Source organism: Heliorestis convoluta (genome assembly GCF_009649955.1).
Classification (GTDB): domain Bacteria; phylum Bacillota; class Desulfitobacteriia; order Heliobacteriales; family Heliobacteriaceae; genus Heliorestis; species Heliorestis convoluta.
In genome coordinates, this window is sequence record NZ_CP045875.1 from 845,172 (window position 1) to 902,842 (window position 57,671).

The window sequence follows — 57,671 nt, forward strand, 5'->3', positions numbered from 1 at the left end:
ACTCTCTGTTTAATTCTTGATTCTCCCCCAAAAAACCTGCCGAAGGATTAGAAAAAGGTGGAAAATAGATGGAACATAAAAAGCTGAAAGCAGTCCGCAGTAGAATAAAAAAAAGCAAAACCAAGAAAGAAACTACCGAAGATCATTGCTGTGAAGAATACCGAGTTCATCCTGAAGTTGTAACAGAACGAGTGAGCGATATGCTTGATGCAAAAAGCTATCAAGAATTGGCACAACTGTTCAAAGCCCTTGGAGATCCAACACGTGTGCGTATCTTGCACGTTCTTTCTCGTGGAGAACTCTGTGTATGTGACCTTGCCAGCCTTTTAGAAATGAGCCAATCAGCCATATCTCACCAACTTCGTCAGTTGCGGCACTTAGGGCTACTTCGGTATCGTAAAGAAGGCAAAATGGTTTACTATCAACTCGATGATCAACATATGGTTAAGATATTCGAAGAAGGGCTGGAACATATAAGAGAAGGTTAAAGTAGAAAAAAAAGAAAAGATCGAAAGGCTCCGTACAAGACAGCAAGGTCTAGGTGTGGAGCCTTTTGTGTATCCATGTAAAAGGGGAAAAAAGCAGTAAAGGAGCGCCCCATCATGGTTTTTTTATTACGAAAAAAAGTGATCTTGGCCATTGTAACCATCGGTCTTCTGGGAAGCTTGACACTACTTTACTTTACCCCCTTTTCTCTTTTCATAATAGATGCAAAGACAGAGCAAGAAGAATTAACTCTTCTAAGCAATAAAAAGGAAGAAAACGAACCAATTCGATTTGATGAAAAAAATTTTCTTGATCTAATCTTAGAAGTCAACAAAGAACCAGAAAAATATCTGGGCAGGCCTGTTGAGATCAGTGGCTACTTAATTAAAGAAAAGGTACAAGGAGAAAACAAGTTTTACGTAGCTCGTTACGTCATCAATGCTTGCCTTGCTGATACAGTTCTCATGGGTCTAGGACTAGAAAATATTATAGAAAAAGAAACAGAAGAAGGAAGAATCGGAGCCGGTGTCTGGGTACACATAGAAGGCACCTTTGCTCGCGCCAAAGCACCTCAACAGTCCGGTGAACTTATTATCATCGTAAAAAAGGCTACCGTAGAAGATGAACCTACGAACCCTAACATCTATGTAGAGGCGGTTATGCCGGAAGGGGCAGTTTAAAAAAGTGAAAAGACGTAAAATTTAAGAGTGAAGAAAGAGTGAAAAAGAGGAACTCCCCGCCTCAAAAGCGAAAACAACGTAAAGCCTTCCTTAAGATGGAAAGTAATCAAGGAAAGAAAAAGGGGGCCACACCTTTTGAAGAAAAATAAAAGCAACCGATTCGGTCCTAAAAAACGCAAGCAGCGCAGTACGCCCCTAGACGTAATCACCACGAAAGGACAAAAAGCAAAAAACTCCCCCCAGGAATGGCCTACGTCAGAAGAAGGGCATCGATATGTCAAAGCCATTGCGCGAGATCTCAATCTCTTTCGCCGCACCTACCGGCTAAAAAAAGTGCAGAAGCCACCTCATTCTAACCCGCAAAATCCCCTTTTTAAAGGACTACAACTCGATGATTTTCAAGTTCAAGCCGTTCAATACTTAGACCAGGGACAGGATTGTCTGGTAGCGGCGCACACAGGCAATGGAAAAACGTTAATCGCCGACTACCTTGTTGACAAGGCCATGCAAGAAGGCCGACAAGTTTTTTATACAGCGCCCATCAAAGCCTTATCGAATCAAAAATATCGTGATTACTGCAGTGCCTACGGAGAAGAAAGTGTAGGACTGCTCACAGGCGACCACCAGATCAATCGCCTAGCTTCGATTATCGTCATGACAACAGAAATATTTCGCAACATGCTCATCGAAAAAGATGTGCCACCAGCCCTTTCGCACGTTGTCTTTGATGAAATACACTATCTCAATGACCCGGAACGTGGTGCCGTCTGGGAAGAGTGTCTGATTCTTTTACCACCGCAAGTACGCCTACTTGGCCTTTCTGCGACTGTTCCCAACATCGATGAAATCGCCCAGTGGCTCAGCCATGTTCATAACCGACCCGTGCCTGTCGTTAAATATCTTCATCGCCATGTACCTTTAGAACATTTCTATTATCAAAAGGACATTGGCCTAGGCACATCGAGCCAGATGATCAGCTTTTGGAATGAGATGCAAGAACCACCGAAAGATTTAGCGGAACAGAAGCTTCGGGAGAAAAAAATGGGGCGCCATGGCCTCATTGGCATGACCAGTCACCGCTACCTTATTGCCTGCCTTGCCTCCATGGAGTTAATTCCGGCTATCTACTTCTTATTCAGTCGAGCGGGCTGTGAACAAGCTGCCAACGATTGGCGAGGTTATACCTTTCTTTCCCTACAAGACCAAGAAAAAGCTGAGACAACGTTGACCCAGATCGAAGAAAAGTTGGGCTCAGCCTTAATCAACAGCACCACTTGGACAACGATGCGCGATCTATTGGTACGAGGCATTGCTTTTCACCATGCAGGCTTACCGCCTATTGTTAAGCAAGCTGTAGAAGAAGCTTTTGGCCGTGCCATCGTTCGTGTACTTTATGCTACAGAAACTTTTGCCGTTGGCATTAACTATCCAGTGAAAACAGTATGTATCGACAGCACCACCAAATTCGACGGTAAAAGCTTCCGCGTCATGACAGGCACAGAATATCACCAAATGGCGGGTCGAGCCGGCCGAAGAGGCATGGACGATCGAGCTTGGTAATCGTACGAGCAGATTATCAATATTTCTCAGAAGAACGATTCCCTCACTGGCCAGAAAAAACAGCCGAAGCCATTCGCTCTCATTTCACCCTATCTTTTAACTCTGTCGTCAACTTGGCAGCCCATCACACCGATGAGCAAGTCGATAAAATTCTCTCTCACAATTTCAAAGCCTATCAACAACAAAGAGAATCAGAGCAAGCCCGGTTACAGATGGAGTCCCTAACGACCCAGGATGTATTACCGCGTTGTAGTGTCTTTGGCGAAGATGCTTGCCCTGCCAATCGACAGGCCTTAGAAAAAGAATTGCGCAAAATTCTAATCAAGCTAAAGACATGGGAGCAACAAGAGTTTAAAAGCGAACGGTTACGGCGTCGTATTGAACTAGCCCAAGAAAGGAAAGAAGAAATACAGCAACGGACTCAAGTCTTGCCCAAGCTTCGTTGCAACCGCCAGGATCGCCTTATTTGTCAGCAAAGAAACAGTGAAACAAAAGGGCATAATCTTTCTTTTCGCAAAGCTGAAGAAAAGCTTAACCGAGCCCAGAATCGCATTCAAGAGATTGGCAAGTCCTATGAAGAAATGGTCCAATTTCTTATAGAGCATCAATACCTCGGTGAAGATGGCAAAACAATGATGCCACGAGGCACCGCCTTGGCCAAACTCCACGTAGAAGAACTGCTCGTCACAGAATGGCTCTATGAAGGACTTTTACACCGCGTCAATGAAGTGGAACTGGCGGCTTTAATCGGAGGCGTCGTTATGGAAGATGGTCGCTTTGAGCAACATATTATTCATGGTGCCAAAAGCGTCAGTGAATCGTTGCGAGAAGGTGCTGATATTTTTAAGCGTGTCAGAGATATGGTGCCAGCCAAATTGCCACAGCCCCACTTTCGCCTGGAAGGTTGCTGGCTTATGAAGTTGCTCGTGGAAGCGCCAGAATGGCATACCTTCTTATCCATGGCCAATATGGCCGAAGGCGATGCCATTGCCTTTGCTCGCAGAACCATGGATGTACTGCGACAGCTTACCCGAGCCGTCGCCGATGATGATAGCCTCCGGAAAAAAGTAGGGCGAGCCCAAGATCTAGTCGCACGCCCTGAAGTTGTCGCTGGTTTATAAGTTTCAAGAAATATTATTAAAGAACATTGCCCGATGAAAGGAGACCCTGCTCATGGCGCTTTATGATCACCTACGAGCATACTATGAACTTGTTTTCCCAACACGAAAAGAAGTAATAGACTTTCTCGAACACCAATTTGCCCAGGATGGTCTACTTCAGATCATAGATGCTGCTTGCGGCACCGGCGGACAAGCCCTTGCTTTAGCAGAGAGAGGATACAATCTTCTAGCCCTTGACTTGCACGAAGCAATGGTAGAAGCCGGTCGCAATAAAGCCAGAGCGATGGAAATCCCTTCGGCAGGTGAAGTTCTTTCTAGCGGTACTGTACGTTTTGAAGTGATGGATATGACTCGTCTCAGACTTTTCCCCACAGAACCTTGGCAAGGCCTCTACTGTATCGGTAACTCACTGCCTCATCTGATCGAAGAAGGACAAGTTGAAAAGACCCTGCAGAACTGGCGCGAAAATCTCACCTCACAGCATAAGACCTTGATTATTCAAATTGTTAATTTTTCCAAAATCTTCAACGAAGGTGGAGAGTTCCCCCTTTTAACAGGGCAAAAAGATGATGTAAAAGTCACCTTTGAACGACGTTATGAAGAAAAAGAATCAAATCTCATTTCATTTATCACCCATCTCAAGATAGAAAAGGGAGAAGAGGAAAAGACCTATCGTGATGAAACAACCTTACGACCTTTGACAAAAGGATTTTTACAAGAGCACTTACAGCGCCTTGGTTATAATGACCTTCAATGGTACGGCGATGTAACAGGAAAACCTTTTCATCCAGAAGAAAGCCCAGCCATTGTCGTTGTGGCTCGTATCAAAAGATAAAAGATTTTTGAGGTCATCGCTTGCAAAAAGAAGAAAGACAGCAATTACAAGAGCCTATAGCCTTGTCTGAAAGGGAGGGAAAGTGGTAATATTACTAATGAAGTAATAAAAAGCCGTCGAGAATGGAGGCCATAGACGTGGAAATTACCCGTAAAGCAGAATACGCCATCACAGCCTTACTCGACTTGGCTTTGTTACCGGAAGGAGAATTTACCCTTTCCAAAGAAATAGCCAGACGGCAAGGCATTCCCAGCAACTTTCTTCCCCAGATCATGGCCACCTTAAGTCGCAAAGGCTGGGTAGAAGCCACAAGAGGCGCTGGCGGTGGTGTCCGACTTTCCGTAGACCCGGCGACCATTTCACTGCAAGCTGTCATAGAAGTCATCGAGGGGCCCATTGCCATTAACAAGTGCCTCGTTGGAGCTGGCATATGCCAGAACCAGAGCGCCTGCCCACTGCACAACGTCTGGTCTCGAGCCCAAGCAGCCATGTTACAAGTCTTAGGTGAAACAACAGTAGCCGATCTCGTCACGTCCAAAAAAGTCTTGTTAGAAATCATAGAAAAAGAAAAACAGTAGTTTCGAAGAAAATAAAAATCCGACCGGAGGCGCAGGCACTCCGGTTTTTTGTGTTTTTTATAACTTTTTTCTAGAATCGTGATAAATATCACTGAACTAGTAAGGTATATTTGGTTTAATATAACCAAGTTAGTTACATTAAAAAAACGACTTCACAAAAGCACCAAAAATTTTTCGCAAAAAAGTTTTTTATCCTGAATTAAAAAATGGAGGGGTACATCAATGCATTGCTATCAATGTTCACAAACACCCAAAGGCGGTTGCACCAGCAAAATCGGCGTCTGTGGAAAAAATGAAGATGTAGCAGCCTTACAAGATACAATTATTTTTGGCCTCAAAGGCGTTGCCGCCTATGCAACCCATGCTCGTGAGCTCGGCTACACAGACTCAGAAGTAGATGCTATTACCCAAGAAGCACTCTACCTAACCTTAACAAACTCCAACTTTAATGTGCAAGAGCATATCGCCATGGCCCTTCGCGTCGGCCACGGAACCGTGAAAGTCATGGATCTGCTTGATAGAGCCCACACAGAAAAACTGGGCGTACCACAACCGGCTGTTGTCAGCTCTGACAAAATCGAAGGAAAATGTATTGTTGTTACGGGCCATAACCTTTTTGCTTTAGAAGAACTGCTCAAGCAAACAGAAGGCAAAGGCATCAACATTTACACCCACTCGGAAATGCTTCCAGCCCACGGCTATCCAGCTTTGAAAAAATACAGCCACCTAAAAGGAAACATCGGCAAAGCTTGGTATGACCAGCGTCAACTATTCGAAAACTTCCCGGGTGCTATCTTAGCAACAACCAACTGTGTAATGCCTATTAAAGGCAGCTACGCCGACCGTTTCTTCACCTACGGCGTCACAGGCTTAGAAGGTGCAGCCAAGATCGAAAACAACAACTTTGCACCACTAATTGAAAAAGCCCTTTCCTTACCGGCTGCCTCTGTTGATTCCAGCAAAACAATGCTCACAGGTTTCCACCATGAAACAGTCTTAGGCTTAGCAGACAAAGTCATTGCTGCTGTCAAAGCAGGCAAAATCAAGCGCTTCTTCGTCATCGCTGGTTGTGACAAGCCTGGTAAAGGCGGCGAATACTACCGTGAACTCGCTCTTTCCGTACCAAAAGACTGTGTCATCCTCACCACCTCCTGTGGTAAATTCCGCTTCAACGACCACGACTTCGGCGACATTGACGGCATTCCTCGTTACATTGACCTCGGACAATGTAACAACTCCGGCTCTGCTGTAAAAATCGCCGTAGCGCTAGCAGAAGCCTTCGGATGCTCCGTCAACGACCTACCTGTCAGCATCGTCCTATCTTGGTTCGAACAAAAAGCCGTCGCCATCTTACTAGGCCTCTTCAGCCTCGGCGTCAAAAATATCTACGTCGGCCCCAACCCACCAGAATTCATTACCCCAGGCGTACTCAAAGTTCTACAAGACAACTTTAACTTGCAACTAACAGGCAATGCCCAAGAAGACCTGAAAGCCATGCTCGGCAACGGTTCTGCCGTAAAAGTAGGTCCTACTTCTTGGAACGACAAGCTCAAGAACCTCCTTTCCCGTTTCTAAAAAAACCATAAACAAAGCAGAAGCGCAGAAGGGTTTAAATCTTGGAGATATGGAAACATATCAACAAAAGCCCTTCTGCGCTTTTCTTCATGAAACCAGAGCCTAGCAACAAAACAACGAAAGGAGGTCTAAACTCCAATGACAGAACAAAAACCTCCCCCAGGCTTTGAAGATATGCTGGCCCCCAGAGGCGCTAACAAACAACGGGACCTGAAAACTTTCGCCATCGTGCCCCATCACCCCGGCGGTTTTATGACACCGGATCAACTGGCCAAAGTCGCCGAAGTAGCCAAAAAGTACGCCAAAGTCGTCAACGTCACATCGGGCCAACAAATCATGCTCATCGGCTTAGAAAGAAATGACGTAGAAAAAGCTTGGCAAGATCTCGGTAGAGAACCAGAAGGATTGCTCGGACCACGCTGTCGTGGTGTACGCTTTTGTCCAGGCATCGCCTATTGCAAACGAGCTACCTCCGATGCCATCGGCATCGGTACACAACTCGATAAAAAATTCCGAGGCATGGACGTACCGAACAAAGTAAAAATGAGCGTAGCCGGCTGCTACCTCTCCTGCACTGCCCCAGCCATTCGCGACATAGGCATCATCGGCGTAGATGCCGACAGCTATCGCATCGTCATCGGCGGTAGCGGCGGTCACGCCCCCCGCCTTGCCGACCTTCTCATCGAAGGCGTCAATCGCCAACAAGTCTTAGAAATCTGCGAAAGAACACTGAACTACTTCAAAGAAAAAGCCCAACCCGGTGAACGCCTCTCAGAATTTGTCCCTCGCATGGGACTAAAACAAGTTCGCCAGGAAATTTTAGGACCTATGAAAGACTTACCAAGATGGCCTACAGAAGAAGAAGAAAAAAATAGAGTACTCCGAGGCCCCAACCCACCCATGACAGTACAAAGCGGCGGCCAAGCAAGCTGCCCCATGCCGCCTATGTAAAGCCAGTATCCCTTTTAGAAGGAATCGACAACGCCGCTCTCCCTTCACTGTAAGGCATCGACACTACCTAATGATAAGGAGACCAAATAATGATAGAAAAAGAAATGACCATTGCCCATATTGTCCAAAACTACCCTGCCACCATTCCCGTATTTCGCTCTTTTGGCATGCACTGCCTAGGCTGCCCCTCGGCCACAGGAGAATCGCTAGCCCAAGCAGCACAAGTCCACGGTTTTGACGTCGATAGACTGCTAGGTGCCCTGAACGACGCGCTGAAAAGCGATTAAGAAAGTAGTTTTCCAGCCCCCGATATGATACAATGAGGCTCCGCCAGACTTTTTTTTGGCGGAGTTTTTTCTTGTTGTCCCACTGCAACCAACAGAAGGGAGAGGGACATGTCATTAGCACATTGGTTACAACGCCTTTGGGAAAAAGGCGTGCTGCATCTACATAAACTGCTCTATCACTCCAAAGAAGAATTACAACTGAGCAACGAAACATTACAAGCCTTGCTAGTGATCGAAGAAAAAATGGCCACAGCAGGTGACAAAGGCATTCCTGTCGTCGGCCTCACACGACATATCGCCGACTCCATCGCACACCTCAAAAAAAGCAATATCATTGAAGTAGAATGCGAAGAAGGTCGCGCTTTCATTTCTTTTACACCCCTTTTTGCCAGGTTGCTCCAGAGCAAAGGAGGCCATTCCGAACTAGGCAAACAGTACCTGCAAATGTACGAAGAAATTCAAGAAGAAATGGGCCGCCTCGAAGACGTAAGAAACCGACAAGTCTTCGAACGGAACCAACTTCATGAAGAGCGCAAGGCAATGCTAGAAAAAGAAGAACGCCTCCATACCTGGGAAAAGGAACTACGAAAAAAAGAAAAAGAAATCCAAGAAGAGCAAAAAGAACTGATTCAAGAAGAAAAAAAATTACAAGAAAAAGCGCTTCATCTGGGAGAAGAAAAACTTCTCCTCGAAAAGGAAAGAAACGATCTAAATAATTTACGCCAAGAACTAAAAGAAGTAAAAGCCTACTTAGATCAACAATCAGCAACACGCAACCGCTCTTCTGTCGTTATACCCCTTTTTGAACAAGAAGAAAGCCAACTCTTGCAAATCGCTACATTCTTGCAGCAACAACGGGGACAAGCTGCCAACAAAGAAGAGATTCGAGAAATTGAAAAGCTTCAACAGCGCTACCGCTGGTCTCTCGAATTTACCTTGCGCTTTCTCAACCTAGCTTTCAAGCAAGGTCATCGCAGCGTAATAGAGTACCGTCGCCAGGCTGAAATGGTCTATCAGCGAGGTATCGAGACGATCGAAAAGCTCGAAGAATATTTTAATAAAAAATCATTTTTTGATGAAAAAATATCAGAAGTCTGGGTCACCTTAGGTAGCTCCATCCGGATCAACGATATCTTTATAGACATGTACAAAAAATGGTCACAGACCTGGGGCTTTTCTCACGAAGTAATCCTAAGAGCCTGTCAAGAAACATACAAAGGCGCTCAGAATCCCAACCTCAATTACGTCGACGCCATCTTGACGCGTTGGCGCCAAGCGGGCGTCCGTACAGTCCAAGAAGGGGAACGGGAAATAGAAAAGTTCAAACAACAACGCAATCGTAACTACCAAAGAAACAAAGCCACCATCGCCACCAGCAGCCCCTTATCAGGTGAAAACGTCGTACCCAAAAATGAAGAAGAAGCCAAAGCCTACGAACGCTTTCGCCATCTGTAGAGCAATCTGATAGATAGACAGGCCAAATCCAAAGAGGTGATCAGCACCCAATGATCGACCGCGATACAAAACGCCTACGCAAACAAGCCGAGCGGGACAGAAGAGTCGAAGAAATTTACCAAAAAGATAAAAAGCTCTATGAAATCGATCAAGCTTTGCGCCTTACAGGGATACAACTCCTTCAATTAGCCTTAGGTAAAATATCTCTACAAGAGCAAGAAGCGCTAAGTAAGAAACGGTCTCAACTAAGCGAGGAACGAGAAAAGCGGCTTAAAGCCTTAGGACTCGATCAAAAGCTCTACGAAGTACAGTGGGATTGCCCCCAGTGCCACGATCGAGGCTGGATTGACTTTGGCGTAAAATGCACCTGTCTCATTCAAGAAGAAATCAACACAGCCTTTGCGCAATCGGGACTTACAGAAGAAATGAAAGACCAAACTTTTGAGTCTTTTGATCTAACCTGGTATAAAGAACAAAGAGATGGATTGGCCCTCGCGCAGAAAATGGACAAGGTACTCGCCCTTTGCCGCAACTTTGCCCGTGAAGTAATCGCAGGAAAAAGGCAAAAAGATTTGCTTTTCTACGGCGCTGTAGGAACGGGCAAGACCCACCTTTCCAGCGCCATTGCCAATGCTGTCTTAGCAGAAGGCAAATCCGTCGTCTATCGCACGATCAGCCAAATTATCACCACCATCTACGAAGCCAAGTTCGACTTTCAGAATCAAGGTCGTCAACCAGAAGTACTCAAAGGGTTGCGCCAAGCTGATCTGGTGATCATTGACGACCTAGGAACTGAAAAAACAACGGAATTTGTCGTACAGGAGCTTTTTGAGTTGATAAACGATCGTCAGCGCATGGGCAAACCTCTATTAATCTCAACCAACATGGCTCTTCGAGATCTACCCAGTCGCTATAGCATGCGAACGGCCGATCGCCTGATTACGCGTTCAATTTGTATTCAATTCGAAGGCATGAGCATACGACAACTGAAGGCAGAAAAGTAGACGCCATAAAGTAGGTGAGTGTATTGTCTACGCAACAATCTTGGACTATCGGCATTGATGCTGGATCAACAGCCATCAAAATCGCTTTATACAACGGCCAGGATTTCTTTTGTGGACAAAGACCTTCTGGATGGAGCCCCCGTCAAGAAGCCCAAGAAATGCTTGACAAAGCAGTCAAAGAGCAAGTTGCAGCACCTTCAGAAGCAGAAAAAACGATCAAAGCCATCTACGCTACGGGCTACGGTCGTGTCAGTTTGCACTTTGCCAACAAAGCGATGACAGAAATTGCTTGTCACGGCAAAGGCGCTGCCTATCTAGCCAAGGAAGCGTTAGCATTAGAAAAAAGCCTGATCATTGATATAGGTGGCCAAGATGCCAAAGGCATTGTCATCAACAACCAAGGTCGCGTTTTAGACTTTGTCATGAATGACAAATGCGCCGCCGGTACAGGTCGGTTCTTGCAAGTAACAGCACAGGCTTTAGGCTTAGAAGTGACTGACTTATCCACGATCGCGGAAGAAGGAACTGATAGAGCCCACCCCATTAACGCCATGTGTACCGTTTTTGCTGAATCGGAAGTCATCGGTTTACTTCATAAAGGAATAAGTCGCCAAGCCATCGTTGCTGGCTTACATCAATCCATCGCGCGCCGCGTTGTCGCCATGGTAGCTCGATTGCTACCGAGAGAGGAAAGCCCTATACTATTTACAGGCGGTGTATCTTGTAATCAAAGCATTGCTAAGGCCATAGAAGCAGAATTACAACGACCAGTTATCGTTCCATCCCAAGCAACCTACGCTGGAGCCATTGGTGCAGCTTTATATGCTTGGGAAGATCAGAAAGGAGATTCACGAACTTGAGCCTATCTCGTCCTTTATCCATGGCCCACTTTGACATGGCCATACCTCACGCTGCCACATCCATCAAGCAAATGAAAGAAGCAGGCACCAAAGTTGTCGGACACTACTGTGTAATGGCACCGCAGGAACTTATTCTTGCAGCAGGTGCAGTTCCCATGGCCCTTTGCGCTACCAAAGAAGAACCGATTGCCGATGGCGAGAAAGCACTGCCTCGCAACTTCTGTCCTCTAATCAAATCCTCATACGGCTTTGCCATCACCGATAAATGCCCCTTTTTCCTCTATTCCGATTTGGTCATGGGAGAAACGACTTGTGACGGCAAAAAGAAAATGTTTGAACTCATGAGCCAATGTAAGCCCATGGTCGTCATGAACTTGCCACCAAGCTATGAGCGAGAAGCTGACAAAGCCTACTGGCTAACAGAAGTAGAACGAACAAAAGCAGTCTTAGAAGAACAATTTAACGTTACCATCACCGAAGAAGCCATTGTGGAAGCGACCAAAGTTCTTAATGCCGAGCGCCGTCTCGTACAAAGTCTAGCGAAAACAATGCAAGCTGATCCAGTGCCCTTAAGCGGCCTTGACTTATTAAAAGTACTCTGGTCTCGCAACTTCGTCTTTGACCGTGCAGAATTTGCCGCTCAAGTAGAAGAATTGATTGCCGAGCTAGAAGAACGAATTCAAAAAGGTGAAGGAGCCCTGCCCAAAGGCGCCAAACGCATCATCGTCACAGGCGTACCAACCGGATTGGGCGCAGAGAAAGTCCTCCGCCTCCTCGAAGAATCAGGCGCTGCCATTGTCTACATAGAAAACTGTGCCGGCATGAAACAATTCTTGACCGAAGTGGACGAATCAAAAGAACCGTTGCAAGGCGTTGCCGATAAATACCTAGCAACCCCCTGTTCCTGTATGAGCCCCAATAAGACGAGACTAGAACTATTGGCACAACTTGTCGATGAATACAACGCCGACGGCGTCGTAGACATTACCTGGCAAGGCTGTCACACCTACAACGTAGAATCAAGAATTCTACGAGAGTACCTCCAAGAGAAAAAAGGCACGCCCTTCCTCCACATAGAGACAGATTACTCACAAGGAGACAGCGAGCAACTGAAAACGCGCATCCAAGCCTTCTTGGAAATGATAGCCTAAAGAAAAAAGAGGCAATTTAAACAGCCCAATCATACTGTTTAAATTGCCTCTTTTATTTTTCATCAGAAAAGCACAAAAGAGGGTATAGTCAGACAAATTATGGTAAACTAGAAGTATTGTATTATTACTGTAGGAGGAAAAAGCGGTGAATGCCCTGGATATAGTCATACTGCTCATCGTCGCTTTTGCTTTTTATCGTGGCTTTCGCAAAGGCTTCCTTGCCACCTTACTAGGCGGAGGTGCCTTAATTTTCGCTTTTTTATTGGCCACCACAAGCTACCGATTCGTAGCCCATTGGCTAGATCAATGGCTAGGATCAGTAGAAGGAATCAAGAACTACCTAAGCCAAACCATAAATCTAACGATACCCTCAGCCCAAGTTCGCCTCGACGTAATACCCAGCCTGAACATGGATCTCATCCTCAAAGACCTATCGTTGCCGCAGTTTTATAAAGATGAAATGGCAAGACAACTTCAGGAACTTACCTTCGCCGTGCCTGTTAACATAGAGACACTATCAGAGCTAGTCTATCACTACCTCGCCAGCTCACTTTGGAACGGCCTCGTATTTGTCCTACTTATTATCACCATTACCTACAGTGCCAAACTTATCAGCAGAAGCTGGTTACGCTGGCGCGGAGAAGGCCTCGTCGGCCGAACCGATCAAATCTTAGGAGGCCTGCTCTTCGGAAGCGCCACAACAATCGTCCTCATTATCTTGCTCAATTGGTTCTACACAGGCCCATTAGAAAAAGCATCCCCCTTACGACTGGAAACAGAACCACTGCGAGCAAGCTCACAACTAATGCCCCACATTTATGAAAGCAGCGAGAAAATACGCAACCTTTACGGCGGCTTTACATTCAACCAATGGCAGGAAAAAGAATAAATGTCGCATACTAAAAAGATGCAAGTAATAATTAAACATTTTCGTTAACAAAGAAAGAAAGGCGGAATCACCCATGCCCGAAAAAGAAAACAAAAAGCAAAACAAAAACCAACTGTTCAGCAAACAAGAACCCCTCTGGGATCAAAAAGACAAAGATGAACGCAAAAAAATAATGGCCTTTGCAGAACGATATCGCCAATTTCTCTCCCAAGCCAAAACAGAGCGCTGGACCGTCGACTACTTTAAACAACGAGCCAAAGCGGAAAACTACCTTTCCTTTGAAGAGTTAGGTGACAAAGGATTGCGGCCAGGCGATCGGATCTACTTTGTCAATCGAAACAAAGCAATCATGCTCGTACAGATCGGACGTCGCCCCCTTTCAGAAGGGCTTTTTCTCGTGGGCGCCCATGTAGACGCGCCTCGCTTAGACTTAAAGCCGAACCCTCTCTATGAAGACGAAATGATGGCCCTATTCAAAACGCACTACTACGGCGGCATCAAAAAGTACCAATGGCTGGCCACACCACTGGCTTTGCATGGCGTCACCTACCTAAGCGACGGCACGGCCAAAGCCATTGTAATTGGCGAAGAAGAAAGCGATCCTGTCTTCACCATTACCGATTTACTACCCCATCTCGCCAAAGATCAAATGCAAAAAAAGATGCTGGAAGCCGTAGAAGGTGAAGGCCTCAACATTTTAGCCGGTGGCCTTCCCGGCAAAAAAGATAGCGACAAAGGGCAAGAAGAAAGAGTCAAAAAAGCCATCCTAGAGTTGCTCCAAGAAAAATACGACATGACGGAAGAAGATTTTCTCAGTTCTGAATGGCAAGCTGTACCAGCTGGAAAAGCCCGTGACATTGGCTTTGACCGTGCCTACATTGGCGGCTACGGGCAAGACGATCGCGTTTGCTGCTTCACAGCAGCAGAAGCCCTCTTTTCCCTCAAAGAAGTAGAAAGAACAGCTGTGGTACTCCTTGTCGACAAAGAAGAGACAGGATCAGACAGCAACACAGGCATGCGTTCTCGCTTCTTTGAACATGCTGTAGCCGAAATGGTCTACGCCACCTTGCCACAAGACGAACTAACACCACCAGAACTAATCAGTCGGCGTTGTCTTTTCGCCACCAGAGCGCTCTCAGCCGACGTAACAGTCGCCCTTGATCCCAACTATGAAGGCGTCCTAGACAAACGAAACGCTGCTAGAATGGGCTATGGTGTCTCCATCTCAAAATATACAGGCAGCCGAGGCAAATACGGTACATCAGAAGCAAATGCTGAATTTGTCAGTGAAATGCGCAGAATTTTTCAACAAGCAGGGATTGGATGGCAAAGTGGAGAATTGGGGAAAGTCGATCAAGGCGGCGGTGGCACCATTGCCCAGTTTCTCGCTGTCTACGGCATGGATGTTCTCGATTGTGGCGTCCCCTTGTTGAGCATGCATGCACCATTAGAGATTGCTCACAAAGCCGATATCTACGAAACCTACAAAGCCTATCAAGCCTTTTTACGGCCACTTTACCCTAGACGCGAAAGAATTTCTCCGTGGGAAGAATTTTCTATAGAGAAAGGAGTGGGATATAAATGAAAAAAACAGAAACCATGACATTACCAGAAAGCTATACTGTAGGATCTGAAGAAAGTATAACCAGTGTAGAAACAGATTTGGTTCTTCACAAAAGCACCATCTATTTCTTAAAAAGCGACAGCATCGGCCAGGGTAGTGAGGAATTGGGCAAAGTCCTGATCAAATCATTTTTTTACACCCTAGCCGAAGCGGATCAAGTCCCAGGAACTATTATCCTTCTGAACAGAGCCGTACTTCTAGCCTGCGAGGAATCGCCAGTACTAGAAAGCTTACTAGCTCTTGAAGAAAGAGGAACACAGATCCTCTCCTGCGGCACTTGTCTTGATTATTACAAAATGAAAGAAAAAGTAGTGAGCGGCAAAGTTAGCAATATGTACACCCTTGTTGAACTCTTAAACAGTGCCACCAAAGTCGTCTCTCTCTAAGTGGGTGAAAGATCTTGGAAGAAAGAATTCCCTGGTGGCGACAACTTTTTTTTATCAAGCCAAAGAAAAAAGAAGGCCTAGACCTGGTCAAAGATCTATGGCATAAGCTTCAAAAAGGAATTGCACCAACGAAAGAAGAACTATCAAGACTGAAAAAAGCATCTTTAGAACAGCGAGCGCGCTGGTGGCGAGAAGCAATTTCACACTCCGCCATGAATGAACTATCAGCGCCTTCGCAAGACGCTTTTGACGCAGCCAGTGCTGCTTGGCGCTTTGCTCGTATTCTTGGATTGGAAACATACTGGCTTACGCTCCTACAAGCACCAGGTCATCAACAAAAAGAAGAACTTCTTGATATTATCGGCAGGCTACCAGTACCAGAAGCGCTACCCTTGCTCAAGAAAGCTGTATTCGATCACACACCTTCTGTCGGCTTAACTGCCGCAATGTTACTAGCACAGCGACCGGAGGAAGAAGTGACGACTTTTTTTCTTGACATACTTCATCAAGAGGGAGGTCCTTGGATGGACCGAGCCGCACGAGCTTTGTCGGTTCGAAGAAACCTAAAAGGACAAGCCATCTGGAAAAGTTTATTTCATCTGACAAAGCATCAAAGAGAAGAAATACGCTTGCGAGCTTGGGAAGTCATTACGTCCTTTGGGCCGCCAACAGAGCAAGAAGAGTGGGAAGGCATCGATCATGCGCTGCGACGAGGTCTCGATGATGAAAGTGAAAAAGTACGAGCCCAAGTTGCAGAAACAGTAGGTGTTTTAGCAAGGCCCCGTCTAGTTGAAGCGCTTGTGGAGCGAATCGAAGATGTTGACGGCAGAGTTCGCGCTGAGGCAGCCCGCTCTCTAGGCCGCCTAGGAACGCTGGAACTGCTGCCCCCGCCTTGTCAAGAAAAAGCACAGCAAGCCTTACAGCGAGCTTTAGAAGATGAAGATTACAGAGTGAATGGTTGCGCGCACCAAGCTTTACAAACGATGATGCGAGCCCTCTAGCACAACGAATGGAAGAAGGTGATTCTTGTGGCACACTATGCTGTAGGCGATCGAGTTCGAATGCGCAAAAATCACCCCTGTGGCTCTGCAGAATGGGAAATTACTCGGACAGGCATGGATTTTCGAATTCGTTGTCTCGGATGCAATCATCAAGTTATGTTACCGCGGCAGAAATTTGAAAAAGCCGTCAAAACAGTTCTCTCCCGAGCAGGAGAAGAGCCATCAAAAAGCCAATAAAAAAAGCACAGCCCGGCATCTTGCCAGGATGTGCCTTTTTCTTTTTGGGGCATACTATATAGACAGATAGATAAAGTCCTAGACCCATCAATGATTGAGGTGAGAAAAGTGACCCAACTACGAAAGGACCTCCTGCTGTTGCTCATGGAAGTAGCTGCAGAAATGCGCTGGGAAAAAGAAGACAAAGCAGCGAAAGAAAAAAAAGAACAACTTTTGCAAGCGAAGCATCAACAAGCAAAAGTTGATCATTATAAAACTGAGCAAGAAAAGCTTGATGAAAGTGGACCACCCATTCCTACAGGGAAAATAGAAGAACCACCAAGCCATCTTGAACAATCAACGCCTTAAAGCGCCATTATTTTACATTTTCCTGTTTATACTTAGTAATACCTCTTACGACTAAAACCACCAAAAATCCAATACAGAACTAAGCCAATAATGATGATGGCAATAATTCCGTCAAAACCTTTACCGAAACCACCGCAATGGCTCATGATAGCACCCCCTTGTTGAATCGATATATAACAAAGTATGCAAAGAGCCAACTTATGGAAACTACAAAAACCCATGGCAATCTTAGACAAAACATAACATTTTTCCTTGCATTCAGACGCACCTTGGACTACACTAAGGCTACAATGAAATACAAGTTGTTGGAGATGATCTTGTGGCAGTTCAAGCAGGCATAGTCGGATTACCCAATGTAGGAAAATCAACCTTATTTAATGCAATCACCAAAGCAGGCGCTGAAGCAGCCAATTACCCCTTCTGCACCATTGAGCCCAACGTTGGCATCGTAGAAGTACCCGATCCCAGGTTGGACAAGCTTACAGAAATGGTGCAACCTCAAAAGGTTGTGCCGGCTGTTGTGCGCTTCGTTGATATAGCTGGTTTGGTTCGAGGCGCTTCTAAGGGAGAAGGTCTAGGTAATAAATTTTTATCGCACATTCGAGAAGTCGATGCTGTTGTCCACGTTGTTCGGTGCTTTGAAGATTCCAACGTAACCCATGTAGACGGTAAAGTATCACCCCTTCGAGATATTGAGACCATCGAGCTAGAACTGATTCTAGCTGATCTAGACGCCGTAGAGCGGAAAATGGAGAGGGTTCAGAAGCTACTCAAGTCGCAAGACAAAAAAGCGATAGCAGAAATGAATGTGTTGAAGAAGCTACAAGCTGCCTTTGAAGAAGAAATACCAGCTCGCGCCTTAGAGTGGGACGATGAAGAACGAGAAATTGTCAAAGGGCTTTTCTTACTCACTAGTAAGCCTGTTCTCTATGTGGCCAACGTATCTGAAAGTGAAGTCAGTGGGCCTGACAATTCGATGGTACAAGAAGTCAAAGCAAAAGCAGAGCGAGAAGGCGCTGCTGTCGTTGTAATTTGCGCCAAGATTGAAGCAGAAATCGCTGAATTGACGGATCCAGAAGAAAGAGCCATGTTCTTAGCGGAACTAGGATTGGAAGAATCAGGTCTTGATCGCCTTGTGCGTGAAACCTATGCCCTCCTTGGCTTAATTACCTACTTTACCGCAGGCGTACAAGAAGTCCGTGCTTGGACCATTCGTCGGGGGATGAAAGCACCACAAGCAGCCGGTGTAATTCATACAGACTTTGAACGGGGCTTTATCCGCGCCGAAACAATCGGCTATGACGACTTAATGGCAGCAGGCAGTCAAGTGGCAGCACGAGAAAAAGGCGTACAGCGTCTCGAAGGCAAAGAATATGTCGTAAAAGACGGTGACGTCATTCATTTCCGATTTAACGTGTAGGAATTGAAACGTATTAAGAACTTACAAGAACCGTAAGAGGCAAGAAAGGGGCATCTTTTATGTTGAACCGAGTCATACTCATTGGAAGACTTGGCCAGGACCCTGAGCTAAGGCACACCAACAGCGGAACGCCCGTCTGCTCTTTTAGCATCGCCGTAGATCGACCGCAAGGTCAGTCGCAGCGACAAGCCGGTGCAGAAAAAGTTACAGACTGGATTAATATTGTCGTCTGGAATCAGCAGGCCGTCGTCTGCTCTCAGTACCTACATAAAGGTCGCCTGGTAGCCATTGACGGACGACTGCAGATTCGCACTTGGACAGATCAACAAAGTGGTCAGAAAAGAAGCGCTGCCGAAGTTGTTGCTGAATCGGTTCGCTTTCTAGAACGAGGCGAAAATCAGGCTATGGGAGGTTATAACAGACAAGCCTACCCTGGTGGTCAACCTTCTTACCCCGCCAATCCTCCGTACCCAGGGCCTGGCGCAGCTGGACAAGGAAGTTCTTTCCAGGCGGCACCTCCATCGCCTTATGGGAACAGCCCCTATCAGCCGGCAGCACCGATGGGAGCGGGCAATCCTTCGGGACAAGATTTTCCCAACAATTTTGGCAGCGAAATATCCTTTCCTGACAATGATTACCCAGATAGAGATTTCCAAGAAAAAGATGACAAAGAGGACGATCTACCCTTCTAATTCACTACAAAACAACTAGGCGTTTTTGGTGTCATAGCAGTTACAAGAACTCCCTGCAAGGCAAATAGATCTTGCAGGGGGTTTTCTACTTGTGCAAAAGGGCAAAAAAGGTATAAAATGTAGTAAGACTAATTTCAAAGCTCTGTGGAAAAATAAGGATAAGTGACTCTGTAGCTGGGTCAGGGAGCAGAAGTGCTCCCTTTTTTTCTAAACCTACGGAAGGAAGGATAAATGTGCATCTTCCCCGAATAGGTCTTTATGAAGAGGTGACAAGAAAATGCAAGCACGTGGAGTAATAGAAAGTACTTTTTTAGCCATACTTACCGCTCTTTTGGCTATACTAGGCCTCGTCTTCCTTCCGCTTTCTCCGCTGATTAGTCTGATCTGGACCATTCCAATTGTCGTCGTTCTCGTTCGTCATGACTGGACAGCGGGACTGTTTGCCCTCAGTCTTTCCACTGTTATTGTGGCTATGCTACTGGGCCCCGTAACTGCTTTAATGATGCTACTTTTATACGGAGGCCTGTCCGTTGCCTATGGTTATGCTTTTCGGAACTTATGGACGACTTTTCGAGCAGCCTTGCTCGGTCTTCTTGTATCCATTTTGTCTACCGCTTTATTTGTTCTCGCTGGAATCTTTTTAGCTGGATTTAGTCTTGCAGAATTAGAAGCACAGGTAACCCAATCGGTCGATGAAGTCATTGAGTTTTATCGTACGACGGGCTTGCTTGATCAATATGTAGAGCAAGGCATCACAGAAGAAGTTATGCGAGAACTCTTCACCGATTTTCTCACCTTGCTTACCAACATGTTGCCGAGCATTTTAATTATATATAGCTCTTTTGTAGCTCTTATTAATTTGCTACTGGCTCGCTGGGTTGTACGCAAGCTTACCTTGCCCGTCCCTGCCCTCACGCCTTTTAAAGACTGGCGCCTACCCTGGCCTGTTGTCTGGGTTGTAATTGCTGCCTTAGCGGCTTTACTGGCGGGAGACTACTGGGATATTAACGGGCTTAGCCTAGTGGGGCTGAATCTCCTTTATGTAATTTACCCTGTACTCTTAGTTCTAGGTATAGCTCTTATCATTTACATCCTTGATCGTTTGCCCTATGCGCCTGTTGTCTGGGTTTTCTTAACCTTCTTTACACTTGTTTTTTTCAAAGGCATGATGATTTTCTTGGCTACCCTGGCTGTCTTTGATCTTCTCTTTGATTACCGGGCCACCTTTGACAAATACATGGATTCAAAGAATTAGATCTGGAGAGAAGGTGAAACTCTGGTGTTTCGAAAGTACAAGCGTCAGCTCTTATGGCTTGCCGGTCTTTTTGCCATCGCCATGGCAGCTCTGCTCATTACAGTGCTCGCATCCTGGCATCACTGGGCCGCTGGCGTTGCTGTGCTTGTAATAGCACTAGGCGGACTGGCTCTCTTAGATCAGACGCAGCGCGTCAAAGGAGATCTGGAAGAGACCATAGAAAAAATGGAGGAAAAAATCGAACTCGCTCACGTGGAGCTCCTATCCCATCTGCCTGTTGGCCTTGCCTACATTGATGCAGGTGGTTACCTGATCTGGCACAATCCCGAGCTAGGTCGCATCCTAGGTCGAGAAGGGCAGAAATTGCAAGGAAAAATACGCAATTACTTACCAGAGCTACACTTCAAGAAGAACTCTCGTTTTAGCGAACTCCTCTCCTCCCGCCTTGTAATTGGCGAAAGACTGATGAAAGTATCCCTCTATCCAGGTCCAGGCAAAGAAGCACGCATTCTTACTTTTGACGATGTAACAGAACTCGATCAACGTGTAGCCCGAGAAGAAGGACCTGTCATCGGCATCTGTCTCATCGACAACTTTGCCGAAGCTGTCTTGCCTTTAGAAGAAGAAGACAAATCGGCCGTGCTGGCAGAAATCGACAAAATCCTCGGCGAGTGGGCCTTGAGCATGGACGTATTCTTACGCAAATTTGCCGAAGATCGCTACGTTTTACTGATGACAGGATCGAGCCTCCGTCATTGCCAGGCCCATAGCTTCGAAATCCTCGATCGAATTCGCACCATTGAACGGGCCAATAAGATTCCAGTAACCTTAAGCATTGGTATCGGTGCCGCTGAAGAATCGATGGTCGATCTAGGCAGACTGGCACGGACGGCTGTAGACCTAGCCTTAGGCCGTGGCGGCGATCAAGTCGTTGTTAAAACAGTAGAAAAAGTATACTTTTACGGTGGCAATACGGAAGCCGTTGAAAAAAGAACTCGAGTTCGGGTGCGAGTCGTTGCTCGCTCCCTAAAAACTTAATCTACAGTGCGGAAAACATCATTGTCATGGGCCATGAAAACGCCGATCTAGATGCCGCCGGGGCCGCTTTCGGTTTGGCACGAGCCATTAAAGCTATGGGCAAGCCCGTCACCATTCACCTCGACAACCGAGGCGGTGCCCTAGAAAACCTTTTTCAGCTAATACAAAAAAACGAGAGCTTAGCAAAGCTTCTCGTCACTGGCGAAGAAGCGCTTGCCTCCGCCGGAGAAGGTACCTTGCTGATTGTCGTTGATACCCATAAGCCCTCCCTTTTGCCCGTACAATCGATCCTAAAAAAAGTCGACAAAGTTGCTATTATCGATCACCATCGTCGAGGTACCGAATCCATTGAACCAAACAGCCTGCTCTACATCGAAGCCTATGCTTCATCCACCTGTGAACTCGTCGCCGAATTGATTCAATACCTCGACGAAGAAATAGAACTCGGTAGACTCGTCGCTTCCGCACTCTTAGCAGGTATCACCGTTGACACAAAGAATTTTGCCTTTATGACAGGTGCTAGAACCTTTGAAGCCGCCTCTTACTTACGCAGAAGCGGTGCAGAACCACAACTTGTGCAAGCCATCTTACGAGATCCCCTCGATACAGTCGTACGCCGAGCTGCCATTATCAAAGACGCAGAAGTCTACTACGACAACATAGCCATAGCCATACAACCAGAACAAACAACACGCTCAGCCGTCATAGCTGCCCAAGCCGCTGATGCACTCCTAGAAGTGGCCGATATCAAAGCATCCTTCGTATTGCGCCCAGAAGGCAAAGGAACAGCCATCTCAGCGCGCTCTCATAATGAAATCAACGTCCATGCCATTATGGAACGCCTCGGCGGAGGCGGTCACCTCACCATAGCGGGGGCCCAACTGCCAGATTGCACACCCCAAGAGGCAAAAGAACAGTTAGTTAGAGCCATCGAAGACTATTTTCAACAAGAAGAATAAACAATTAGCATCACCATAAGGAGGCAAAAACCATGAAAGTAATCCTACAAGAAGACGTAAAAAAACTAGGCAAAAAAGGCGACATCGTCGAAGTCAAAGAAGGCTACGGACGTAACTTCCTCATGGCCCGCGGTCTCGCTTTGGAAGCGAATAAAGGAAATATGAACACCTTAGAAAGACAAAAAGCCAACGAAGCAAAACGAAAAGAAGAAGAACTAGCAGCCGCAAAAGCCCTGGGCCAGAAACTACAAGGAATTACAGTGACCATCAAAGCCAAAGCAGGCGACGGTGGACGTCTTTTTGGTGCTGTTACGAACAAAGAGATCGCCGAGACTTTGCAGAAAGAGAAAGGGCTCAAGATTGATAAGCGGAAGTTAGAACTAAAGCAGCCCATTAAAGCTTTGGGGCTTTACACCATCACCGTTAAAATTCACCCTGCTGTCTCTGAGGAACTAAAAGTGCAAGTTATCTCCGAATAATATCATAGAGCGTTCTTTTTAAGGAGCGATCGACCAGGACAAGGGGGATCGTTGAGTCACAAAAGGCTCGACCTGACAAAAGAGATTACGGAGCGAAATATGAAAAAAATTATGGAGAAACTTAGCAAAACAGGAATACTGGGACTCAAATCAGAAAAACAAGACGACGAGGCGCTTTTGCGTCAGGTCGATGCGCTTTTTGAGATGCTTTCAGAATTATACGGAGCAGACAAGCTGGTTTTAAAAGGAACAAAGCTAGAGATTTTGCCTTACATGCGTTCTGAAAAGTTAGAAGAGCGCGTCTTGGCTTTGCAATTTTTGGTCTTAGGGCGCACCGGTGCCAAAAAAGTGCCCCAATTGAACGAGGTTCCGGCTGTTTTAATGCAGGTGGAAGAAGAATTGGCCACCGTGATGGCTCGTCGTTCTGTAGAAGAAAAGCTAGAAAAGCTTGTCGTGGAAAAGATGCAAGAGCGCCATGAAGAGTATTTGCGTGAGATTAAATTGCAAGTACTCAAAGAAAACAGTGGTCCTGAGACAGCGCAAACTTTTAAAAGGTTGGCCATGCTGGAGAAAATGGATCACCAGGGCTTGACTCGTTCAGCCATGGAAGTGTTACGACCGCAACGACTAGAAGAAGTTGTGGGACAAGAACGAGCCATTCGTGCCCTCTTATCAAAGCTTGCCTCTCCCTATCCACAACACATCATTTGCTATGGTCCGCCCGGTGTAGGAAAAACAACAGCGGCTCGCCTTGCTTTTTCAGCGGCGAAAGAGCGCAAAGTTGTTCCTTTTAGCAAAGAAGCGCCTTTTATTGAAATTGACGGCACGACCTTACGTTGGGATCCGAGAGAAGTAACCAATCCTTTGCTCGGCTCTGTTCACGATCCGATCTACCAAGGAGCCCGCAAAGATTTAGCAGACACAGGCATTCCAGAGCCGAAGCTCGGCCTTGTTACGGACGCTCATGGTGGAATTCTTTTTATCGATGAAATTGGCGAAATGGATAGCATGTTGCTGAACAAGCTACTCAAAGTCTTAGAAGACAAAAGAGTCTTTTTCGACTCGGCCTACTACGATCCTACCGATAACAACATTCCACAATGGATCAAGAAAATCTTTGAAGCAGGCGCACCGGCAGACTTTATCCTTGTAGGCGCTACGACCCGAGACCCTTCGGAGCTAAATCCAGCTTTGCGTTCACGTTGTGCAGAAATCTTTTTTGAACCCCTAACACCTACAGATATCAAAGCAATCATTCACAATGCTGCTGAAAAACTAGGTGTTACTCTCGATGAAGCCATACCGGAGCGAATTGCGGAATACACCATTGAAGGTCGCAAAGCCGTCAACTTACTAGCGGATACATATAGTCTAACGCTTTATCGAGAAGAATGTGGTGATGGTACACCTACCGTCCATATTCGAGAAGAAGACTTGCTAGAAGTACTGCGCACATCTCGCTTAAGTCCTTACGTCTTACAGCGGGGGGAACACAATAGTGAAGCAGGTCGCATCTTTGGTCTTGGCGTAACTGGTTTTGTAGGTTCTTTGATTGAATTAGAAGCAGTCGCCTTTCCTATAGAGGGAGATAAAGGTTCCATTCGTTTTAATGACACGGCTGGATCCATGGCCAAAGATTCCCTTTTCAACGCTTCATCGGTCTTTCGTCACCTTACAGGCAAAGAGCTGAACCACCATGATGTACACGTTAACGTCATCGGTGGCGCCAACATCGACGGTCCTTCTGCGGGACTGGCTATTTTTCTTGCGATTTATTCAGCCGTCGAAGAAGTACCACTCTGGCAGGACGTAGCCGTCACCGGAGAAATCTCTCTCCGCGGTAAACTGAAAGCCGTTGGTGGCATTTTTGAAAAAATCTATGGCGCTCGCCAAGCTGGTATGCGACGCGTTATCATTCCCAAAGAAAATAGCAAAGACATACCTTCAGGACTAAAAGGCATCGAAGTCATTCCTGTCGATACCATTAAAGAAGCTCTAGAGTATGTTGTAGATCGAGAGAGAAAGACAGAGAAAGCTGTCGCTTCCTAGCTGATTCAGTGAAGCAAATCCCGGGCTATTTGATATGCCCGGGGTTTCCTGTCTTTCTAGAAGGTGGAGGGTACAATGAGTACAATTTTTGATCGTCTACCACCGCAGAACATAGAAGCGGAGCAATCTGTTCTAGGTTCTATGCTTTTAGATGGCGAAGCTGTCAACAAAGCAATGGAGCTCTTAAAAGCAGAAGACTTTTATAAAGAAGCCCACCAGATGCTGTTTACGACATTGGTGACGCTGTCCCAACGTGGTGAAGCCGTTGACCTCGTTACCGTAACAGAAGCATTGCGCCAGACAGGGAATCTAGAACGTGTGGGGAGCATTCCTTATCTCATAGAACTAGGCAACGTCGTCCCAACGGCGGCCAACATAGAACACTATGCGCAGATCGTCATAGAAAAATCATTACTGCGTCAGGTCATCAAAGCCGCTACGAAAATCACCCAGAAAGGCTATGAAGGCAATGACGAAGTAGATCAATTGATCAATGAAGCTGAGCAAGCTTTTCTCGAAATTGCCCAGCGCCAGAGCTACGACAGCATGGTACCCATTCGGGATGTTTTGGTACATACGCTCGAACACATTGAATATCTCTACAATCGTAAAGCCGACGTAACAGGCGTGGCGACGCACTTTCGAGAGCTAGACCGTATCACATCAGGACTACAACCGTCCGATCTCGTGATCGTAGCAGCGCGTCCCGCTATGGGAAAAACAGCTTTTTGCCTCAACATCGCTCAAAATGCAGCGGTGCGCAACAAAACGGCCGTTGCCGTCTTTTCTTTAGAAATGTCACGGGAGCAACTTGTCCAAAGGATGCTCTCTTCAGAAGCGCTCATTGATCAACAGCGCCTGCGCAATGGCGTCTTATCCGATCAAGATTGGGACAGCCTCACCAATGCCATAACGCCGTTGTCTGATGCGCCTATCTACATAGATGACACTGCCGGCATTACTGTCATGGAAATGAGAGCCAAGTGCAGGCGACTCAAGCAAGAAAAGAACCTAGGCCTCATTATCATAGACTATCTTCAACTGATGCAAGGTGGTACCAAGCGAAGAAGTGAAAACCGTCAACAAGAAATCTCGGAGATATCCCGCTCCTTAAAAGCCTTAGCTCGCGAACTGAGCGTACCTGTTGTTGCCCTCTCGCAGCTATCGCGCTCCGTAGAACAAACACCGGATAAAAAACCGAACCTAAGCCACCTTCGAGAATCAGGTGCCCTTGAGCAAGATGCTGATATGGTCATGTTTATATATCGAGAAGACTACTACTTTCCCGATACAGAAAACAAAGGCATTGCCGAAATCATCATTGCCAAGCATCGAAACGGCCCTGTCGGCACCGTCGAACTAGGCTTTTTGAAAGAGTTTACCAAGTTTGTTAACCGAGATTATCGATAGTTTTTTCCAGTACTACCGTTTTACCGTTGACTTTATAGCCTTGCCTTTGTAGAATGAAAAGGGTCAGTCTTGCCCCAGGGCAAGGCTATTTTTGCGTATAAGGGAATAATGAAGCTAGAAAGCGCTGACGACAGGATCGTCTTGGCGATTTTTATAAAAAACATCTAAGTACGAGAATAAGTACGAGAAAAAGAATTAGTCGGGGGTGTCATGCTGCATGTCATCGGTTGTATTAGTCGGTGCTCAATGGGGCGACGAAGGAAAAGGAAAACTCACAGATTATCTAGCCCAGAAAGCAGATGTCGTTGTTCGTTATCAAGGCGGCAATAACGCTGGGCATACTGTTGTTGTAGAAGGAAAAGAGTACAAGCTTCATCTAATTCCTTCGGGAATCCTTTACGGAGATAAGCTCTGTATTATCGGTAACGGCGTTGTTATCGACCCTATGGTTTTAATCAAAGAATTAGATTATCTAGAAGGGCTCGGCATCTCCACTGCCAACCTGCGCATTTCAGGGCGAGCCCACTTGATCATGCCCTATCATATTCGTTTAGACCAAGTAGAAGAAGAACGTCGTGGAGCCAACAAGATTGGCACAACACGCCGCGGCATCGGACCTGCTTACATGGACAAAGCAGCTCGCGTCGGCATTCGATTTATTGACCTGCTTGACGCTGAAGAATTCAAAAGCAAGCTAGAGCGCAACTTAGAAGAAAAGAACTTCTTGCTGGATCGAGTTTTCGATACCAAAGGTTTTGAAATGGACGAACTTTACGAGCAGTTTCTTGGCTATGCAGAGCGACTCCGTCCCTACGTGGCCGACACATCGCTGCTTATAGCAGAAAAGCGCAAAGAAGGCAAGAGCATCCTCTTTGAAGGCGCCCAGGGCACCTTGCTAGACATTGATCATGGAACGTACCCCTACGTAACGTCCTCTCACCCTATCGCAGGTGCTGCCTGCATCGGTGCAGGTGTAGGCCCCACATCGATTGACAAAGTTCTCGGTGTTGTCAAAGCCTATACCACAAGAGTGGGAGAAGGACCTTTCCCCACAGAGCTTCATGATGAGACAGGTGATGCAATCCGCAAAGCGGGTCATGAATTCGGCACTACCACAGGTCGGGCTCGTCGCTGCGGTTGGTTTGACGCCGTCATCCTGCGCTATTCCGTCCGTGTCAGCGGACTCACATCGATTGCCATCACCAAACTTGACGTACTTGATCAGCTGCCTACCATCAAGATCTGCACAGGCTATCGCTACGATGGAAAAGTCATTCAAGAATTCCCTGATAGCCTCGCAAAACTCGCCAAGTGCGAACCCATCTATGAAGAAGTAGAAGGCTGGATGACCGATACGACGGCTTGCCGCACCGTTGAAGATCTTCCAGAAAAAGCACGCAACTACATCAAGCGCATTGAAGAACTCTGTCAATGTCCTGCTTCTATCCTAGCCGTAGGACCTGATAGAGAGCAAACCATCGTTATAGAACCTCTCTTCGCATAAAGAGATATTGAATCACAGATTTGCTCAAAAGCATCCTGCCCACCATACAGGATGCTTCCTTTCTTTACAATCCAAAGCAGGTGACAAAGCAATGATGTCTCGAGCAATCTACCCCTCATGTAGCGCCTTCCAGGAAATGCGTCAGAATCACCCTCACGAGGGAATTCCCCTCGTAGTCACGATAAAAAGGCCAGAAAAAATCACAGTACCAGCAACTTTCAATCACTTCTGTCCCCAAGGCACAATTGGCATCTTGCTCGAAAGCAGTCGACACAATGAACAATCGGGTCGCTACTCCTTAATCGCGTTGAACCCTTACCAAGAGTTTCGAGCGAAAGGCTCTACCATCTCCATTCGAAAAAATCAAGAGAGAAGAGCCTTAAGACCGCGACCAGCCCTTCCTTTTGGGCAAGCCTCAGGAGAGCAAACGGAAGAAGCAGACAAACCACTAGAAAGATTGCGCCAAGAATATCTCCAATCACCTATCTATGCCTGGCCCGGAAGGCCCAAATTCTGCGGCGGTATTGTCGGTGGTTTATCCTATGACATGGGACGCCATTTTGAGCGTCTCCCTGATCAGACCATTGACGATCTAGATTTACCAGATCTGCTTTTCTACTGGGTCGATGATGCCATCCTTTTTGATCATCTGGAAGACACTGTGACGATAGTTGCACTGCAATGGCCTAGAGAAACATACGAAATAACAGCAAAGCGTTTGCAAGACTACGTGGATCAACTAGACTTCATTAAGCCATTGCCAGAAGGAAAATGGACAGATAAGAAAAAAGCCTATGAAGAAACCATTTCCGTAAAGCCCAATGTATCAGCCCAGCAATTTACCGAAATGGTAAAATCCTGTCAAGAATACATTCGAGCAGGCGACATATTCCAAGCCAACTTATCAGTGCGGCTAGAAACAGACGTCACTGCCCATGCCTGGTCAGTCTACCAAATTCTACGCCAAATCAACCCATCACCCTATAGTTGTTACCTTGATTTTGGCGATTGGCAAGTAGTAAGCTCTTCGCCAGAACTGCTTGTTCGACTTCAAGAGGGGCTAGCAGAGACGAGGCCCATTGCCGGTACACGCAAAAGAGGAAAAACGTCCATAGAAGACGAAGCCATGGCAGAAGAATTGCTGCACAATGAGAAAGAAGAAGCGGAACATGTTATGCTTGTCGACCTAGAACGAAATGATCTAGGGCGACTTTGTCAGTTTGGTACCGTAGAAGTAAACCAATTTAAGGTCATAGAATACTACTCTCATGTCATGCACTTAGTCTCTAACGTCCGAGGTATCTTGCGTCCGGATCAGGATGTATTCGACTTGATCCAAGCGACTTTCCCAGGTGGTACCATCACAGGCGCTCCCAAAATTCGTTCTATGGAAATCATTGAAGAACTAGAACCAACGAAGCGATCTTTTTACACAGGCTCTATTGGTTTTATTGGCTTTGATGGTACCATGGAGTTGAACATTGTTATCCGAACGTTGCTCTTCAAAGCAGGCTTGGCTTACGTTCAAGCTGGTGCGGGTATCGTTGCTGATTCCCTGCCAGAAAGAGAATACAAAGAATCACTACGTAAAGCTGAAGCCTTACTCAGAGCGGTGGAAATTGCAGAAGAGAAGCAACCCTAGCAAAGAGAGAAGAAGAGGACAGCACGGTGAATCATAAGGAGGGGAGCACTATTGTCCCTCAAAGAAGCTTTCAAACCAGAAGGCGTCGTCTTTCATAACGGTCTATATAAACCTGCCTTAGAAGCGCGGGTGAGCATTTATGATCATGGATTTCTATACGGCGACGGTCTCTTTGAAACAATGCGAGCTTACAACGGCAGAGTCTTTGCTTTAACAGCACATTTACAAAGACTCTACCGCGGATTGGCCTGCCTTGGCTTTTCCATAGAACAATTCCCCTACACAATGCCGCAACTTGCTGAAGCCATTGAAAAAACAGTGGCCCTTAATAGCCTCACAGAAGCCTACGTACGGATTACGGTAACTCGTGGCGAAGGACCTCCGGGACTCGATCCAGAATTATGCTTCAAACCAAATGTTGTCATCATAGCTCGACCCGTACGTGCCTTGCCTCCAGCGGAACGACCACAAGGCATTCGTGCTGTCACTGTCTCTGTTCGCAAACCATCACCAGCTTCCCTAGACCCGGCGCTCAAAAGTCTCAACTACTTGCCGAACATCATGGCGACCATGGCTGCACGAGCCGCTGGCGCCGAAGAAGGCATCCTTCTAAACGAACAAGGCTTTGTTGCGGAAGGAGCTGTTAGCAACATCTTTTGGATAAGCCAAAACAAAATTTACACACCTTCTTTAGATACGGGCATCTTGCCAGGTATTACCCGTGAAACAGTCTTAGAAGTTATCAACGACATGGGACTGCAAGTGAAAGAAGGTCTTTTTACCATAAGCCATCTTTATAGCGCCCAAGAAGTCTTTTTCACCAACTCGGGCAAAGAACTTCTTCCTGTAGGCTTTATTGACGGCCGACAAATCGGAAGCGGCCGCCCTGGAGAAAGAACCTGTCACCTCTGGCAACGATATCGAGAAAAAGTCTGGCACGAGATCGGTACGCGACTCAATAGAACAGAAGCATAAAAGCCACCCCCCAGATAGAGCCAAACCAGTCGGGGGGTGGCTTTTATTTTTGTGAAAAACTAAACATTCAAAGCAAAAAGGCGACTAGAGAGAACCTTTGCAAGCTCGTGATAGAAATAACTTAATAAAAAAACGCATAAAAAAGAAATAATACGTATAAATGTGTTGACATTGTCTATTATATTCTGTATACTTTCAAATTGTCAGGGCTCGGGACAAGCAAGAAATTGTAGTACCGACGTACGCAGATCCATTAGCTCAGCTGGTAGAGCACCTGACTTTTAATCAGGGTGTCGCTGGTTCGAGTCCAGCATGGATCACCATGTAAGGCCCGTTGGTCAAGTGGTCTAAGACACCGCCCTTTCACGGCGGTAACAGGGGTTCGAATCCCCTACGGGTCACCAACATTTTTGGGCGATTAGCTCAGCTGGGAGAGCACCTGCCTTACAAGCAGGGGGTCGGCAGTTCGATCCTGTCATCGCCCACCATACGATGGAGCTGTGGTGTAGAGGCCTAACATGCCTGCCTGTCACGCAGGAGACCGCGGGTTCGAATCCCGTCAGCTCCGCCATTAACAAGCTTATAAAAGGGCCTGTTTCCAGATTGAACTGGGGGCGGGTTCTTTTTTCGTTCTTTTTCAGAAAGAATATTTGACAATGCGTCCCGAAAAGAGTATGCTTTGGGATAAACTGGGCACCACTGAAATAAACTGCAGGCACAAGCTAGGAAGCAAAAGGAGGAATCACTTTTGCCAGATCCCATTGCATTTACCATAGGTCCCATCACTGTACATTGGTATGGAATTATCATCAGTAGCGCTCTACTTATTGGTACCTACTTGGCCCACCGAGAAATGATTCGCCAGGGTCTTGACCCGGACTTTCTCTACAACTTGGTCTTATTCGGAACCCCCATTGCTTTGCTCGGAGCCCGATTCTACTACGTCGTCTTTAACTGGCAATACTACGCCAATGACCCAAGGCAGGCTTTTTACATCTGGCACGGTGGCTTGGCCATTTATGGTGCTTTGATCGCGGCCTTTCTCTTTGGTTGGTACTATACCCGCAAGCACAACCAATCTTTTTTACAAATCGCCGATATTGCCGCACCGTCGCTCATCATTGGACAAGCCATAGGGCGCTGGGGCAACTTTGTGAACCAGGAAGCCTATGGTTATCCGACCGATTTACCTTGGGCGATGATGATCGCCGGAGAAATGCGTCATCCCACTTTTCTGTATGAATCGATCTGGAACTTTGCCGCCTTTGGTTTACTGCTCTATCTCCGTCGCCATCCTAGCGTTCGTCGCGGAGAAGTCTTCTTTGCTTACCTGGCCCTTTACTCTACAGGCCGCTTTTGGATTGAAGGACTGCGTATGGACTCTGAAATGATCGGAGAATTTCGTCTTGCCCAGGTGCTTGCTGTGCTCTTTATCGGCCTAGCCTTTTTTATGGTCTACTACAGAAGAAAAAAAGGTCTCGCTACCGAACCTGCTACACCCCTTGACTAAACAGAAGGGGACCCTTCGAGGCCACTAAAAACCAACCATTTTTCACAACAGGTCAGAAAAAGCACAAAGACCTTCTATTTACCCTGCCTCAGATCAATGTTATAATAACCGATGGACTTTTTTCCATACCCAGGAGCGAGGGGGGATTTTTACAATGAGCAAACACATTTTTACAGTACAGAAAGGTTCCTTGCAGCAGACCGTAGAGACAGGCGGTTGTGGTGAATGTCAGACCTCCTGCCAATCAGCCTGTAAAACATCTTGCACCGTAGGCAACCAAGTTTGCCAAAAGGCATAGATCGAACATAAGAGCCGGAAGGCCCCCTATTCGCGGCAACGACGGATAGGGGGTACTTGTTTATAAATAGAAGAAAATGGAACATACTACGAAAAAGGGAGATCATACAATGACCAAAACCGAAGCAGCCTATCGCGCAACGCCAATGTGGTGGGCTGACCTACAAGGCTATGACTTTGCTGCCCATATCTTAACTTTCTCTTACGGTGATGTAGCTTTTGTCTATGATGTCAATTCCAACTCCCTTCATCGTCTAGGACCTCTTGCCCAGCAAGTCATGGATGCCCTTATCTTTAACCAGGGAGACGGCCATGCAACAACAGCGCAACTGCTCTGTGAAAACCACTTGTCTCAAGAAGTAATTGATGAAGTATTTACAGAACTAGGTGAACTGAAAAAAGCAGGCCTCCTTTTTACCAGTGACCACTTAGCCAGACGTTATAGCTATGGACAAAGCAACCAGAAAAGCCTAGAAGACTCAGGAGAAGAACCCTATGAGCCCATTGTAAAAGCGCTCTGTTTGCACATTTCCCATGACTGCAACCTCCGTTGCACCTACTGCTTTGCCGGTACCGGCCCTTTTGGTGGCGACCGCAGTCTCATGTCTTTAGAAACAGGACAACAAGCCATTGAATTTTTACTTCGTCACGCCAAAGGGAGACGGCACATCGAAATTGACTTTTTCGGTGGCGAACCACTCCTTAATTTCACCGTCGTCAAAGAACTCGTCGCTTACGCCAAGAAAAGAGCAGCCGAAGAAGACAAAGTACTAAAGCTCACCTTGACAACAAACGGTCTCCTCTTAAACGCTGAAGTCACAGAGTTCTTGAATCAAGAAGGTTTATCTGTCGTACTATCCTTAGATGGTCGTAAAGAAATTCATGATGCCATGCGTCCTTACATAGATGGACAAGGCTCCTATGAAGAAGTGGTCGAGAATCTACAAAGATTTGTCCATTCCCGCCAGAACGAAGACTACTATGTCCGAGGCACCTACACTCGCCAGAACCCCGATTTTGCCGCCGATGCCTTGCACATTCACGATCTTGGCTTTGTCCACCTATCGGTCGAACCGGTCGTCGCCTCACCACAGGAAGGGTACGCCTTACAAGCCACCGATTTACCCAAAATCGATGAACAATACCGCATCTTAGCCAAAGAAATTCATCGACGACAACAAGAAGGCCAGCCCTTGAACTTCTTTCACTTTCAACTGGACCTAGCAGAAGGACCATGTCTAGCCAAGCGACTTTCTGGCTGTGGTGCTGGCTTTGAATACATGGCTGTAGACCCCAAAGGAGACCTCTACCCCTGTCATCAATTTGTCGGGCGTGAAGATTTTAAGCTAGGCCACGTTAGCGGCACCATCGAAAGAAAAGACCTTTCCGAGACTTTCGCACAAGCCCACATCTACCACAAACAAGGATGCCCAAGCTGTTGGGCTCGCTTTCTCTGCTCCGGCGGCTGTCACGCCAACAACGAAGCCGAAACGGGCGACCTTCGCAGCCCTTCTCCCATCGGCTGCGATCTCGCTCGCATTCGCTTAAAATGGGCCCTCTACGCCCGCGTAGTAGCAGGAGAGTAAGCTATCCGAGAATAATCTGTTCTGCCTTGCAGCCACAGCACAAAGCCTAAGGAGGAACCAGCCCCTTTGAAGCAAAAAGCACTCGCCACTTGCCCCCTTCGCTGCTATGACCTCTGCTCCTTTCAAGTCCACGTAGAAGAAGAAAAAATCACAGCCATTGAAGGCAACCCACAACATATGGTCACCAAGGGATTTCTCTGCTCACGAGCCCAGGCCTTGCTTCAACGTCATAACAGCATGGATCGCATCACGACGCCTCTTCTGCGAAAACAAGGCCATTGGCTGAAGATATCTTGGGAGGAAGCCTTATCGAGTCTGGCCGAAGCTTTAGAAAAGGCCCTCGGTCGCTCAGGGCCCCCTTCCATCCTCCATATCCCCAACAACGCATCAACAGGCCTTTTGAAAAAGCTCGATCAACGATTTTTTAACAGCCTCGGTGGTATCACCAGACCTTACGATAGCCCCTCGTACAGTGCTGGCGTAGAAGCACAAAAAGCCGACTTTGGCCTTGCCGTTGCACCACCCTGGTCAGACCTCGTCCGCGCTAGAACGATCCTTCTTTGGGGACGCCATGTCACCACAACGAACATTCATCTTTTGCCGTACCTCTTAGAGGCAAAAGAAAAAGGCGCCAAAATCATCTCCATCAATCCACTTCCCTTGGCAGGCGCCTCTGAATGGCTCGATCAGCACATTGCCATTCAACCTGGCACCGATGGTCTTCTTGCGCTGGGAATGGCGCAGGTAATCTTACAAGAACGCTGGTGGGACAGTGACTTTATCGCCCAACACGTCGAAGGATTTTCCTCTTACGCCCAAGCCATCGTCGCCTTGACACCAGAAAAAATAGCGCCCATCGTAGGGCTTGAAGCAAGCACAATTCGCCAACTGGCGCGACAATATGCACGAAATGGCCGTCCTTCCGCCATCGTCATCGGCGCAGGCTTGCAAAAGTATGGTCATAGTGGTCTCACGATACGAGCACTCAACGCCCTCGCTCTACTCACAGGACAGATCGGTGTACCTGGCGGTGCCATTCATCTGGCAAACTTGTCGGCCCATCGCTTTGCTCAGGCATTGACGGGAGAAGAAAAAGCGACAAGAAACCAATATGTACACTGGGCAGACCTAGCCCATGAGATCCTGGCCAGAAAAAGGCCTATAAGGGACTCAGAAAGCAACCTGCAAAGCCTGCAGGATAGAAGCAGAGGCACCACTGAAAGAGCAGTGCCCATTGAAGTGGCCGTTATAACAGGTGCCAATCCCATCAGCCAAATGGCACAAAGCATGCACCTAGCCGAAGCCTTTCACAGCATTCCTTTCAAAGTCGTCATTGACTACCATCTAACCGACACAGCACAACTGGCCGATCTCATCCTTCCAGCGAGCACCGCTTTTGAAACAGAAGATCTGTACCTTAGCCCCTGGAATGACTATATCCACTACCAAAAAGCAATCGAAAAGCCTCGTGGAAAAGTGCGCCCAGAATATCAGATCTGGCAAGAACTTGCCCGAAGACTGCAACAACAAGTACCAGGTTTACAAGAAGATCAGGCTTTTTGGGAAAAAGATCCCCAGAGTTGGCTCCAAGCCACAATAGAGCAAGCACCCTTCACGCTTGCCGATCTAGAAGTAGCGCCTCGTGCCAACCCTCATCTTCAAGTCGTACCATTTCAAGATAAAAACTTTGCGACTTCGTCAGGCAAAGCCAATCTTTTACCAGGTGATAAGATCCCGCTGCTGGCACAAGCTTGTGAAAATATTAAAAAAGAAAGAAGCGAAGAAAAAAGACAAAAACACTTTCGCTTGATAACGCTCCACAGCCAGGGTCGACAGAATTCACAATTCTGGGAACTAGCCTGGGAGGAAGACCCCGCTGACGGTAGCGGCAATGAGATCTGGTTAGAAAAGGAAGAAGCAAAAGCAGAAGGGTTACGACCAGGCGATAAAGTAGTAGTAGAAACAGAACAAGGCACACACATTTTTACACTACGAGTAGATGAACAAGTCCCCCAAGGGACGGCCGTTCTGTACCAAGGGTTGCCTTCACAAATCGGTGGGGGCATCAACAAAGTAACAGCAGCACAAAAAACAGATCTCGGTCATGGCGTTGCCTACTATCAAACGCTAGGACAGATTCGCAAAGTTGCGCTTGCGGAACTGATCAGCACTGACGGGCTTAATCGCTAGCCTGCCCTAGGTACATTTTTTTGGTTGTGACTAAGCTGCTGGCTTATGCGGCCAGTGAATTCTTGGATAAACCGTAATCAGCCTTCAAAATTAACCAGATATTACCTGCACTTACATTTTTTTCACCAATATTGAAAAAACTCTTTTTTTTTATAAAAAAAAGCCTCCGAAAAGGGAACTTTTTGTATTTACCCGGATATTATTGACATGCTATAATGACAAAGGCTTCTGTGAAAATCAAAAAGTTCACAACCTTTACCAAAGGTTGGGAAGGGGGCGCAAATGTCCAGAGGCAGAGAGAGAAAAAAAGCGAAAAGAAAAGCTGACACACAAGTGCAGTCACAAGTAAAGACACAAGTGCAATCGCGCATACCGACAGAAAGCTTTAACTTTTCGGCTCTACGCCAAAAGGCTTTGGAATTGAAGTCATCCCTAGAGAAGATAAAAGCTAATAAATTAACATTAAAAGCAAGCGCAGCCATTGCAGGTATAGCCATCGCGGGCAGCCTATTTGCATTTTCTTTCGGTGCCGTCAGCTTACCTGGCTCCGGAAGTGTTGTTTCAGCCAGTCAAAAAGAAGAAGTTCAAGAACCGGCTTGTCAAATCTTCATTGATGGAGAACCTTTGTTTGCAGTAAGCTCCACAGAAGAAGCCGATAAGCTTATCAAGCATATAAAACACTACTTCTCCTACATGCAGGCAACGGACGGTATGGAAGTCGTTGACGTTCAGATCAAAGAACAGATTAGCTATCAAGAAGTTGAAGTAGCACCTGAAGACATTCTTACATACGAAGATGCACTGAATCAACTTATCGAAGGCAAAGACGAAAAGATTCGCTACGTCGTAGAAGCAGGCGACAATCTTTGGACCATCGCGAACAAACACGGTATGAACTGGATGGAGTTGCGAAAAGCCAACGCCCAACTCGACAATGAAAATAATTTAAAAATTGGTGACGAGATTTATCTCAACAGACCAAGCTACTATCTAACGGTCCAATCTACCTTTAAAGTGCAAGCAGAAGAGACCATCCCCTTTAAGACACAAGTAGAACGAGACAACAACCTTCGCACCGGGACAGTTCGAGTGAAGCAAGAAGGACAAAGGGGAACGAAGCTCGCTACATATATCGTCAGCAAGGAAAATGACATACAGATTGAGAATAACTTGATTGATGAAAAGGTATTAAAAGAACCCGTTTCTCGCATTGAAGTTCGAGGTAACCAAGCCGTACAAGTTGCCTCTCGTGGCAGCGTTGCCAGCTATAACGGTGGCGGAAACGGTACCTTATCGTGGCCTACCAATGGCCGCCGCATCACATCAGGTTTTGGTTACCGAGGTCGTGAATTCCATACGGGCATTGACATTGATTTAAGAACGGGCGATCCCGTCTTTGCAGCAGGCAATGGCGTCGTTGTCTTTGCAGGCTGGAACGGTGGCTACGGCAACTTAATCACTGTCGACCACGGAAATGGTCTACAGACAAGATACGCTCACTTATCACAAATCCACGTCTCCGTTGGACAAAGTGTAAGTCGCGGCAATGTCATCGGTCTTGGAGGCTCAACCGGTCGCTCTTACGGCCCTCACCTACACTTTGAAGTTCGTCAAAACGGAAGCGCCCAGAACCCACGAAGCTACCTGAACTAGAACCAATCAACGATAAAAAGGCACCAACTTCCATAAATTATAACAGGGCGATATATCCTCGTAAAAACCTACGAAGATATATCGCCTTCTTGCTGTACTCATCCAACAGCGCAGCAACAGCAGTAGTTCCTGGCAAAAGTATCTGCTATAATGAAAAAGATACCAACAATGAAAACAAATAGAAAAAAATACCTGTCTTTATTAGAACCCCCTACGCTTGGCTGGGTACAACCAACGGTGAAAATCAATATTTCCTGATCACATTGGGGTTACTTCATAGAGGGGCCAGGTCATCACGCTTTCCTCCGCTCTGGACTGGTCCCACGCTGTTACCGCCAGCAAGCTACTGATACGCTGAGGTCCCAAGTCCCGCTGCGGAAAGCGTGATGCCCAGGCCCAGAGGACTTTTTGCTGATTGTTACTTTCCGTTGACATTGCTTTGCGCAACTTTCTGCGATGTATATGCAACTGCTTATTGTTTTTGTATTTGCAATAAGCCAAAACTCAGTCACAACCAGCAAGATGTATCTGGGTCAGGCGTTATGACTTCCTGGAGAGAGGACTATCAGACCTCAGCCATCGGCAGCTTGCTGCCGCTCATGGCGTGGGATGAGTCCGTTCGGAAGGAAATCATAACGCCTGACCCCACCACAGAGTAGCTATTTTCGTATTAGCCCCCTATGCCCGGTACAATAGAAAAAATATAAGGAAGTGACAAAATGATTTACTACCCCTCGCTACGCACCATCGCCATTGTAGGCATCTCAGACAAAAAAGAACGCCCCAGCTACCAGGTTGCTCAATACCTCCAGTCACAAGGCTATCGAATCATACCTGTCAACCCAAGAGTCACAGAAGATTATGCAAAAACCCCAGTATGAAGTAACCCCAACGTAATCAGGAATAATTGCAACAAGACATAAAGGATGAACAAAAATGCCCCAAAAGACCCTCCTCCCCGAAGCATTCCAAAAGCGTCTCCAAAGCCAACTCGACGAAAAATCTTACCAAGCCTTCTTAGAAAGCTACAACCGCTCGCCGGCCCAAGCCCTCCGCCTCAACCCTCTCAAAGTCAAAAACCACGCAACATTTCAAGAGAAAAGCCCCTTCCACCTCAAGCCAGTCCCCTGGTGCTCCCTCGGCTATTACTACCACGAAGAAGACCGCCCAGGCAAACACCCCTACCACGCCGCCGGCCTCTACTACATACAAGAGCCTAGCGCCATGGCCGTTGTCGAAGTCCTCAACCCCCAAGAAGGCGAGCGCATTCTCGACCTTTGCGCCGCCCCCGGAGGAAAATCAACCCAAATCGCCGGCTACCTTGCCAACGAAGGCCTGCTCATCGCCAACGAAATCAACTACAAAAGAGCACGAATCCTAGCCGAAAACCTCGAACGATGGGGTGCGAAAAATGTCCTAATCACCAACGAAAACCCCGACCGTTTGGCACAAAAGTTCCCCGAATTCTTCGACAAAATTGTCATCGATGCGCCTTGTTCCGGCGAAGGCATGTTTCGCAAACTGCCGGAAGCCCTAAGCGACTGGACCGAAAACAAAGTCGAACAATGCTCCCTTATGCAAAAAGACATACTAGTACAAGCCGCCACCATGCTACGCCCCGGCGGAACCATCGTTTACTCCACCTGCACCTTTTCACCAGCAGAAAACGAAGAACAAATCAATCACTTTCTCGACCAACAGCCCCAATTTGAGGCCCTGAACATCACAACACCAGCGTACTTTCAAAGAGAGAACAACAATCTCCGCCTCTGGCCCCATCAAATAGAAGGAGAAGGCCACTACATCGCCTTACTACGAAAAAAAGAAAACCCCACGAAAGACCTTGAAAACTGCATCACCATAGAACAGCATCCTTCAGAAGAAAAATCCATCAGCACAAAAGGTAAAAAAGCAGAAAAAAAACAAAAAGAACAGGAAAACAAGTCATCAACAAAGAAAAAAAACAAGAGAAAGCAACCACAAAAGAAACAGCGCAAGCACAGCACCACTTCATCGAATTTTGTCAAAACACCCTCGGGTACGTGCCAGAAATAGATCCCCTTCTACAAGGCGATCACCTATACGCGTGGCCTGCCAAGCTCCCTCGAAATATCACCGAAAGCCTCAAAATCCTCCGCCCAGGCTGGCACCTCGGCACGATCAAAAGAGACCGCTTTGAACCTTCTCACGCCCTCGCCTTAGCCCTACAAGCAGAAGAATGTCAAAAAACCATCAACCTATCCTCAGCAAGCCAGGAAGTCTATCGCTACTTAAAAGGGGAAAGCCTCACCATCCCTGCAAACCACCAGGGCTGGCACCTAATCACCCTTGAACACCATCCCCTTGGCTGGGGAAAAGCCGTGCAAGGCCAACTCAAGAACCACTACCCCAAAGGACTTCGCTGGCTCTAAAAAACTGTTTTCCAGTGCCTCTATCAAGCTAGGAAGCTCCTAATTTCATTAAGAAAGCCTAGTAAAAAAGCTTGCCCCCACAAAGATCGTGGCATACTACAAAACGAGCCAACGAGAGAAAGGACTGGTGAACATGGAAAACTGGCTTCAACTAAGAAAAATCACCATCCTAGAAGAACTCACCGAAGACCAAATCCAAGCCATTGCGCCTAAATTCGGCGAAAGAACCTATAAAAAAAGAAACCAACTCATGCACGAAGGAGAACGCCAAGATGGCATCTACTTCATTCTCAAAGGCAAAGTAAAGCTCACCAAAATGAACCCTGACGGCCAAGAAAAAGTCGTCGCTGTCGTAAGCGAAGGCGAAATCATCGGCGAGATCGTCGCTTTTGACGGTGGCGCCTGTCCCTATACGGCCGAAACAATGGAAGAAGTAAGAGCCGCCTTTCTCACGATCAAAGACTTCAAAGAAATGCTCAACAACTACAGCCCCGTTGCCATGGCCTGTTTACAACAAAGTGCCTTGCGACTACGTAAAGCCTACCGCCATATGAAAAACCTGGCCTTGCTCGACACCTATGGACGCATGGCTGCCCACCTTTTTAAAATGACAAGAGACTATGGTGTTCAAGAAAAAGAAGGCATACGCATCAACTTCAATGTAACGAGGCAAGAAATGGCCCAATTTATTGGCACCTCCCGTGAAACCGTATCACGAGTTCTTGCTGAATTTGAAAGAATGGGTATCTTGCAAGTAGACCGTCATCAGATCACCGTCTTAGACATAGAAGAACTACGAGAACGAGCCAGCGGAGGCAGGAAAAACAGTTCTTCTAACGAATGGTAACAGAACCACAGAAAGAGGAGACCCCATGAAAAAATCAGTGCTCGTCTCCGTGCTAGGCACACAAAAAAACGACGTAGGAGAAGTAGATAAGATCGAACTCGTCACGCCGGGAACCTTTTTTTTACGAGATCAATCCTACTACATCATCTACCAAGAAACAGAAATCACCGGCATGGAAGGCACAACGACAACGGTAAAAGTAGAGCCACAGAAAATCACCCTCAATCGCATGGGGGCACAAGAGCTGAAGCAAACCTTTGAGAAAAACAAAGCCAATCATAGCATCTATGCAACACCCTACGGAACCTTGAACCTCACAGTAATCCCATCTAAAGTCGAAGTATCCATGCATCAAGAAGGTGGAACCATCGACTTAGCCTACGAACTACAAGTAGACAAGAAAAAATTAAGCGATAACACCTTACAAATTATCGTAAAGGAGGCGCGAAGCCGTCGTGAACTTCGTTGAAAAGATAAGACAACAGATTCGAGAGGGCCTTCAAGAAGCGCTGCAAAAAGCGCAGCAAGCAGGCGAAATTAACTTCCAGAACATACCTGATATCGCTCTAGAAGTACCAAGAGAAAAACAACATGGACACTTTGCTACCAACATCGCCATGACCATGGCCAAAGAAGCTCGCATGAATCCACGGCAGATCGCCGAAAAAATCGTTCAACATTATGATAAAGGAACTCTCGTTCAAGACTTGCAAGTAGCCGGCCCAGGATTTATCAACTTTACCCTTGAACACAACTGGCTCTACGATGTCCTATCGGCTGTACAAGAGCAAAACGAAAACTACGGCGCCTCAACCGTTGGAGCAGGCAAGAAAGTACAAGTTGAATTTGTCAGCGCCAACCCCACGGGGCTGCTCCACATGGGCAACGCCCGCGGTGCTGCCTTAGGTGACACCTTGGCCAATCTGCTCAAAATGGCAGGCTTTGAAGTAACCAAAGAATTCTACATCAACGACGCGGGCAACCAGATTGAGAACTTTGCCAAATCACTAGAGGCGCGTTACTTAGAACTGCTCGGTCAGGAAGTCGTCTTTCCTGAAGAAGGCTACCATGGTCAAGACGTCATTGATACCATGAGCCGCCTCATCGAAAAAGAAGGCGACAAATACGTACCCATGGAGCGAGAACTGCGCCGTGAACTTCTCGTTAAGCATGCCCTAGAAGAGAAGCTGCAAGGCATCCGAGCAAGCCTCGGAAACTTTGGCGTATCCTATGACGTCTGGTTCTCAGAGCAAAGCCTTCATGACAGTGGCGCCATCGAGAAAACGTTGGAACAACTGCGACAAAACGGCTATATCTATGAAAGTGAAGGCGCACTTTGGTTCAAAGCCACCGCGCTCGGTGAAGAAAAAGACGAAGTCCTTGTTCGCTCCAACGGCATTCCCACCTACTTTGCCGCTGACATTACCTATCACAAAGATAAATTCGACCGACAATTTGATTGGGTTATCAACATCTGGGGTGCCGACCACCACGGACACGTATCGCGCATGAAAAACGCTGTCAAAGCCCTTGGGTACAACAGCGACAAACTGGACATTATCTTAATGCAGCTTGTACGACTTCTAAAAGGCGGCGAAATTGTGCGCATGTCCAAGCGTACAGGCCAATATATTACTCTCGATGAACTCGTCGAAGAAGTAGGCAAAGACGCAGCCCGATTCTTCTTCGTCATGCGCAGTGCCGACTCTCACCTAGACTTTGACCTCGATCTTGCCAAAAGCCAGTCGGCCGAGAACCCCGTCTATTACGTACAATATGCTCATGCACGCATTTGCTCCATCTTGCGGACAGCCCAAGAAGCAGGCTTTACAGTACCGCAAGCCAAATCAGAAGAAATCAACTACCCCTTGCTAACCCATCCCGCCGAGCTAGCACTGTTGCGCAAAATTGCTGACTTACCCGATGAAGTAGCCCGAGCCGCTACCACCATGGAGCCCCACCGGATGGCTCGCTACGCCCAAGAGCTTGCATCCCTATTCCACAGTTTTTACACCCATTGCCGTGTCCTCACCGATGAAAAAGAACTGCGGCAAGCAAGGCTACTCCTCGTTGACGACTCTCGAATCGTTTTGCGCAATGTACTACACTGGATGGGTTTGACAGCGCCCGAGAGAATGTAGTATAGTCTGTTTCATGAACAATGAGGGAGTGTGGATTGGTGGCCCCATTGATGGATCATCAAGAATTAGGTCGGAGATTTTCCGAAGCAGAACAACTCGTGCAAGTGCTACGAGAAAAAGGCGAAGCCCTTCACTTTCGTGAACTGATTGCAGAAGTGCTTAAGAAGAAGGGACATGAAGATCCCAGCAACGATGTGAGAGCCGTAGCCAGACTGTACACCCAGATGAATCTGGATATGCGCTTTGTCTTCCTAGGCGATGGCCTTTGGGGACTGAGGAACTGGTCTGAAAAAGGCGTAGGCCTCTCTCTGCTGAACAAAGATTACGATGACGACAATGACAGCGGAGATGACGAAGACTATCAAGAAAGAGAGAATCATTATTCGAGAAATCGCGATGAAGACTAGAGCGGGCCGAATAGGCTCGCTTTTTCTTGATCCTTTCATAGACTTTCGGTAGAATAAATGCAGAATTAAAAGAAAGCAGGCATAAGGAATGCAGCAAACGAAATTTATCTTCATCACAGGCGGCGTCGTATCATCTCTGGGCAAAGGTATCACCGCGGCCTCCCTGGGAAGATTGTTAAAAAGCCGCGGCCTCAAAGTAGCCATCCAAAAGTTCGATCCCTACATCAACATTGATCCCGGCACCATGAGCCCCTATCAGCACGGAGAAGTCTTCGTCACCGACGACGGCGCTGAAACAGACCTCGACCTAGGCCACTATGAGCGCTTTGTTGACATCAACCTCTCCAAAGCAGCCAACGTCACGACCGGCAAAATCTACTGGTCCGTCATCTCTAAAGAGCGGAAAGGCGAATACCTCGGCGGAACAGTGCAAGTCATCCCCCACATCACCAATGAGATTAAAGAGCGGGTCTTTCGCATGGCTCGGGAAAACAACCCCGACGTCGTCATCACCGAAGTTGGCGGTACCGTCGGCGACATCGAATCTCTACCATTTCTAGAAGCGATTCGACAAATCAAGTCCGACATCGGTAGAAACAGAGTTATCTACATTCACGTCACACTCGTGCCCTACATCAGTGCCGCCGGCGAACTGAAGACAAAGCCAACGCAGCACTCCGTTAAAGAATTGCGCAGCATCGGCATCCAGCCCGATGTCATCGTCTGTCGCACCGAAAAATCTTTCCCTCGGGAAGTAGAAGAAAAGCTCGCCCTCTTTTGCGACATAGAGCCAGATGCCGTCATACAACTTGTTGACGCTGACTCCATCTATGAAGTGCCCTTACATCTGAAAGCCGAAGGACTCGACGACATCGTCATTGAAAGACTGAACCTAGAATGCAAAGAACCAGACCTCCAAGACTGGGAAGAACTCGTCCACAAAATCAAAAACCCAAAACACCAGATCACCATCGGCCTCGTCGGTAAATACGTCTCCCTGCCTGATGCCTACATGAGTGTTGCTGAATCACTGCGCCACGCCGGCATCTACCATAACGCCGCCGTAAAAATCAAATGGATCTACTCCGCCGATCTAGAAGGCGCACCGGCTGAAGACTTCCTCGCCGACGTAGACGCCATCTTAATCCCCGGCGGTTTTGGCGATCGCGGCATCGAAGGCAAAATCAACGCCATCCGCTACGCCAGAGAAAACAAAATTCCCCTCCTCGGCATTTGCCTAGGCATGCAACTCTCCGTCATAGAATATGCCCGCAACGTCCTCGGCTGGGAAGACGCCCACTCCAGTGAATTCTGCGAAACAACAGAACACCCCGTCATCGACCTTCTCCCAGAACAAAAAGACGTAGAAGAAAAAGGCGGCACCATGCGCCTCGGCCTCTGGGCTTGCCGCATCAGCAAAAATAACAAAACCTACGAAGCCTATCAAGACGAAGTCATCTACGAAAGACACCGTCATCGCTACGAATTCAACAACACCTACCGAGAAGCCATGGAAGAAGCAGGTCTCATCATCTCCGGCACCTCCCCCGACGGCCGCCTCGTAGAAATCATCGAACTCAAAGACCATCCCTGGTTCGTCGCCTCCCAATTCCACCCCGAATTCAAATCCCGCCCCAACAGACCCCACCCCCTCTTCCGCGACTTCATCGGCGCCACCGTAGAACAACTCAAAAAATAGCCCCAATAAAAAGACACTGAAGAGGCCTTCTTCGACAGCCTGACATAAAAAGGTTTCGAAAAGGCCTTTTATGGTTACCGTAAAATAATGGAAAAGAATAAAGAGGTAGAAAGGCAGGAGTAAAGCCCTTGAAGGCCTACGAACTGACCATTCAAGATAAAGAAAAATTCAACCAATTCCTGGCCACCCACCCCAAAGGCCACGTCCTGCAATCCTGGGAATGGGGCAACGTCAAAGCCAAAACAGGCTGGCAGCCCCATCGCCTTCTCGTAGAAGATCAAGGCAAGCCTGTCGCCGCCATCTCCGTCCTCAAACGACGCATCCCGGCCCTAGGCAAACACATCTTCTACGCCCCCCGAGGCCCCGTCATCGACCCAGCCCAAGCAGAAGCAGCCGACTGCCTCCTCCAAGCTGTAGAAGACTTGGCTAAGCGAGAAAATGCCATATTTTTAAAAATAGATCCCGACATCCCCGACGCGAACGAAGACTGGAAAAACTACCTCATCAGCCGCCAATTTCGCCCCTTAGACACGGGCGAAGGCTTCGAAGGCGTACAACCTCGCTACGTCTTTCGCCTTGACATAACAGATGACCTCGACACAATCTTCGCCCGCTTCCACTCCAAGACCCGCTACAACATAAGACTGGCAGAACGAAAAGGCGTCACCATCGAAGAAAACTGTGGCAGAGAAATGCTACCCACTTTCTACGACATCCTCAAAGTAACAGCCACAAGAGATAAATTTCTCATCCGCTCCTACGAATACTTCGAAGAAATCTGGGACAACCTCGTCCCCGCCGGACAAGCCAAACTATTCATCGCCCGCTACCAGGACCAAGTCATCGCCGGCACCCTCGCCTTCATCCTAGGTGACAAAGCTTGGTACATCTACGGCGCCTCCTCCAACGAACACCGCAACGTCATGCCCAACTACCTCATTCAGTGGAAGATGATCACCTGGGCCAAAAACCAAGGCTGCACCCTCTACGACTTCCGCGGCGTCCCCGGCCACGAAGTAGACCAAAGTCACCCTCTCTACGGTCTAGTCCGCTTCAAGAAAGGCTTCAGCGGCGACCACGTCGGCTTCATCGGCGAATACGATCGCATCTACCAACCCTTCTACTACCACTTCTGGAACATGGCAGAACCGCTCTATCAAAACACAATCCGGAAAATCCTCTCCGTCGTTAGAAAGTAAGCATCCCGACTAAAGGACCGTGATACAACGATGCCCCAGACCTGGATAGAAATAAACCTCACCGCTCTAGCCCACAACGCCCAAAAAACGCGCCAACTCGTAGGCAACAACAAAATCATCTACGGCGTCGTCAAAGCCAACGCCTACGGCTGCGGCAGCATAGAAGTCTCCCACTGCCTCATCCAAAACGGCATCGACCGCCTCGCCGTCACCCACGTTCAAGAAGGCATCGAACTTCGTCAAAGCGGCATCGAAGTCCCCATCCTGGTCATGGGCCCGACGGCCTCAGAAGACGTTGACAACCTCATCAAGCACAAGCTAACACCAGCCATCTCCACCCTAGAATCCCTCGAAAATATCGCCGAAAAAGTACAACAAAAAGGCCTTCAAAACTATCCCATCCACGTCAAAATCGAAACAGGACTGGGAAGAACAGGCCTTTTTCCCTTCCAAGTCACCAATATAACCAAGGCTATTTTAGACCATCCTGAGTTATATTTAGAAGGAGCCTTTACGCACCTCGCCACAGCAACAACAGGAAAAGGAAACTATGTTCACCAGCAAGTGGCAGCTTTTTCAGAAGCCATTCATACCATGGAAGCAGCAGGTGCCACCATACCAATCAAGCACGTGGCCAACTCCGCCGCAACGCTGGCGTACCCCCAATATCACTTTGACGCAGTCCGCGTAGGCACCCTGCTTTACGGACAAAACCCTGGCGTCACAACAGACAAAACGCCAACGCTTCAAGAAGCATGGTCATTCAAAACAAAAATTGCCCACCTCGCAGACCTTCCATCAGGTCACGGCGTAGGCTATGGAAGAGCTCATATTACAGGTAGACCTACCAAAATAGCGGTACTCCCTGTAGGCTACATTGATGGCTATCAACTCGAACCCATCTCTGTTCCCGTTAACCTCTGGGATCTCACCAAAATCCTATTAAAAACAACAGCCGCCTACTTTGGAATCGGCAGCCTCGCTCGCAACGTGCGCATTAAAGGCAAAACCGTCCCCGTCCTAGGCAAAGTCGCCATGCAGTTCACCATGATCGACGTAACCTCTGTCAAAGACATAAAAATCGGCGATACCGTAGAACTGCCTGCCCGACGAACCGTCATCAACAGCAACCTACCGAGAGTATATAAAGAACAAGAAAGCCAAGAAAAACAAGAACTAGCACTAGGATAGAATTCAGGGAAGGAGGTACCCATCGGAGTGACTAACAAAAAGCCCATCGTCATCGCCATCATCTCCATCGTACTCTTCTCGATCATAGCACTCGCCTTAGGCGTGGGCACCGATCGAGGCGCTCGTCCGGAAGCCGCAAATCGCACAGGCCTAGGAGGCAGCAACGATGTTGTGGTGGTGCGCATTGAAGGTCTTATCACCGCTTCAGGCGGATCAGGTGGACTGTTGAGCACACCAGGTGGTCCTCGCATCATGGACACATTGCGACAAATAAGCGAAGACCGAACCGTTCGCGCCGTTGTATTACGAATCAACTCGCCCGGAGGAACAGCGGCCGCCTCTCAAGAAATCGCCATGGAAGTCGATCGCCTACGCCAGGCCGGCAAAGTCGTCGTCACCTCCATGGGAGACACAGCCGCCTCAGGAGGCTATTGGATCGCTGCAAGAACCGATCGCATCGTAGCCAACCCTGCCACCACCACAGGATCGATTGGTGTCATCATCGATCTCGTCAACTTAGAAGAACTATATGATAAAATCGGCTACCGCTCCGAAACCTTCAAAAGCGGCCCCCACAAAGACATCACCTCGCCGAATCGCGAAAGAACGGAAGCAGAAAAAGAGCTCCTGCAAGCCATGGTCGATGACATCTACGAACAATTCGTCCACATTGTCGCAGAAGGTCGTAACCTCCCAGAAGAACAAGTACGGCAACTGGCTGACGGACGCATCTTCACAGGCCGACAAGCGCAAGAAGTCGGACTCGTTGACGATCTCGGCAACTTCTACGACGCCGTAGAAATTGCAGCTCAACTAGCCGGCATTGAAGGGAAACCGAACATTCGAGAATACGGACGCACAAGCCCTTGGGGTATGTTCTTTCAATCAGCCCTTGGCAACTTTGGCAGTGGCAGCTTCTCCATGAATGACCTCGCCCAGTACTTGCGAACGCTCGAAGCACAGGAGCCTATCATTCGCTAAAGTAAAGGAGGAACAAATGGAAGAAAAAAAACCTCCCACAGCGGAGGAACCCAATAACCCCGTAGAAAAGAACCCCTCCTTCGAAAATAGAACAACAGACCATAGAGACACAACAGCACCAGAATCACCACCGGCACCACCAGCAGCCTCGCCACCCCTAGAATCACCAGAACACAAGACAGACCAACCACAGCAAGAACCCCATTGGACCAGCTGGGACTACATATATAACGTCCTGGCAGAACCGAACAAAGCCTTTGCCAGAGCATCGCAAGCAAAGCCCCTCGGTCTCGCTTTTGCCGTCATCGTCATCAGTACTTTAATTTCACTGATTGTCAATCTGAGCATGGGGCCTGGCGACATGACGCAACTAGAACAACAAGGCCTGCCAATCGGTCTCATCGGTGTTTTTACCACCATCTTTGCCATCGTTGGCGCCTTTTTTGGCCTTATCATGTGGTTTATCATGGCCGGTATCTATAACCTTATCGGCGAACTCCTCGGCGGAAAAGGCAATGCCAAAGGCTTGCTCGTAACACTAGGCTTGGCATCTTTGCCGAGCATATTCACCTCGCCGCTGCGACTTCTCGGCGAAGTCCTGCCAGGAGGCGCAACCTTAGAGTGGCTTGGCATCTTAGCCTTAACCGTCTGGACTATCATTTTACAAGTCTTTGCCATTAAGCAATCAGTCCAACTCAGTACCATCCGCGCGGCCATAACTTATTTTGCCCCCCTACTACTCCTACTCATTGCCACAATCAGCTTGATTGTCTTTATCCTCCTAACCATTCCTGCCATCGGAAGCCTACCTGGCATTCAATAAAAATCAAAATAAGAAGACCAAAAAAAGAGACTTGTCATGCGCCTTGCATAGAACAAGTCTCTTTTTTCATTTCCCATCATCTCCATAAAAAGCTAATATCATCTTACTTACAGAAGGAGGATTTTGCACCGTAACGTTGAAATAAAGGGATAAGGAAGGGGGGAAATACACATGATAGTGTCCACCATGACCATCGTCGCCTTGCGCTGCCAGGCCTGTGGAGCCATAGATTTTCACGGACTCTCACTCTTTACATTTTCCCAACAGAAAACCCAGCAGATCAACTGCTCTTGCGGAGCTAGGTTGCTGACGGTGGGAACGAAGGACCGCAAACGCTTCTATATACAAGCTCACTGCATCATGTGCGAAAGCCAGCACCTCTTCTGGTACTTACGAGACCAACTGTGGTCTCAACAACTACTTGTTCTACAATGTGAAGAAAATCTTGTCGAAATAGGCTTTATCGGTCCCCGTGACAAAGTCAAAGCGGCCATCATGAAGCAAGATAAATCACTTCGTGAAATGGCAGAAAATCTTGGTGTCGTAGAATATTTTGAGAACCCTGAAGTCATGTACGGCGTACTCGATTCACTACACAGTCTCACCGAGAATGGGAGACTCACCTGCAGTTGTGAAAGCCAGCAGATCAGCGTCGACATCTACCCCGATCGCGTCGAGCTACGCTGTGAAGCCTGCAGTAACAACCAAGTTTGCTATGCCGAATCAGATCATGACCTTCAAATGATCAAAAGGGTAAAAGAAATGCAAATAGAAGACCCTTCCGCACCACATTCCCGCAATCGAAGAGCCAGAGGCCGCAGAAGCAAAAAATCCCCATAACAGCACAAGAAAACCGCGGGTGAAGACAATAGTAAGTAAGTGCCCGTGGTTTTATTATGACCCAGAACAAAGGAATAAGATGGCATAAAATCATCAAAATAACCATAAAAGGAAAATAGTAACTCACAAAGAAACATCCCTAACAGGGGCACAATAAATACCAAGGAGGAATAGAACTATGCCAATGGTAACACTGGCCGAACTTATGGCGAAAGCAGAAGAAGGAAAATACGCAGTGGGTGCTTTTAATTGCAACAACATGGAGATTGTACAAGCCATTATCATGGCTGCCGAAGCCGAAAGAGCACCCGTCGTCATACAAGCCTCTCAGGGAGCCATCAAGTATGCCGGACTTGACTATATCGTAGCCCTCGCCCGCTTAGCAGGCGACAAAACATCCGTTCCCGTCGCCCTACATCTCGACCACGGCACCAGCTTTGAACAATGCGTCCAATGCATCAGCAGCGGCTTTACCTCTGTCATGATCGACGGATCTAAGCACGCTTTAGAAGACAACATTGCCCTCACCAACCGCGTTCTCTCCGTTGCCCGCGCCGTCGGTGTCTCCGTTGAAGCAGAACTCGGTAAAATCGGCGGTACCGAAGATGACATTCATGTCGACGAAAAGGACGCCCTCTTTACAGATCCCGAAGAAGCTCGCTACTTCGTAGACAAAACAGGTGTTGACGCCCTCGCTGTAGCCATCGGTACGGCCCATGGACAATACAAAGGAAGACCCGAACTCGACTTCGATCGCCTGGCCAAGATCGAACAACTTGTCGATGTCCCTCTCGTACTCCACGGCTCCTCCGGCGTCCCTGACGAAGATATACGCCGTGCCATCGAAATCGGTGTCCGCAAAGTCAACATTGACACCAACCTTCGCGAAGCCTTCACCGAAGGCGTTCGAGAAGTCATCAGCCAAAAACCAAATGAAATCGACCCCCGCAAAATCCTAGGCCCAGCCAAAGAAAGAATGAGCGAAATCATTCGGGAAAAAATCCGCCTTTTCGGCTCTTCGAACAAAGCCTAAAGCAATAAAAAAAGCAAACCCAATCACCCAACGGCTCAACAATTCCGTCACTAGGAACCCTTTTTAATACAGACCTCCATAAAACTCAAAGATCGACGCCCAATATAAAGCACGAAAAAAGGCGGAATAAAGTAAGGCTTAGAAAACGGACAAGAAAACGATATGAAGGAACGGAAAAGTTCAAAAGGAGGGCAGGTCATCGTATCCTCGTAAAGAACGCTGCGCGAACAACGTAACGATTCCGAAGCGAGACCTACTACGATGACAACAGAACATGAAACTCTTTTTAGACAGTGCCAATATCGACGAGATCCGAGAAGCCAACGCCCTCGGTGTAATCAGCGGCGTCACCACCAACCCATCCCTTATCGCCAAAGAAGGGCGAAATTTTCGCCAGGTCGTAGAAGAAATTGCTGATATTGTAGATGGTCCTATCTCCGCGGAAGTCATCAGCCTCAAAGCCGAAGGCATGATCCACGAAGCGAGAGAGCTTGCCGCCATCCACCAGAACATCGTCATCAAAATTCCCATGACCGCCGAAGGCCTCAAAGCAACAGCCCAACTGCACAAAGAGCACATTCGCACCAACGTAACCCTCGTCTTCTCGGCCAACCAAGGCCTTCTCGCCAGCCTAGCCGGCGCCACCTATATCAGCCCCTTTGTCGGCAGACTTGACGATATCGGACAAGACGGCATGATCCTCATTAAGCAGCTTGCCGAAATCATCGAAATCCACCAATTCAACACAGAAATCATCTCCGCCAGCATTCGTCACCCCATCCACGTTACCGAATCAGCCCGTGCCGGCGCCCACATCGCTACCGTCCCTTACAAGATCCTGCAGCAAATGACCAAGCACCCTCTCACAGACCTCGGCATCGAACGGTTTCTAAAAGACTGGGAGACTGTGAAAGACAAGTAGTTGCCACAAGGACGTTTCGTTTGCCACGCAGAGCTACTCCAATGGGAGTAACAATCAGCAAAAACTCTCTGGGTCTGGGCATCACGCTTTCCGCAGCGGGACTTGGGACCTCAGCTATCGCCAGCTTGCTGGCGATAGCAGCGTGGGACCAGTCCAGAGCGGAGGAAAGCGTGATGACCAGGTCCCCCCTTGCAAGAAGTAACCCCAACAAACTAAACCGCGCCAGTTAAGAAAGGAGCCACCCATGGATAGAGAACTCGCTCTAGAATTTGCCAGAGTCACCGAAGCCGCCGCCTTGGCCTCAGCTCGTTGGATGGGTCGAGGCGACAAAAACGCCGCCGACGATGCTGCCACCGAAGCCATGCGCGCCGTCTTTGACACCATACGCATGGATGGACGCGTCGTCATCGGCGAAGGTGAAATGGACGAAGCTCCCATGCTTTACATAGGAGAAAAGCTCGGCACCTGCGAATCAGGCGACCTCGACTTTGACATTGCCGTCGACCCTGTCGAAGGCACCAGCGTCGTTGCTAAAGGTCTTAACGGCTCCATTGCCGTTTTAGCTGCCGCTCGCCGTGGTTGTCTTCTTCATGCACCAGACATGTACATGAACAAAATCGCCGTAGGCCCAGCGGCCGCTGGCAAAGTTCACCTTGATGCACCCGTTGAGCAGAACCTACGCAATGTCGCAGAAGCCCTGCGTAAAGACGTAGAAGACCTCACCGTCGTCATCCTCGATCGCCCACGGCACGAAGAAATCATCCGTCGCTGCCGTTCTGTCGGCACACGCATCCAACTCATCCAGGATGGAGATGTCGCACCCGCCGTCGCCACAGCCTTCCCTGACTCTGGTATCGACATGATGATGGGAATTGGTGGCGCTCCCGAAGGTGTAATCGCCGCCGCCGCCATACGCTGCCTTGGAGGAGACATGCAAGCACGTCTATGCCCAGACTCCCCGGAAGAAGAAGCACGCTGTCGCAAAATGGGTCTAGAAGACCCTAGAAAAATCCTCCTCCTTGACGACCTCGTAAGCGGTGAAGGCGTCATTTTTGCCGCCACCGGCATCACCGACGGCAGCTTACTCAAAGGCGTAAAAATCACCTCACAAGGTGCCCTAACCCACACCGTCGTCATCCGAGGCCGCACCGGAACGGTACGCTTTATCAACGCCCTCCACCGACTCGAGAAGAAACCCTACTTCGGCAGAGGCCGCTGCGACTGCGAAGAAGAATAAAAAAAGCAAAAACAGCCAAATAGAAAAAAATTCCACAAAAAACGCTTTCACCCGGAATAAGCCATGGAACATCTGGTTAGCCTATCCATGGAACCCTAGATTATTCCGAGGTGATTTTTTTTATGGAACCGACAAAAAAAGACTCAAAAGGGGCACATAGCCTTTTTGGTCTTTTCGTAGCTTCCCTCCTGGTGATTCAACTCCTATACCCCGTAGCAGGAGAAAGCTATGTTAACAATGATACCTTGCTCCGCTTACTCAAAGGCGAACCAATTATAGAAAGCTTGCCCCTTCAACAAAAAGAAAATGTAGCAGCAATAACACGCACCTTCAACATCTACACCTTGTCTGACAATGAGAGCTCGAAAAGCAGCCCTAGCACTACCAATAGCAACCCTATAACAAGCGCGGCAGCAAGCACAAGCAGAGCAACCCAAGCACATAAAGTCGTCCGAGGTGACACCCTTACCCACATTGCCAGACAATACGACATGACCCTCGATGAGCTAATTACCCTGAACAGCCTCAACCCTCGAACTTTTATCCAACCAGGTCAACTCATCATGGTCAAAACAGGAGCAGAAAGCACCAGCAAAAGCACAAACAACCGGAATCAACTCGTTTCCCGGGGTGCCGTCCTCTCCACAATGCAACCACCTCTCCAAGGTAGAATCACATCGCCCTTTGGCCCTAGAAACAATGCCTTTCACCATGGCGTAGACATTGCAGGAGATACAGGCGATCCCATCCGTGCCGTCCAGGCCGGTCAAGTCGCCTTCGCAGGCTGGAAACCCATCTATGGACAAACCGTCATCATTGAACATCCCCACAACGTCAAAACCCTCTATGCCCACGCCTCAAGAATCCTCGTACGAGTAGGACAAGAAGTGGAAAGAGGACAAACCGTCGCCCTCGTCGGCGCCACCGGCGTCTCCACAGGCCCTCACCTTCACCTAGAAATACACATAGATGAAAAAGCCGTGAACCCACTTGCCCATATTCGCAGTCTAGGGCGCTAAAACCAGAAAAAAATTCTCTTGCCACATCCTTCAAAACTATGATATAATGCCCGTTGTGAATCTTAACTATAAACTGACAGCCTGGACAACGGGCTCGGTCATACATGAAAGAGGTGACGCCAGTGAAGGAAGGCATCCATCCTAATTTCCAACGGAGTAAAGTAAGCTGTGCCTGCGGAGAGAACTTCGAACTCGGATCAACCCGCAAAGAAATCAAAGTAGAGATTTGCTCCAAGTGCCATCCTTTTTACACCGGTCAAACCCGTGCTATCGAGGCCGGTGGACGGGTTGACAAGTTTAAGAAAAAATACGGACTCTAAACCAACTAGCAGAGCCAATAACGAGCTCTGCTCTTTTTCTATTCGTCTACATCTACCCCATACAACCCAAGAGCCTCAACGCACCTTGTAACCCTCCTAGGGGTTACTGCTTGCAGGGGCCCGGTCATCACGCTTTCCTCCGCTCTGGACTGGTCCCACGCTGTTACCGCCAGCAAGCTGGCGACAGCTGAGGTCCCAAGTCCCGCTGCGGAAAGCGTGATGCCCAGGCCCAGAAGGCTTTTACTGATTGTTACTCCCATTGACATACCTTTGTGTAACACGTCCTGCTATGTTTACGCAACTACCTATTGTATTTGCAATGCAATAGGCCCAAACCCAGTCACAACCAGTAAAATGTACCTGGGTCAGGCGTTATGACTTCCTGGAGAGAGGACTTCAGACCTCAGCCATCGGCAGCTTGCTGCCGCCTATGGCGTGGGATGAGTCCGTTCGGAAGGAAATCATAACGCCTGACCCCACCACAAATTACTGCGTGTTAACCACCAACCCTAGACTTGCGAATACAGGTGAAATAAAAATGCTCAGCAAACTAGATGCCATAGAACAAAGATACGAAGAGCTCACCCAACTTCTCAGCGACCCCGAAATCATCAGCGACCAAGCGACCTGGCAACGCCACGCCAGAACCCAATCGGGAATGACAGAAATCGTAGAAACCTATCGAACCTACAAAAGCGTCCTCCAAGGCATCGAAGACGCCAAATCCATGCTTGAAGAAGATGACGCTGAGATTCAGGAAATGGCACGCCTCGAACTCAATGAACTCACAGAAAAAAGAGAAGCCTTAGAAAAAGAACTCAAAATCCTACTCCTGCCCAAAGACCCCAACGACGAAAAAAACGTCATCATGGAAGTCAGAGCCGGTACTGGTGGAGAAGAAGCAGCCCTTTTTGCTGGCGACCTCTATCGCATGTACAGCCGCTTCGCCGACGCACAACGTTGGAAAACAGAAGTCCTCTCGGCCAACTACACCGATATTGGTGGCTTCAAAGAAGTCGTCTTCCTCATCGAAGGCCAAGGCGCCTACTCCAAGATGAAGTTTGAATCAGGCGTACATCGCGTACAGCGCGTACCAAGCACCGAATCAAGCGGACGCATCCACACCTCCGCCGCGACCGTCGCCGTACTACCTGAAGCCGAAGACGTAGAAATCGACATTAACCCGAACGATCTGCGCATCGACGTCTTCTGTGCCTCCGGCGCCGGGGGACAGCACGTCAACCGAACCGAATCAGCCGTACGTATCACCCACTTACCGAGTGGCGTCGTCGTCAGCTGTCAGGACGAAAAATCACAGCACAAAAACCGCGACAAAGCCATGCGTGTCCTCCGAGCTCGCCTCCTAGAAAAAGCACAAGAAGAAGCGCACGGCGAAGTAGCCAGCGCTCGCAAATCCATGGTCGGATCAGGCGACCGCTCCGAACGAATTCGAACCTACAACTTCCCCCAAGGTCGCGTTACGGACCACCGCATCGGTCTAACCCTCCATCGCCTAGAAGCAATTCTAGAAGGAGACTTAGAAGAAATCATCGACGGACTTATCACCACAGAACAAGCCGAAAAAATGAAAGCCATGGAAAATTAAAGACAAAAGTCAGAAAAATCTTTCCATGACCACCTCGCCAGTTCGGTGAACTTCCTACAAAACAAAACGAAAGCCGTGGATAACAAAGATGAAAACAAATCAGTCGGCGACTGTAGGAGAAAAACTGCAGACGGCGGCTTTTTCTTTCGCCCAAAAAGGCATAGAAAGCCCTCGCCTCGAAGCAGAAATCCTCCTGGCCCACCTGCTAAAGACAAACCGCGCAGGCCTCTTCGCGCGCCTTCGCGACAACTTTCCAGAAGAAAAAGAGCAACCCTGGCAAGACTACATCCAAAAGCGCCTCCAAAACTGGCCCCACCAATACATCACAGAAGAAGAAGAATTCTACAACCTACCCTTTCGAGTTACCCCCGCCGTTCTTATCCCACGACCAGAAACAGAAGAACTTGTTACCATCGTCTTGCACCATCTAGAAAAAATGAAACCGCCACAAAACCAAAACCCACAAGCAGTAACAATCATCGACGTCGGCACAGGCTCCGGCGTCATCGCTGTCTCCATCGCCCATACCTTTATGACAAAAAGTAACATCCATACAAAGACAAGCGACAAAAAAAGTCTTCAAATCATAGCCATCGACATCTCCCCAGAAGCCCTTGCCATCGCCCAAGAAAACGCCAATAGCAACCAAGTCGACCACCTTATCCAATTCCAACAAGGAGATCTTCTCGCAGCACCAGCAAAACAGGGCAGGGGAGAAGAAAAAGTCCATATCATCGTCTCCAACCCACCTTACATCGAAAGCAACACCATCAAAAGCCTACAAAAAGAAGTACGCCAACACGAACCCCACCGCGCCCTCGACGGCGGACCTGACGGCCTCGACCTCTACCGCCGCCTCATCCCCCAAGCCGCCCAAAAACTCCACCCCCAAGGTCTCATCGCCCTAGAAATCGGCTACAACCAAGGCCAAGCCGTAAAAGAACTGCTCCAACAAGCAAACTTCCAAAACATCCAAATTCACCAAGACTATCAAAACCACGACCGCATCGTCACCGCAACCAAATAAAGGAATCTCGAAAAAAATACCCAAAACGGTGGTACAGAAAAAATGAAAACAAAACACTTACAGCCCCATCAGATAGCAGAAGCAGCCCAACTCCTCAAGCAAGGACAGCTCGTCGCCTTTCCCACAGAAACCGTCTATGGCCTTGGTGCCAACGCCCTCGACAGTCAAGCCGTCAACAAAATCTTTCAAGCCAAAGGTCGCCCCTCTGACAACCCATTGATCATTCACATAGCCCAAATCGAAGACCTAGCCCAACTCACCACCGACGTTCCACCCCTAGC

The 57,671-nt window shown here is 47.9% G+C and carries 55 protein-coding genes, 4 tRNA genes and 1 pseudogene (1 of these 60 only partly in view); all 60 read left to right on the forward strand.

Translation table 11 applies throughout. The annotated features are described in order from the left end of the window. Window positions 1–68 precede the first annotated feature (68 nt). Window positions 69–488 (forward strand): ArsR/SmtB family transcription factor, encoded by a 420-nt coding sequence (locus FTV88_RS03950; RefSeq protein ID WP_207707911.1) that lies wholly within the window; start codon window positions 69–71, stop codon window positions 486–488. Between the two features lie 114 nt (window positions 489–602). Continuing rightward, window positions 603–1,166 carry a TIGR03943 family putative permease subunit gene (locus tag FTV88_RS03955; protein WP_153724493.1) on the forward strand — a complete coding sequence of 188 codons (564 nt, stop codon included), beginning with the start codon at window positions 603–605 and terminating at the stop codon, window positions 1,164–1,166. Window positions 1,167–1,301: 135 nt separating this feature from the next. After that, window positions 1,302–2,726: a DEAD/DEAH box helicase gene (locus tag FTV88_RS03960; protein WP_153724494.1), complete on the forward strand. Its 1,425-nt coding sequence runs from the start codon at window positions 1,302–1,304 to the stop codon at window positions 2,724–2,726. Continuing rightward, window positions 2,720–3,847 carry a hypothetical protein gene (locus FTV88_RS03965; protein ID WP_153724495.1) on the forward strand — a complete coding sequence of 376 codons (1,128 nt, stop codon included), beginning with the start codon at window positions 2,720–2,722 and terminating at the stop codon, window positions 3,845–3,847. Before FTV88_RS03960 ends, FTV88_RS03965 begins: the two co-directional genes overlap by 7 nt. 52 nt (window positions 3,848–3,899) lie before the next feature. Next, window positions 3,900–4,682 carry a class I SAM-dependent methyltransferase gene (locus FTV88_RS03970; RefSeq protein ID WP_153724496.1) on the forward strand — a complete coding sequence of 261 codons (783 nt, stop codon included), beginning with the start codon at window positions 3,900–3,902 and terminating at the stop codon, window positions 4,680–4,682. Window positions 4,683–4,819: 137 nt separating this feature from the next. Further along, window positions 4,820–5,260 carry an RrF2 family transcriptional regulator gene (locus FTV88_RS03975; RefSeq protein ID WP_162007888.1) on the forward strand — a complete coding sequence of 147 codons (441 nt, stop codon included), beginning with the start codon at window positions 4,820–4,822 and terminating at the stop codon, window positions 5,258–5,260. 222 nt (window positions 5,261–5,482) lie between these two features. Continuing rightward, window positions 5,483–6,835, forward strand: a complete 1,353-nt coding sequence (gene hcp, locus FTV88_RS03980; RefSeq protein ID WP_153724498.1) for a hydroxylamine reductase — start codon at window positions 5,483–5,485, stop codon at window positions 6,833–6,835. Window positions 6,836–6,973: 138 nt separating this feature from the next. Then, window positions 6,974–7,786, forward strand: coding sequence for a ferredoxin-like domain-containing protein (locus tag FTV88_RS03985; protein WP_153724499.1), 813 nt, complete (start codon window positions 6,974–6,976; stop codon window positions 7,784–7,786). 89 nt (window positions 7,787–7,875) lie between these two features. After that, on the forward strand, window positions 7,876–8,073 hold the full coding sequence (locus tag FTV88_RS03990) for a DUF1858 domain-containing protein (RefSeq protein WP_438266907.1): 198 nt from the start codon (window positions 7,876–7,878) through the stop codon (window positions 8,071–8,073). Between the two features lie 108 nt (window positions 8,074–8,181). Then, on the forward strand, window positions 8,182–9,528 hold the full coding sequence (locus FTV88_RS03995; protein ID WP_153724501.1) for a DnaD domain-containing protein: 1,347 nt from the start codon (window positions 8,182–8,184) through the stop codon (window positions 9,526–9,528). Between the two features lie 50 nt (window positions 9,529–9,578). After that, window positions 9,579–10,532 carry an ATP-binding protein gene (locus FTV88_RS04000; protein WP_153724502.1) on the forward strand — a complete coding sequence of 318 codons (954 nt, stop codon included), beginning with the start codon at window positions 9,579–9,581 and terminating at the stop codon, window positions 10,530–10,532. Between the two features lie 23 nt (window positions 10,533–10,555). Next, on the forward strand, window positions 10,556–11,392 hold the full coding sequence (locus FTV88_RS04005) for an acyl-CoA dehydratase activase (RefSeq protein ID WP_153726498.1): 837 nt from the start codon (window positions 10,556–10,558) through the stop codon (window positions 11,390–11,392). After that, complete coding sequence (locus tag FTV88_RS04010) at window positions 11,389–12,543, forward strand: double-cubane-cluster-containing anaerobic reductase (RefSeq protein WP_368277487.1); 1,155 nt, start codon at window positions 11,389–11,391, stop codon at window positions 12,541–12,543. The genes FTV88_RS04005 and FTV88_RS04010 overlap by 4 nt, the downstream gene beginning before the upstream one ends. Before the next feature lie 145 nt (window positions 12,544–12,688). After that, a complete protein-coding gene (locus tag FTV88_RS04015; RefSeq protein ID WP_153724503.1) occupies window positions 12,689–13,432 on the forward strand; it encodes a CvpA family protein in 744 nt (247 codons plus the stop codon). Between the two features lie 73 nt (window positions 13,433–13,505). Then, complete coding sequence (locus FTV88_RS04020) at window positions 13,506–15,017, forward strand: aminopeptidase (RefSeq protein WP_153724504.1); 1,512 nt, start codon at window positions 13,506–13,508, stop codon at window positions 15,015–15,017. Next, window positions 15,014–15,442 (forward strand): sulfurtransferase-like selenium metabolism protein YedF, encoded by a 429-nt coding sequence (gene yedF / locus FTV88_RS04025; RefSeq protein ID WP_153724505.1) that lies wholly within the window; start codon window positions 15,014–15,016, stop codon window positions 15,440–15,442. Before FTV88_RS04020 ends, yedF begins: the two co-directional genes overlap by 4 nt. A gap of 14 nt (window positions 15,443–15,456) precedes the next feature. Beyond that, a complete protein-coding gene (locus FTV88_RS04030) occupies window positions 15,457–16,443 on the forward strand; it encodes a HEAT repeat domain-containing protein (RefSeq protein ID WP_153724506.1) in 987 nt (328 codons plus the stop codon). A 27-nt stretch (window positions 16,444–16,470) separates the two neighbouring features. Further along, entirely contained in the window at window positions 16,471–16,680 is a 210-nt protein-coding gene (locus FTV88_RS04035) for a DUF951 domain-containing protein (protein WP_170285769.1), read from the forward strand. A 108-nt stretch (window positions 16,681–16,788) separates the two neighbouring features. Continuing rightward, on the forward strand, window positions 16,789–17,028 hold the full coding sequence (locus tag FTV88_RS04040) for a hypothetical protein (protein WP_162007889.1): 240 nt from the start codon (window positions 16,789–16,791) through the stop codon (window positions 17,026–17,028). Window positions 17,029–17,347: 319 nt separating this feature from the next. Then, window positions 17,348–18,448, forward strand: a complete 1,101-nt coding sequence (ychF, locus tag FTV88_RS04045; RefSeq protein WP_153724508.1) for a redox-regulated ATPase YchF — start codon at window positions 17,348–17,350, stop codon at window positions 18,446–18,448. A 59-nt stretch (window positions 18,449–18,507) separates the two neighbouring features. Next, window positions 18,508–19,140: a single-stranded DNA-binding protein gene (locus FTV88_RS04050; protein WP_153724509.1), complete on the forward strand. Its 633-nt coding sequence runs from the start codon at window positions 18,508–18,510 to the stop codon at window positions 19,138–19,140. 277 nt (window positions 19,141–19,417) lie between these two features. Next, entirely contained in the window at window positions 19,418–20,395 is a 978-nt protein-coding gene (locus FTV88_RS04055; protein WP_153724510.1) for a YybS family protein, read from the forward strand. 24 nt (window positions 20,396–20,419) lie between these two features. Then, a complete protein-coding gene (locus tag FTV88_RS04060; protein WP_153724511.1) occupies window positions 20,420–21,433 on the forward strand; it encodes a GGDEF domain-containing protein in 1,014 nt (337 codons plus the stop codon). Between the two features lie 26 nt (window positions 21,434–21,459). Next, on the forward strand, window positions 21,460–22,392 hold the full coding sequence (locus FTV88_RS04065) for a DHH family phosphoesterase (protein WP_153724512.1): 933 nt from the start codon (window positions 21,460–21,462) through the stop codon (window positions 22,390–22,392). A gap of 32 nt (window positions 22,393–22,424) precedes the next feature. Continuing rightward, on the forward strand, window positions 22,425–22,871 hold the full coding sequence (gene rplI / locus FTV88_RS04070) for a 50S ribosomal protein L9 (RefSeq protein WP_153724513.1): 447 nt from the start codon (window positions 22,425–22,427) through the stop codon (window positions 22,869–22,871). Between the two features lie 99 nt (window positions 22,872–22,970). Continuing rightward, the gene (gene lonC, locus FTV88_RS04075; RefSeq protein WP_153726501.1) at window positions 22,971–24,920 is read left to right on the forward strand and encodes a Lon family ATP-dependent protease; all 1,950 of its coding nucleotides are present in this window, start codon (window positions 22,971–22,973) and stop codon (window positions 24,918–24,920) included. Between the two features lie 75 nt (window positions 24,921–24,995). Beyond that, the gene (dnaB, locus tag FTV88_RS04080; RefSeq protein WP_153724514.1) at window positions 24,996–26,330 is read left to right on the forward strand and encodes a replicative DNA helicase; all 1,335 of its coding nucleotides are present in this window, start codon (window positions 24,996–24,998) and stop codon (window positions 26,328–26,330) included. Between the two features lie 217 nt (window positions 26,331–26,547). After that, window positions 26,548–27,834: an adenylosuccinate synthase gene (locus FTV88_RS04085; protein ID WP_153724515.1), complete on the forward strand. Its 1,287-nt coding sequence runs from the start codon at window positions 26,548–26,550 to the stop codon at window positions 27,832–27,834. A 91-nt stretch (window positions 27,835–27,925) separates the two neighbouring features. Further along, complete coding sequence (locus FTV88_RS04090) at window positions 27,926–29,476, forward strand: anthranilate synthase component I family protein (protein WP_162007890.1); 1,551 nt, start codon at window positions 27,926–27,928, stop codon at window positions 29,474–29,476. 51 nt (window positions 29,477–29,527) lie between these two features. Further along, window positions 29,528–30,451 (forward strand): aminotransferase class IV, encoded by a 924-nt coding sequence (locus tag FTV88_RS04095; protein ID WP_153724517.1) that lies wholly within the window; start codon window positions 29,528–29,530, stop codon window positions 30,449–30,451. Window positions 30,452–30,698: 247 nt separating this feature from the next. Beyond that, a tRNA-Lys gene (locus FTV88_RS04100) sits at window positions 30,699–30,774 on the forward strand. A gap of 5 nt (window positions 30,775–30,779) precedes the next feature. Beyond that, a tRNA-Glu gene (locus FTV88_RS04105) sits at window positions 30,780–30,855 on the forward strand. Between the two features lie 8 nt (window positions 30,856–30,863). Beyond that, window positions 30,864–30,939 (forward strand) — tRNA-Val (locus FTV88_RS04110). A 6-nt stretch (window positions 30,940–30,945) separates the two neighbouring features. After that, window positions 30,946–31,022, forward strand: a tRNA-Asp gene (locus FTV88_RS04115). Window positions 31,023–31,199: 177 nt separating this feature from the next. After that, window positions 31,200–31,961, forward strand: a complete 762-nt coding sequence (lgt, locus tag FTV88_RS04120; RefSeq protein WP_153724518.1) for a prolipoprotein diacylglyceryl transferase — start codon at window positions 31,200–31,202, stop codon at window positions 31,959–31,961. 154 nt (window positions 31,962–32,115) lie between these two features. Continuing rightward, complete coding sequence (scfA, locus tag FTV88_RS04125; RefSeq protein WP_153724519.1) at window positions 32,116–32,259, forward strand: six-cysteine ranthipeptide SCIFF; 144 nt, start codon at window positions 32,116–32,118, stop codon at window positions 32,257–32,259. 109 nt (window positions 32,260–32,368) lie between these two features. Then, a complete protein-coding gene (scfB, locus tag FTV88_RS04130; protein WP_243137293.1) occupies window positions 32,369–33,844 on the forward strand; it encodes a thioether cross-link-forming SCIFF peptide maturase in 1,476 nt (491 codons plus the stop codon). Between the two features lie 66 nt (window positions 33,845–33,910). Continuing rightward, a complete protein-coding gene (locus FTV88_RS04135) occupies window positions 33,911–36,034 on the forward strand; it encodes a molybdopterin-containing oxidoreductase family protein (RefSeq protein ID WP_153724520.1) in 2,124 nt (707 codons plus the stop codon). A gap of 282 nt (window positions 36,035–36,316) precedes the next feature. Next, window positions 36,317–37,687 carry a M23 family metallopeptidase gene (locus tag FTV88_RS04140; RefSeq protein WP_153724521.1) on the forward strand — a complete coding sequence of 457 codons (1,371 nt, stop codon included), beginning with the start codon at window positions 36,317–36,319 and terminating at the stop codon, window positions 37,685–37,687. 719 nt (window positions 37,688–38,406) lie between these two features. Next, a pseudogene (locus FTV88_RS04150) lies at window positions 38,407–38,544 on the forward strand (CoA-binding protein); the annotation flags it as partial. A 79-nt stretch (window positions 38,545–38,623) separates the two neighbouring features. Next, window positions 38,624–39,742: an RsmB/NOP family class I SAM-dependent RNA methyltransferase gene (locus tag FTV88_RS04155; protein ID WP_153724524.1), complete on the forward strand. Its 1,119-nt coding sequence runs from the start codon at window positions 38,624–38,626 to the stop codon at window positions 39,740–39,742. Continuing rightward, window positions 39,730–40,098: an RsmF rRNA methyltransferase first C-terminal domain-containing protein gene (locus tag FTV88_RS04160; RefSeq protein ID WP_243137296.1), complete on the forward strand. Its 369-nt coding sequence runs from the start codon at window positions 39,730–39,732 to the stop codon at window positions 40,096–40,098. Before FTV88_RS04155 ends, FTV88_RS04160 begins: the two co-directional genes overlap by 13 nt. 133 nt (window positions 40,099–40,231) lie before the next feature. After that, a complete protein-coding gene (locus tag FTV88_RS04165; RefSeq protein ID WP_243137449.1) occupies window positions 40,232–40,945 on the forward strand; it encodes a Crp/Fnr family transcriptional regulator in 714 nt (237 codons plus the stop codon). Between the two features lie 25 nt (window positions 40,946–40,970). After that, complete coding sequence (locus tag FTV88_RS04170) at window positions 40,971–41,414, forward strand: YwiB family protein (protein WP_153724527.1); 444 nt, start codon at window positions 40,971–40,973, stop codon at window positions 41,412–41,414. Next, the gene (gene argS / locus FTV88_RS04175; RefSeq protein WP_153724528.1) at window positions 41,401–43,086 is read left to right on the forward strand and encodes an arginine--tRNA ligase; all 1,686 of its coding nucleotides are present in this window, start codon (window positions 41,401–41,403) and stop codon (window positions 43,084–43,086) included. Before FTV88_RS04170 ends, argS begins: the two co-directional genes overlap by 14 nt. Before the next feature lie 50 nt (window positions 43,087–43,136). Beyond that, window positions 43,137–43,493 (forward strand): DNA-directed RNA polymerase subunit delta, encoded by a 357-nt coding sequence (gene rpoE / locus FTV88_RS04180; protein WP_162007892.1) that lies wholly within the window; start codon window positions 43,137–43,139, stop codon window positions 43,491–43,493. 88 nt (window positions 43,494–43,581) lie between these two features. Continuing rightward, a complete protein-coding gene (gene pyrG / locus FTV88_RS04185; RefSeq protein WP_153724530.1) occupies window positions 43,582–45,192 on the forward strand; it encodes a CTP synthase in 1,611 nt (536 codons plus the stop codon). 128 nt (window positions 45,193–45,320) lie between these two features. Continuing rightward, on the forward strand, window positions 45,321–46,391 hold the full coding sequence (locus FTV88_RS04190; protein WP_153724531.1) for a lipid II:glycine glycyltransferase FemX: 1,071 nt from the start codon (window positions 45,321–45,323) through the stop codon (window positions 46,389–46,391). 30 nt (window positions 46,392–46,421) lie between these two features. Further along, a complete protein-coding gene (alr, locus tag FTV88_RS04195; RefSeq protein ID WP_153724532.1) occupies window positions 46,422–47,582 on the forward strand; it encodes an alanine racemase in 1,161 nt (386 codons plus the stop codon). 27 nt (window positions 47,583–47,609) lie between these two features. Next, window positions 47,610–48,563, forward strand: coding sequence for a signal peptide peptidase SppA (sppA, locus tag FTV88_RS04200; RefSeq protein WP_243137298.1), 954 nt, complete (start codon window positions 47,610–47,612; stop codon window positions 48,561–48,563). Between the two features lie 16 nt (window positions 48,564–48,579). Beyond that, complete coding sequence (locus FTV88_RS04205; RefSeq protein WP_162007893.1) at window positions 48,580–49,386, forward strand: Yip1 family protein; 807 nt, start codon at window positions 48,580–48,582, stop codon at window positions 49,384–49,386. A gap of 171 nt (window positions 49,387–49,557) precedes the next feature. Then, complete coding sequence (locus FTV88_RS04210; RefSeq protein ID WP_153724534.1) at window positions 49,558–50,226, forward strand: hypothetical protein; 669 nt, start codon at window positions 49,558–49,560, stop codon at window positions 50,224–50,226. A gap of 178 nt (window positions 50,227–50,404) precedes the next feature. Further along, a complete protein-coding gene (locus FTV88_RS04215; RefSeq protein ID WP_153724535.1) occupies window positions 50,405–51,259 on the forward strand; it encodes a class II fructose-1,6-bisphosphate aldolase in 855 nt (284 codons plus the stop codon). Between the two features lie 274 nt (window positions 51,260–51,533). Beyond that, window positions 51,534–52,181 (forward strand): fructose-6-phosphate aldolase, encoded by a 648-nt coding sequence (gene fsa, locus FTV88_RS04220; protein WP_153724536.1) that lies wholly within the window; start codon window positions 51,534–51,536, stop codon window positions 52,179–52,181. A 244-nt stretch (window positions 52,182–52,425) separates the two neighbouring features. Further along, complete coding sequence (glpX, locus tag FTV88_RS04225) at window positions 52,426–53,418, forward strand: class II fructose-bisphosphatase (protein ID WP_153724537.1); 993 nt, start codon at window positions 52,426–52,428, stop codon at window positions 53,416–53,418. Between the two features lie 122 nt (window positions 53,419–53,540). Beyond that, entirely contained in the window at window positions 53,541–54,437 is an 897-nt protein-coding gene (locus FTV88_RS04230) for a peptidoglycan DD-metalloendopeptidase family protein (protein ID WP_153724538.1), read from the forward strand. Between the two features lie 122 nt (window positions 54,438–54,559). Further along, window positions 54,560–54,757 (forward strand): 50S ribosomal protein L31, encoded by a 198-nt coding sequence (gene rpmE, locus FTV88_RS04235; RefSeq protein WP_153726504.1) that lies wholly within the window; start codon window positions 54,560–54,562, stop codon window positions 54,755–54,757. Between the two features lie 538 nt (window positions 54,758–55,295). Beyond that, window positions 55,296–56,363: a peptide chain release factor 1 gene (prfA, locus tag FTV88_RS04240; RefSeq protein WP_153724539.1), complete on the forward strand. Its 1,068-nt coding sequence runs from the start codon at window positions 55,296–55,298 to the stop codon at window positions 56,361–56,363. Window positions 56,364–56,451: 88 nt separating this feature from the next. Next, the gene (gene prmC / locus FTV88_RS04245; RefSeq protein WP_153724540.1) at window positions 56,452–57,390 is read left to right on the forward strand and encodes a peptide chain release factor N(5)-glutamine methyltransferase; all 939 of its coding nucleotides are present in this window, start codon (window positions 56,452–56,454) and stop codon (window positions 57,388–57,390) included. 42 nt (window positions 57,391–57,432) lie between these two features. After that, window positions 57,433–57,671, forward strand: the beginning of a protein-coding gene (locus tag FTV88_RS04250) for an L-threonylcarbamoyladenylate synthase (RefSeq protein WP_153724541.1). It continues 847 nt past the right edge of the window; only the first 239 of its 1,086 coding nucleotides appear in the window; it begins with the start codon at window positions 57,433–57,435; its stop codon lies off the right edge, out of view.

Excerpts from the sequence above, each read along its gene's own strand:
- scfB (WP_243137293.1), top strand. The coding sequence starts at position 32,369 with ATGACCAAAACCGAAGCAGCCTATCGCGCAACGCCAATGTGGTGGGCT.
- rplI (WP_153724513.1), top strand. The coding sequence starts at position 22,425 with ATGAAAGTAATCCTACAAGAAGACGTAAAAAAACTAGGCAAAAAAGGC.
- alr (WP_153724532.1), top strand. The coding sequence starts at position 46,422 with ATGCCCCAGACCTGGATAGAAATAAACCTCACCGCTCTAGCCCACAAC.
- FTV88_RS04140 (WP_153724521.1), top strand. The coding sequence starts at position 36,317 with ATGTCCAGAGGCAGAGAGAGAAAAAAAGCGAAAAGAAAAGCTGACACA.
- rpoE (WP_162007892.1), top strand. The coding sequence starts at position 43,137 with ATGGATCATCAAGAATTAGGTCGGAGATTTTCCGAAGCAGAACAACTC.
- pyrG (WP_153724530.1), top strand. The coding sequence starts at position 43,582 with ATGCAGCAAACGAAATTTATCTTCATCACAGGCGGCGTCGTATCATCT.
- FTV88_RS04020 (WP_153724504.1), top strand. The coding sequence starts at position 13,506 with ATGCCCGAAAAAGAAAACAAAAAGCAAAACAAAAACCAACTGTTCAGC.
- FTV88_RS04210 (WP_153724534.1), top strand. The coding sequence starts at position 49,558 with ATGATAGTGTCCACCATGACCATCGTCGCCTTGCGCTGCCAGGCCTGT.
- FTV88_RS04155 (WP_153724524.1), top strand. The coding sequence starts at position 38,624 with ATGCCCCAAAAGACCCTCCTCCCCGAAGCATTCCAAAAGCGTCTCCAA.
- FTV88_RS03985 (WP_153724499.1), top strand. The coding sequence starts at position 6,974 with ATGACAGAACAAAAACCTCCCCCAGGCTTTGAAGATATGCTGGCCCCC.
- FTV88_RS04230 (WP_153724538.1), top strand. The coding sequence starts at position 53,541 with ATGGAACCGACAAAAAAAGACTCAAAAGGGGCACATAGCCTTTTTGGT.
- FTV88_RS04215 (WP_153724535.1), top strand. The coding sequence starts at position 50,405 with ATGCCAATGGTAACACTGGCCGAACTTATGGCGAAAGCAGAAGAAGGA.
- glpX (WP_153724537.1), top strand. The coding sequence starts at position 52,426 with ATGGATAGAGAACTCGCTCTAGAATTTGCCAGAGTCACCGAAGCCGCC.
- FTV88_RS04050 (WP_153724509.1), top strand. The coding sequence starts at position 18,508 with ATGTTGAACCGAGTCATACTCATTGGAAGACTTGGCCAGGACCCTGAG.
- FTV88_RS03990 (WP_438266907.1), top strand. The coding sequence starts at position 7,876 with ATGATAGAAAAAGAAATGACCATTGCCCATATTGTCCAAAACTACCCT.
- FTV88_RS04165 (WP_243137449.1), top strand. The coding sequence starts at position 40,232 with ATGGAAAACTGGCTTCAACTAAGAAAAATCACCATCCTAGAAGAACTC.
- scfA (WP_153724519.1), top strand. The coding sequence starts at position 32,116 with ATGAGCAAACACATTTTTACAGTACAGAAAGGTTCCTTGCAGCAGACC.
- FTV88_RS04065 (WP_153724512.1), top strand. The coding sequence starts at position 21,460 with ATGGGCCATGAAAACGCCGATCTAGATGCCGCCGGGGCCGCTTTCGGT.
- FTV88_RS04055 (WP_153724510.1), top strand. The coding sequence starts at position 19,418 with ATGCAAGCACGTGGAGTAATAGAAAGTACTTTTTTAGCCATACTTACC.
- dnaB (WP_153724514.1), top strand. The coding sequence starts at position 24,996 with ATGAGTACAATTTTTGATCGTCTACCACCGCAGAACATAGAAGCGGAG.
- FTV88_RS04205 (WP_162007893.1), top strand. The coding sequence starts at position 48,580 with ATGGAAGAAAAAAAACCTCCCACAGCGGAGGAACCCAATAACCCCGTA.
- FTV88_RS04085 (WP_153724515.1), top strand. The coding sequence starts at position 26,548 with ATGTCATCGGTTGTATTAGTCGGTGCTCAATGGGGCGACGAAGGAAAA.
- hcp (WP_153724498.1), top strand. The coding sequence starts at position 5,483 with ATGCATTGCTATCAATGTTCACAAACACCCAAAGGCGGTTGCACCAGC.
- FTV88_RS04090 (WP_162007890.1), top strand. The coding sequence starts at position 27,926 with ATGATGTCTCGAGCAATCTACCCCTCATGTAGCGCCTTCCAGGAAATG.
- FTV88_RS03950 (WP_207707911.1), top strand. The coding sequence starts at position 69 with ATGGAACATAAAAAGCTGAAAGCAGTCCGCAGTAGAATAAAAAAAAGC.
- FTV88_RS04000 (WP_153724502.1), top strand. The coding sequence starts at position 9,579 with ATGATCGACCGCGATACAAAACGCCTACGCAAACAAGCCGAGCGGGAC.
- FTV88_RS03970 (WP_153724496.1), top strand. The coding sequence starts at position 3,900 with ATGGCGCTTTATGATCACCTACGAGCATACTATGAACTTGTTTTCCCA.
- prfA (WP_153724539.1), top strand. The coding sequence starts at position 55,296 with ATGCTCAGCAAACTAGATGCCATAGAACAAAGATACGAAGAGCTCACC.
- lonC (WP_153726501.1), top strand. The coding sequence starts at position 22,971 with ATGAAAAAAATTATGGAGAAACTTAGCAAAACAGGAATACTGGGACTC.
- FTV88_RS03955 (WP_153724493.1), top strand. The coding sequence starts at position 603 with ATGGTTTTTTTATTACGAAAAAAAGTGATCTTGGCCATTGTAACCATC.
- prmC (WP_153724540.1), top strand. The coding sequence starts at position 56,452 with ATGAAAACAAATCAGTCGGCGACTGTAGGAGAAAAACTGCAGACGGCG.
- FTV88_RS03995 (WP_153724501.1), top strand. The coding sequence starts at position 8,182 with ATGTCATTAGCACATTGGTTACAACGCCTTTGGGAAAAAGGCGTGCTG.
- fsa (WP_153724536.1), top strand. The coding sequence starts at position 51,534 with ATGAAACTCTTTTTAGACAGTGCCAATATCGACGAGATCCGAGAAGCC.
- yedF (WP_153724505.1), top strand. The coding sequence starts at position 15,014 with ATGAAAAAAACAGAAACCATGACATTACCAGAAAGCTATACTGTAGGA.
- FTV88_RS04170 (WP_153724527.1), top strand. The coding sequence starts at position 40,971 with ATGAAAAAATCAGTGCTCGTCTCCGTGCTAGGCACACAAAAAAACGAC.